This is a genomic window from Glaciecola sp. HTCC2999 (assembly GCF_000155775.1).
GTDB lineage: Bacteria > Pseudomonadota > Gammaproteobacteria > Enterobacterales > Alteromonadaceae > Opacimonas.
In genome coordinates, this window is record NZ_DS989810.1 from 640,172 (window position 1) to 697,842 (window position 57,671).

The following is a 57,671-nucleotide window of genomic DNA, read 5'->3' on the forward strand; positions in this document are numbered from 1 at the left end:
CCATACACAGATGTTAATGCATGTTCTAAATTTTCAGGTTTAGTTCCACCAGCTTGAGCCATATCAGGTCTACCACCACCTTTACCGCCTACTTGAGAAGCAACAAAGTTCACCAGCTCGCCTGCTTTTATTTTATTAATTAAATCACCGGTTACCCCTGCGATCAAATTAACTTTACCATCACCAGGTACACCTAAAACGATAATACCCGAAGAAATCTTTTGTTTTAACTCATCCAGCATGCCTTTTAATGCTTTAACTTCAACATCTGGTAAGTTAGCTACTAACACATTATGTTCTTTTATAACTTGCACTTGATTCATCAAATCAGAGCCTTGTTGGCTCGCTAATTGTTGTTTTGCTTGATTTAATGACTTTTCTGTTGCTTTTAGTAGGTCTTGATTGTTATTGATACGTTCAATCAGATTAATTGGTTCAACCTTTAATATATTCGCTGCATTTTGCAATAAGTATGCTTGTTCTTGCACATAATTAATTGCAGCTTCTCCTGTGATGGCTTCAATACGACGTACACCAGAGGCAATACCACTTTCAGAAGTTATCTTGCATAACCCTATGTCACCCGTCCGAGATACATGAGTACCACCACATAATTCAGTAGAGAAATTCCCCATTGATACCACTCGAACTTTCTCATCATATTTTTCACCAAATAAAGCCATGGCTCCTGATGCTTTTGCTTCATCAAGTTCCATCAATTTAGTTGTTAGCTCATGATTTTGACGAATTTGAGCGTTTACTAATCGTTCAATTGAAATTAATTGTTCTGTAGTTACAGCCTCATAATGGGCAAAGTCAAAACGTAACTTTTCATCATCTACTAATGACCCTTTTTGCGCAACATGTTCACCTAGTAATTCACGTAACGCTGCATGCAATAAATGAGTTGCACTATGATTGAGTTTTATGGCTTCTCGACGTGAATCGTCGACTTGAGTTACTACATTAGCACCAACAGATAACTTGGCTTTGGCAATACCTTGATGACCAAACGCATTCGCAAGTTTTTGCGTATCCGTGACGGTGAACACTGCCGCATCATTTAATTTAAGGACACCGCTATCACCAGTTTGTCCACCTGACTCAGCATAGAAAGCTGTATTATCTAAAATCACAATGCCTTTTTGACCAGCGTCGATACTTGTTACCGATGTATTTTCAACGATGATCTCTAAAACTGTCCCAACATCAGTTGTCTTATCATACCCAGTAAAATCGGTAGCGTGTGTAATCTTCAAAGCTTCATTATAATCTGTACCAAAATTACTCGCCTGTTGCGCTCTAGCACGTTGGGCTTGCATCGCGGTTTCAAATCCTGTTTCATCAATCCTAACATTATGTTCACGAGCAACATCAGCCGTTAAATCAGCAGGAAAACCATAGGTATCATATAACTTAAACACCACTTCTCCAGGGACAACATCCCCTTCCAGCTCGGTCAATTGTTGAGTCAGAATGTTCATACCACGTTCTAGTGTGCGTGAAAATTGCTCTTCCTCAACACGTAATACTTTTTCAATAACAGGTAACTGCTCTACTAACTCAGGATATGCATCGCCCATCTGTTGGGTAAGTGCAGATACTAATTTATAAAAAAAGATGTCTTGTGCACCGAGTTTATACCCATGGCGAACTGCCCGGCGAATAATACGACGAAGTACGTAACCGCGTCCTTCATTGGAAGGCATTACACCATCACAAATTAAAAAACTACATGAACGAATATGGTCAGCAATGACTCGCAACGATTTGTCATCTAAATCTACTGTACCAACGATTTCAGCCGCGGCTTTTATGAGTGCTTGGAAAATGTCAATTTCGTAATTACTGTGGACGTTTTGTAGGATAGCTGAAATACGCTCAAGTCCCATACCAGTGTCAATAGACGGTTTAGGTAACGGTTCCATAGTGCCATCTGCAGATTTGTTGTACTGCATGAAAACTAAATTCCAGATTTCAATAAAGCGATCGCCATCTTCTTCAGGGCTGCCTGGTACTCCACCCCATATGTGTTCACCATGATCATAGAAAATTTCAGAACACGGGCCACAAGGTCCAGTATCACCCATTGACCAAAAGTTATCAGATGTTGCGATACGAATTATTTTTTCAGGAGGGAGACCTATTTCATTTTCCCAAATAGCGAATGCTTCATCATCTTCAGCATAGACAGTGACTAATAATTTTTCAGCCGGTAAACCAAGTTCTTTTGTTAAAAAAGTCCATGCGAACTTAATGGCATCTTGTTTGAAGTAATCACCAAAACTGAAGTTACCTAACATTTCAAAGAAAGTATGATGACGAGCAGTGTAGCCTACATTATCAAGATCATTATGTTTACCACCAGCACGTACGCAACGTTGCGAAGACACCGCGCGAGAATAGTTGCGCTGCTCAGCGCCTAAAAACACATCCTTAAACTGGTTCATTCCTGCATTGGTAAATAACAACGTCGGATCATCGTGTGGAACTAATGAAGATGAAGAAACAGATTGATGACCATGTTGGCCAAAATAATCTAAAAATGCCTGTCTAATTTGGGCGGTTGAACGCGTCATGAATAATCCTTTAAGGAAGCTATGCCGAAGAAATAAAATGGATTGCTACAAATAAGAGCGGTAATTTATCACAAAAAACCGCTATATTTAATAGCAATTTAGGAGAATTTCATAGGATGTGACTGTTTTATAAATATAAATGAACTTATTAAGACTAATGACTAAGTGCAAAGTTAATTTCATCTTGAGAAAACCCACGATATTGTAGAAATCGCATCTGTTTTTGTTTTAATGTCCAGTCAGTTTCACGCGCAGTAGAATACTTTTTGCATTTAACCTCATACGCTAGCTCATACCAATCTGGCTGTAACTCAGATAATGCCTCGGATAACATAGTTTCATCAATATCATGAGGATATAGTGCCTGTTTAATACGGGCTAATCCCTGACCTTTCGCCATACAATTACGCACAAAATGAAAAGTGAAGCGGTAGTCAGATTGAATATCTTTAGCGATAAACTTAGCTAGCACATCATCCACATGGTCACTGTTTAAACCTTGTTGCCCTAATTTTTGCTGAATTTCAGCTACGCTATGTTCACGTTTAGCCAGTAGGCGGGTAATTTTGTGTCGGATGACACGTAACGGATCATCCACCACTGGATCATCGCTATCAAGAGGAATATTATCTAAATCCATTGACCTTACCTAAACTTATGAACTATTGAGTTTAACTAAAGGTAAGAATAACTAAATCTTAATAAAAAAGGAACAACCGTGACTTTTAGTGTGGTGGCATTTACTGATATTTCACACATTGACTCGCAAGTATGGGATAAAGCATTTCATCAAACCGGAGGGCCTTGTTTAAAACATTATTTTCTATTGTGTTTAGAACAAAGTAACAGCGTCGGCAAGAACACTGGATGGTTGCCTTATCATTTAGGTATCAAATGCGAAAATGAGCTAATCGCATTGCTACCCGGTTATATCAAAACTCATAGTTACGGTGAATATATCTTTGACCATGCATGGGCGAATGCTTATGCACAACATGGAATCAATTATTATCCTAAATGGATTAATGCGATTCCATTCACTCCTGTCACCGCTCAGCGCATTGGCTGGATAGAGGATGTCGCACAATGGCAGGTATTACCTCAAATAATAGAATGTATAAAAGCCTTTCTCTATGACCAACATTTTTCATCGGTGCACTTCTTATTTGCAAACCATCAAGAACATCAGCAGTTAGCACAAACACCACTATTACATCGGCTTTCCTTACAATTTGAATGGCGCAATCAAACATACACTGATTTCGATGATTTTTTAGGACATTGTACGTCTCGAAAACGTCGCTCAATCAGAAAAGAGCGTAAAAAAATCAAGCAACAACAAATTACCATTGAGCGTTTACATGGCAGTAAAATTACTCCTGAACATATGCGTTTTTTTTATGATTGCTATCGCGCCACCTACTTAAAACGAAGTGGCCACGAAGGCTATTTAACCCATTCTTTTTTCGAACAACTCTTTGCACATTTTGCAAAACATATGTTGCTCGTGTTAGCTAAAGAAAATGACCAATATATTGCTGGCTCGCTGTTTTTATTTGATGCTCAACAACTTTACGGTCGCTATTGGGGAGCATTAAGCGAAGTCGATGGTTTACATTTTGAATGCTGTTATTATCAAGGTATAGAGTTTGCAATTGAGCATAATATCCAACGCTTTAATCCAGGCACTCAAGGGGAACACAAAATATTAAGGGGATTTGCACCAACTTACTGTCACTCATTTCATGCCCTTGCCCATTCTGATTTTGAAACTGCTGTGGATGATTTTTTACAGCGAGAAAAAATTGGCATGAAACAATACAAAACGAAGTGTGACGAGTTGCTTCCTTTTAAACAAAACAGTGACTCGTAGAGGCTATTTATAATTATGTAAACAGATATGTCGGTTTGGTAGGCAAGCCTTCGTAGTATTGATATGATAATTTTGTAAGAATTTTACTCAATGGAAAAACAATAACATGATGAAAAGAACAACAATAGCAACATTAGTTGCAGCTAGCTTTATACTAGGCGGATGCACTGGCAATACGCCTACGACAGACACTGCAGCTTCAGTTGAAGCAACAAGCACCGTTGCTAAAGCAGAATTAGGCACATTTGGTGTTGATTTAAGTGCACGTGATTTAAGTATCAAACCTGGCGATGATTTCTTTATGTATGCCAGTGGTAATTGGTATCAAAACTATGAATTGCCCGCAGACAAAACACGTTTTGGTGCATTTTCAAAATTAGCTGAACGCTCAAATGATGAGGTTAAAGCCATCATTGAAGATTTATCAGCTAAAGATAACCTAGCTGGTACTGAGAAATTAGTTGCTGATTTTTATAATGCCTACATGGATACTGATACATTAAATAAATTAGGTATTACACCACTACAAACGACCCTTGATGAAATTGCGAATATTGATTCAGTCGCGGATCTAACCCGTACTTTTGGAGAGGCCTGGTTAACCGGTACCACGTCTCCAATATGGGGTGGGATGTGGACTAATCCTAAAGATCCTAATGAATATCAATTACATGTTGGGGTGGGTGGTTTAGGGCTACCTGATCGCGATTATTATTTACTCGATTCAGAACGTTTTGTAAATATTCGAAACGAATACCAAGCACATATTGCGAAGATGCTAGCCTTTGCCGGTGTATCTGAAGCAGATGCAACTAAACAAGCAGCTGCTATTTTAGCGTTAGAAACAAAAATTGCTGAAATCCAATGGCCACGTGAAAAGCGTCGTGACCGTGATCTAGCGTTAAACCAGTTTGAGCGAGACGCATTTGAAGTAGAATACGCTAATTTTGATTGGGATAGTTTTTTTGCCTCTTCTGGCTTTGCCATTCCACATTTAAATGTGCGTCAACCTGAACCCGTTAAAGATGCTATTGAGTTAGTCAACAACCAAGCCTTAGCTGATTGGAAAGCATATCTCACCTATCATACAATCTCTAACAACGCATCGATGTTATCTGAAGATATCTACAACACTAACTTTGCTTTTTTTGGTACTATTCTAAATGGTCAACAAGAGCCTCGTCCACGTTGGAAGCGTGCTATCAGTGCGATGTCAGGTACCGAAAGTCTAGGTTTTGCAATTGGTGAAATTTATACCGAGCGATATTTCCCTGAGAGTTCTAAAGCTCAAATGGCCGAACTGGTTGAAAACCTGCGAACCGCTCTAGGCCAACGCATTGACAATCTTGATTGGATGGGGGAAGAAACAAAAGTTAACGCAAAAGCGAAATTAGCTGCTTTCCGCCCTAAAATAGGTTACCCAGATCAAGCCATTAATTTTGCAGGACTAGACATCAGCAGTACAGACTTAATGGGCAATGTGAAAACACTACGTCAATTTTTCCAAGCTAAAGATGTCGCTAATGAAATGAAACCCACTGATCGTGAACGTTGGGGTATGACACCGCAACAAGTCAATGCTTATTACAATTCTTCATTTAATGAAATTGTCTTCCCAGCCGCCATTTTACAACCACCATTCTTTGACCCCAACGCAGATCCTGCAGTCAATTATGGTGGCATTGGTGCAGTTATTGGGCATGAAATGGGCCATGGTTTTGATGATCAAGGTTCAAAATCAGATGCAATGGGTGTTCAACGTAACTGGTGGACCGATGAAGATCGTGCAGCATTTGAAGCCAAAGCTGCTAATCTTGCCGAGCAATACTCAGCATATGAGCCTATTGAAGGTAACTTTGTCAATGGTAAAAACTCATTAGGTGAGAACATCGGTGATGTCGGTGGACTAGCGATGGCATATCACGCTTATCAACTGAGTTTAAATGGTGAAGAAGCGCCTATCATTGATGGCACCACAGGCGACCAACGTTTCTTCTTAGCTTGGGCACAAGTGTGGAAAGAAAAACGCACCGAAGAAAGTATGCTTAACCAGCTTCGAGGCGGAACTCACGCACCTGGTCGTTATCGTGCATTAGCACCACGTAACCATGATGCCTGGTACGAAGCGTTTGACGTCAAACCAGGAGATGCATTGTATCTTGCACCAGAAGAACGTGTTCGTATTTGGTAATATACAAAATAAACACTAGTTAAGCCCCTTTTATAGGGGCTTTTTTGTGGTTAAACTCATTTTTCACAAGTAAGGCGATAAAGCCAGTTTTTTTCGCCTTGCCATATCATAGATTCTACTCTAACAAAATTGAGCTTTTCTAATAGTCCAATAGACGGAATATTATGCAACGATACAATGGCCAAAATTTCATTGGTAATTAAAGTATCAAACCCTTGAGCAATCGCTATTTGACAAGCCTGATAAGCATAACCTAAACCTACGAATTGAGATGATATTGCATAGCCTAAGTCAGGCGCTGATAACTCAGCTCGTTGTAATAAACCACACACACCGACCGGTAACTGTTTTTCAGCATCAATAATCACATCCAAACCATGCCCAAATTGTTGATGAGATGCCTTCGGACCATGAATAATATAAGCTTTAGCATCATCGATGTTTTTAATTTGTTTATCTGCAATATATTGAATAAATGCAGGTTGATTGTATAAGTCTAAAACAAATTCAGCATCCATCAGCTCCATTGGACGAATTAAGATATTGGACATTCAACCACCCACCATTAAGCAGCAAATTCCGCTAACGATTTAGGTCTTGCTACACCAGAGTGTAACTCCCAAAAATACTGATGAGAATCGTATTGGGCAGCATCTAAATCAATACTCGCTAATCTATTAGGATCAGTGAACTGCATTGTCGCCGCTTCAAACGTGGCTAATGGTGCTCGAGCCTGCGATGCTTGTTTAAAATAAGCAACAAAATCATGCTTCATATCGACATACAGAGGATAATCCATGGCATCATCAGGCATTGCAGCTTGATTTACTGAGATAACAGTGTCTAAGGCCGAATCATTAGATACATCATATCGAGTTATTAAATAATCACGAACTTCTTGATAAAATAATGTCCAGCCAGATGGCATGGATTTATCACCGTTAAAATATCGAGTGGCCCAAGTCAGTAATGGGTATGCATCAGGCGCTCGATTTATGTCATCAAGTAAATTCGCCATAAATTCTCCTGCAGCAATATCATATTCCCACTGCATATAACGCATGATATAACGCAACAAACTATAACCATCAGCCATGACATATATTTGATAAATCGCGTTCATGCGTTTCATATCTTGCGGCGTGTAACTATACGTTGACGTTAAAAAGCTATGTTCATCCGTTTTAATTTCATACTTTGCCATATACCCAGGCTCAGCCATTGGACTATTGGGTAGTAACTGAGTTGGATAAGCTTTCACAGACACATCCATATCAATGTAACGCTGTAAATCAGCAGTGAAAGAAGCAACGGTCATTCCTGGCAGCCCGATCATCAAATCTGTTGATAGAGGTAAATTTAAGTCAGTGAAGGCTTGAGCGAGTTCATCATAGCGTTGGGTACGAATGTTTTTACGATTAATAACATCTAGGGTTTGTTCATCTGTCGTCTGAATAGATATGATCCCTTGCCCAATAATCCCACCGGCAGTAAAGATTTTGATAATTTCCACTAATCGCCATGTGGAATTTTTCGTGTAGTTCACCACAATTTCTTGTGGGTAGCCATATTTAGCTTTGGTATCGACAATAAATTGCGAAATCTCAATATCACGATCATATAAGCCATAATTAGCATCCGCAATCCACATCACACGAATATTATTTTTACCTATCCAGGTGATTTCATCTTTAACCCGTTGTAAATCAAATTTTCTAATTTTTTGATTGGTTGCACTGCCCCAGTCACAAAATGTACACCCATAAGGGCAACCGCGATTAGTTTCAATAATCGCCGCTTCGACTCGGCCTTGGTATTCATCAAATAGACCAGATAAATAGGGAGATGGCACACTATCAGGTGTTTTCATGCGCTCTCTAGCGCCCGTGCGAATCAGTCGATTCGTCATGCTCTCACGATAGGTGATCCCCTTCACCTCTGCAAGGCGACGATAATCGGCTTGAATGCTCCGTTTATGCATACTAGATGGGGCTTTTATCGCACGTAGTGATTCAACCAACTCAGTTATTGTTATCTCACCTTCCCCATGAACAGCGATATCGACAGACGTATGTTCGGTTAAAAAATCTTCACAGGCGTTTTGATAATCAGGCGTACTTGGTCCGCCATGAATAGTAAAATTACCAACGTGGTGTTGCTTCACGGCTTGACTGATTTGCATATTAACGTCAATCGACCACATGTAATTTGAGAACAACCACACGCCTGCACCAAACTTTCGATAAGGGCCGTTAAATAACTCATTCGGTTCGAGGTAGTTTAAAGGAATAAACTGAAAATCATTGAGCAATTCACCCTCTTTATAGGCCAACAATGCACTATATAATACCCCTAGTGCTAGTGGAAAATGGTTTTCCATGTGTGGGACAAAATACACTGGAACTTTATCTTCAGCGACGGATTCTTCCCATTTAGCGGGTAAGGCCAACGCGGTCTCAGTTTTGGTCGAAAAAGGAGTTAATACCGGAGCACTTTTTGATACATTTAACTTTTCTTCTGCCAGCAAACCTGCGGCTCGCCATTGACCAATACGCAGCAAGTATTCATCATATCCGGCCCCCAGAGGCGCTTTACTCGTTAATACATGAGATATCGTTTGCCCTTCACCAAAACTCATCAAGATCATGGCATCAAGCGAACTTAGGCCCACAAATTCACTGACCACAGACGACCAAGCACAATAGCCTTTTTCGCAAAGTGATATAGCGAAGTGAGTACCGAGTCGCAATCTAGCCATCGGCTCAGGCAATGTTTGAGTATCTGCTTTTAATACATCCACTGACAATTCAGTGACTTGAATTGCATTTATGTTCGGCGGATTATCCATTGGAGAGTTAAGTAAAGCACTGACAGATTGGTATTGAGATAAACGTTGGCTAATTTGTGATATCGACAAATTACGAAAAGGCTTCATTGATTCGCTTGCATGAATACGCTCGGCTAAAACATCGACCGTCATGCTTGATTCACTCATTTGGGTGATACGATTCACTAAATCCAGTAAAACAAAATCAGGGTCACCAAGGGGAATAGATTGAGCTGAGCCTGAGACATTGGCTAACAGTGACATGCCATTTCGAAAGAAAATGACTTTGTGATGATTGATATACAAAAGAGTGCCCACCTAGCGTTTTTATTGTTGAGTAATGGTGTTAAATTATCTCAAAGCATAAACGCATCAGTGGGGCTTGTAAAGTTAGCCGTTAATGTTCGGTGCTAACCACATTTGTACCGTCTCATTATCCCACGACTTGCGCTTGGCATAGTCATCAACCTGATCTGATTGAATTTGTGCAACAGCGAAATAACGTGCATCTGGGTGAGCAAAATACCAGCCTGATACTGCTGCTCCTGGCCACATCGCATAGCTTTCAGTCAGCTTCATACCAATCTGTTTTTCAACATCAAGTAAATCCCAAATCAATTGCTTTTCGGTATGCTCTGGACAAGCTGCATAGCCAGGTGCAGGACGAATACCTTGATACAATTCACGAATAAGGGACTCATTGTCGAGACGTTCATCCTCAGCATATCCCCAATGCGTGATCCGCACTTGTTGATGAAGGTACTCTGCAAATGCTTCGGCAAGTCGATCTGCTAATGCCTTGACCATAATACTGTTGTAATCATCACCATCAGCTAGAAAGGTTGCCGACAATTCATCTTCACCGATACCCGCAGTCACCGCGAAGGCACCAATGTAATCTTGACGACCCGAATCTTGAGGCGCAATATAATCACTCAAACAGTAATTAGCCCCTTTCGGTTTATGGGTTTGTTGACGCAAGTGATGACTTATGACTGCATTTCCTTGTGTATCTGTGATCTGAATATCATCACCGACACTGTTGGCAGGAAACAAGCCGTAGATCCCTTTTGCCTCTAACAATGCTTTATCACATAGATTATCGAGCATCGCTTGAGCATCATTAAACAAATCCGTCGCTTCTTTACCGACCACTTCATCTTCTAGAATTCGAGGATACTTCCCAGCCAGCGACCACGTTAAAAAGAACGGCGTCCAATCAATATATTCACGCAATGTACTTAAAGACACAGACACAGCTTCAACGCCTAGCTTTTTAGGCGTAACAATCGACTGGTTCGCCCAGTCACACGTAAATTTATTATCCCGAGCTTGAGATAAGGTAATCGCTTTAGAACGCGGAGTTTTACGTGCATGCTGATCCCTTACCACAGCATATTCTTTTTTCAATTTATCGTGAAAAATGGGACGTTTAATATCTGAAATCAATTGCTGACAAACACCCACAGCACGGCTTGCATTAGACACATACACTACAGGGTGGTCATAATGTTGTTCAATTTTGACTGCAGTGTGCGCTTTTGACGTTGTCGCTCCACCAATTAATAGTGGTAAATCCAAACCATTACGCTGCATTTCTTTAGCAACATATACCATTTCATCCAATGATGGGGTAATTAGGCCTGACAAACCTATCATATCTACGTTTTCATCTTTTGCGACTTGTAAGATCTTGGCACATGGCACCATCACACCTAAATCAATCACTTCAAAATTATTACACTGTAATACCACCCCCACGATATTTTTGCCAATATCATGCACATCTCCTTTGACTGTCGCCATCAGAATTTTGCCATTGGATGAGGCTTTACCGTCTTTTTCAGCTTCTATAAAGGGCTGTAAATGTCCTACTGCTTTTTTCATGACTCGCGCAGACTTCACAACTTGGGGAAGAAACATCTTTCCTTCCCCAAATAAATCACCCACGACATTCATGCCATCCATTAGTGGTCCCTCAATCACATGCAAGGGTTTATCCGCTTCTAGACGAGCAGCTTCAGTATCTTCGATAATGTAATCGGTTATCCCTTTAACTAGGCCATGCTCTAAACGTTTATTGACCGGCCACTCTCGCCAAGCAAGATCCTCAACTTTAGCCGCTTTTCCGTCACCTTGGTACTCGGGAGCTATCGCCAATAAATTATCCGTTGCTTGGTCGTGGCGATTTAAAATCACATCTTCGACGGCATCGCGCAGTTTAGGTGGAATTTCATCATATACTTCTAACTGACCAGCATTCACAATGGCCATATCCATACCCGCTTTAATGGCATGATATAAAAACACGGAATGCATAGCTTCTCGCACCGGATTATTGCCGCGGAATGAAAATGAAATATTAGACAACCCACCCGAGACATGAGCATGGGGTAGGTTTTGACGGATTTTACGCGTCGCTTCTATAAAATCGACGGCATAGTTATTGTGCTCTTCAATTCCGGTTGCGACAGCAAAAATATTCGGATCAAAAATAATATCTTCAGGTGGAAAACCTACTTCATCCACTAAAATACGATAACTACGCTCGCAAATATCATATTTACGCTCGATGGTATCAGCTTGACCTTGCTCATCAAACGCCATCACTACTGTCGCAGCACCATAGCGCTTAATCAGTTTAGCTTGCTCAACAAAAGGTGCTTTACCTTCTTTAAGACTAATGGAGTTGACGACCGATTTGCCTTGAACACATTTTAAACCGGCTTCAATAACTGACCATTTTGATGAATCAATCATGATAGGTACACGTGAAATATCAGGTTCAGATGCAATCAAATTTAAAAAACGTACCATGGCCGCTTCAGAGTCCAACATGGCTTCGTCCATGTTGATATCAATGATCTGTGCACCGTTTTCAACCTGCTGTTTTGCCACGTCGAGTGCCGTTTCATAATCTTCTTCTAAGATCAGGCGTTTAAACATCGCAGAACCGGTGACATTCGTACGTTCACCTATATTAATAAATGAGGAAGCTGCTTGAGTCATTTTGGGTGCCTCCTTAATGAATGAATGGTTCAAGACCCGATAAGCGCATCTTAGTCGCTAATTCAGGTATCGCTCGAGGATTGGATGAGGCAACAACATCAGCAATTGCTTTAATGTGTTCAGGAGTACTCCCACAACAGCCACCCACAATATTGACTAACCCGGATGAAGCCCACTCTTTGATATGAGCAGACATTTCATCAGCATCCATGTCATATTCACCAAACTCATTAGGTAACCCAGCATTAGGGTGAGCAGACACTAAGCAATCGGCCACATTGGATAATTCATCGACGTATTGACGTAATAAGTCTGGGCCTAATGCACAGTTTAACCCCATCGATAAGGGACTCAAATGACGCATGGAATGATAAAATGCTTCAGTGGTTTGTCCTGATAAAGTTCTGCCAGATGCATCAGTAATAGTGCCAGATACCATCACAGGGAAATGCTCGCCACGTTGCTCAAACACATTTTCAACAGCAAAAGCCGCTGCTTTTGCATTTAACGTGTCAAAAATCGTTTCTAGCATAATAATATCGGCCCCACCATCAAGTAAGGCATGGGTAGATTCTTCGTAGGCCTCGACTAATTCATCAAAGGACACATTACGTTTACCCGGATCATTGACATCAGGTGAAATTGAAGCCGTGCGATTAGTCGGGCCCAAGACACCTGCCACAAAACGCGGCTTATCCGGGCTTGAATACTTATCAGCAGCTTGACGTGCTAATTTAGCTGCCGCAAGATTTATCTCTTTTGAGATATCTTGCATGTCATAATCCGCCATCGCAATAGTGGTCGCATTAAACGTATTAGTTTCGATAATATCACTGCCCGCTGCCAAATATTGTTCATGGATAAAACGAATAATATCAGGCTGAGTGATGGCTAATAAATCATTATTACCTTTCACATCACAATGCCAATCGGCATATTGTGAACCTCGATAATCGCTTTCGGTAAATTGATAAGTTTGGATCATGGTACCCATAGCACCATCAAGGATCAGGATCCGTTGTTTTGCTAGTTGCGCAATTTGAGCGCTTAACTGATTTGACACGTGGTTCGTCCTAGTGTTCACATAGATTAGGTCAATGTGGTTAAATCATATGGAGTGGTCTGATATACATAGTAATTCAGCCAGTTAGTGTATAGTAATGTCCCGTGAGAGCGCCATGAAACGCGCGGCGCTTGTGTAGGATCATTATTAAAAAAATAATTTTCAGGTAATGCTGTGTCCTGACCGTTTGCTAGATCCCGCGCATACTCTTCAGCTAAGGTATTCGCATCATACTCAGGGTGACCGGTAATAAACACATGACGTTTATCTTTAGTCGCAGCTATGTAGGTACCCGTTTGTTCAGAAGCGGCTAGCACATCAATTTCAGAAACTTTCTCATAAGCAGCAATTGGTACATTACCATAGCGAGAATGTGGCGCATTAAATATAGGATCAAACCCTCTCATCAATTCATTCTCTGGAGCCAGGACCTGATGTTCATACACGCCAAATAGTTTGTCAGAACGTAATTCGCGCATTTGTCCATAAAAATGGTACATTGCAGCGTGGGCTGCCCAGCATAAATATAATGTAGATTGAACATTCACTTTGGCCCAATCTAAAATCTCTTGCATATCACGCCAATACTTCACGTCTTCATATGCCATAAAGCCTAATGGTGCACCCGTAATAATCATGCCATCATATTTTTTATTCTTGATATCACTGAAAGCTTTATAAAATGCGTCCATATGAGATTGTGGCGTATTCTTTGAAAGCTGATTATCAATCCGAATTAAATCTATATTGATTTGTAACGGTGTGTTGGATAACAACCGTAATATCTGTACTTCTGTTTCGATTTTATTGGGCATCAGATTTAAGATCCCGACTTCCATCGGACGAATATCTTGATTAGCTGCACGATCCATATCCATCGCAAAGATGTTTTCACCGTTCAAAATATCTAGGGCAGGTAAATCTGTAGGGATCCGAATAGGCATAAGCACCTCACAATAAAATCAATGGGTTTATTGTGCCTATTTTTAATAGAATGTCAAATTATATACGTCTAGACGTCTAAACGTCTTAACTTCTATATCGAAATCTCACTAACCGTTAGTGTTTGTCATTTTATTTATACTGATCAGTTTCTGAAGGTCTAAGAGTGTTAGTAATTCATCGCCATTACTGACAGTTCCTTCAGTATTAATGTGTCTCATTTGTCCTGTTTTATTACTGGTAACATCGATTTGATGGTTATGTAGATATACAACTCCAGAAATACTATCTACAAGAAAGCCAACATCATTCTGGGCATGCCCAATTATGAGAATACGAGTTTCATCGGTAAATTCAGAACGACTGAATCCGAAACATAAACGAGTATCGAAAATGTGAATGTGATTACCACGCAGAGCTATAGACCCTACGCTATATTTCGGCGCATGTTGTATGGGATGTATATGAGAAAGTGTTACTACTTCTTTCAAGTATTTGACATTAATAGCATAGGCGCTATTACTTAAACGGAAAGTGAGCCATTGCGACACACCTCCATTAAACGGAGAGTCATTTAAATTTAGTGTTTGTTGTTCGTTCATTATCACTGATAAAGTGTTACTTAACTAGCTTAGTCTCTACTATGACTCATTTGAACGTTATACACTAATACTTTATGCTAATTCCTGTTGCCAAGAAGACAATTTTATCTTTAATTTGCTCTTTGCTTGGCTATGGATCTGACTCACTCTAGATTCACTCACATTTAAAGCTTGGCCTATTTCACGGAGACTTAAGTCTTCATCATAGTATAATGATAGAACTATCGCTTCTCGCTCTGGGAGAGAAACAATAGCTTTAGCTAATGCCTTCTGGAAACAACCATGCACTAATTCATCGTAAGGGGTGTTGGTAGACTTGAAATCCGGTGTCGCTATCACATCCTCGGATATTCCGAGATCTTCAATTCCAACTAATTTCCCTATATTCACTTCATTTAACATTTTGTGGTATTGAGGCAATTCGATGCCTAATCTTTTCGCTATATCGGAGTCTTTGGCATCACTATTCATTTCGTTTTCTACTGAAGATATCGCCTGAGTAATTGCACGTGAATTTTTATGCACAGATCGCGGCGTCCAGTCACCTTTGCGTATATCATCCAACATTGAACCTCGAATACGAATACCCGCAAACGTTTCAAAAGAAGCCCCTTTAGTGCTATTGAAATTTTTAGCTGCTTCAAGCAAACCTAGCATTCCTGCTTGAATTAAGTCATCAACTAATATGTTGGGTGGTAAACGCGCCAATAAATGATGGGCGATACGCTTGACTAAAATAGTATGTTTCTCAACTAATTCTTCGCTGCTTAAAGATTGATTACAATCATTTAACACTTTATCCACGATGATACTCCTAGTTGACCTATACTGAGCCAACGTATTATCTTTTTGGGGATAGAAATAAAAAACTGCTTACACAAATTAGTGTCAATTACAGTATATTTAGTTTCTATAATCTTTTAAAATGAAGTATTGAAGTGAACAAATACAACATGTGTTGGATGGTAGCAGAAGAGTGGAGAATTCCCTCAACGTCAAATAGGACAAGTTATGTAAGAGATGTGTGATTTATTCATAATCATTACTCATACATATCCTTATTAACTGTATCTGTGAATCAGCTTTAATCATATTTAAACTAAAATCATATGATGTACGTATTTACTTGTATAACACCCGTTCAGTCAAAATTGCGGTGGAAACATGACACAATCAAATAGCTTTCAACCTGATGACTTAGCCGCTTTCTTTGCTGAAATGTCTGACGTTGCTCCTCTACCAGAGCCAGATAAGGTTGCAATCAAACAACACGATCCTTTTGCACAAGCCAAGCAATTAAAGCGCGACGCATTAGAAAAAGAATCTAGCCCACTAAAATATGGATTATCGCTAGAAATCTCACAGCCCATTGATCCTTATGACGTCATTAGTTACAAGCAAGATGGTATTCAAGAGGGAGTATTTAAAAACTTGAGACTAGGCAAATATCCGATTGAGACACGCTTAAACTTAACACAAATGTCGATTGAACAGGCGCGTGATGCGCTTATTGAGAGTATTGAAACGAGTTTTAATCATGGCGTGAGAGTCATGTTAATTCAGCATGGTATAGGGCTTAAAAGCAAACCTATACCCGCTAAATTAAAAAGTTATATCAATTTATGGTTACCTACATTACCACAAGTTATTGCATTTCATTCCGCACATAAGAGCCATGGTGGTTTGGCGTCCACTTATGTCATGATGAAAAAGAATCCGCAACAGAAACTGATTAATCGTGAAAAACACGCAAAGCGATTTTCAAGTTAATGTCGTAAATATGCTTAGTAGATAGGTGTTAAAAGAACACCGACGCATTAGCAGAAGCGTTTATTGCTGCTGTCACTGTCATTACAATGACAGCTAAAAAGACACTGGTAAATCCAATTTTTTTATTACGTTTAAACATGATCATACTTATTTGATTGTTATTTTTATTATTCAAGTGCCCCAAATACCTCGAGTAATCTCTTACATTCTTAAGTATTCGGAGCACGTAATCTAGCAGTGTAAAACACCGCTAAATTATTTTAAAGTATTAATTGACGAAACGACGTGCATTCCTAAATAAACGCATCCATGGGCTATCTTCTTGCCATTCACTTGGCTTCCAAGAGTTAGCTACAGCTCTAAACACACGTTCTGGATGAGGCATCATAATTGTTACTCGTCCATCTTGGGATGTCAGCCCAGTGATCCCATTGACTGAACCATTTGGATTCGCAGGATATTGCTGCGTTACATGACCATGATTATCTACATAACGTAAACTCACTTGGCCTTGTTGTTCTGCTTGTGCTAAATCATTCTGAGAAGCAAATTCAGCATGCCCTTCACCATGCGAAACCGCAATAGGCATACGTGAACCCGCCATACCGGCGAATAATACAGAAGGTGACTCTTGAACTTCAACCATAGCCACACGTGCTTCAAAACGCGCAGAGTGATTTTGCACAAAGTGAGGCCAATGTTCTGTACCAGGTATGATGCTATGTAAATTAGATAGCATCTGACAACCATTACACACACCTAGCGCAAAGGTCGAGTGTCGTTCAAAGAAGGCGGCAAATTGCGCTTTAGCTTGTTCATTATACAAAATAGATTTTGCCCAACCTTCACCAGCACCCAGCACATCGCCATAAGAGAATCCACCACACGCCGCTAATCCTGCAAATTCATCCAAGGTGACGTTACCCGATAATACATCAGACATATGCACATCAATTGCCTTGAAACCGGCACGGTCGAACGCTGCGGCCATCTCATAATGAGAATTCACTCCTTGCTCTCGTAAGATGGCAACTTTCGGCAAAACACCTTTAGCAATATAAGGGGCACTGATATCTTCGTTAAGATCAAAACTTAACTGAGCATGTAAACCAGGATCATCCGCAACTTGTTTTTGTGCATGTTCTTGCGCTGCAGTCGCTGGATTATCACGTAAAGATTGCATGTGATAGGTTGTCTCAGCCCACTTTGTTCTCAATGCTAAACGTGACGCATTCAGTACCGTTTCATTATTAATGTTAACAACGATATTATCACCTGATTGGGCTTGACCAATTTGATGAACACACGTCGATAAACCATGTTCGCTTAGCACGCCCATCACGGTTTCAAGATCAGATTGCTTCACTTGGATGACACCACCGAGCTCTTCACTGAATAAGATAGGCAATGCACTATCAGCATTTCCTAATGCAGACAAATCAACATCTATACCACAATGCCCTGCGAATGCCATTTCAGCCAAAGTCGTAAACAAACCACCGTCAGATACATCATGATAAGCTAAACAAAGCTGTTGACTGACAAGTGTTTGTATTGCGTTAAAATACCCCTTTAATAACTGAGGATCATCCACGTCAGGTACACTATCACCAAGTTGACCATAAACTTGTGCCAAACATGAACCGCCAAGACGCTGCTGCCCTTGACCTAAATCAATATAGATTAATTGTGTTTCACCTTGTTCTAGCTGTAATTGAGGGGTCAATGTTTTGCGAATATCATTAACCGCGCCAAATGCTGTAATCACTAATGATAAAGGAGATGTTACTGATTTAGTCTGGCCATCTTCTTCCCATTGAGTCTTCATCGACATTGAATCTTTACCAACAGGTATCGCTAAATCCAAAGCTGGACATAGCTCTTCTCCAATCGCTTTTACAGCTTCATATAAACCGGCATCTTCACCTGGGTGACCTGCTGGTGACATCCAGTTAGCAGAAAGCTTTATTCTTTTGAGCGAACCGATATCAGAAGCTGCTATATTCGTCAGTGATTCGGCTACCGCTAAACGTGCAGAAGCACCAAAGTTCAAAAGTGCAACCGGTGTTCTTTCACCCATTGCCATGGCTTCCCCATGATAAGTATCAAATGATGCTGCGGTTACAGCAACATCAGCCACAGGGATCTGCCAAGGGCCTACCATTTGATCACGAGCTACTAAACCTGTAACAGAACGATCACCAATAGTAATCAAAAAGGTTTTTTCAGCTACTGTGGGTAAACGTAAAATACGGTCAACTGCATCTTCTACTGTCACTCCTTCTAACACAAGAGGATCCGGAGTAAATGATACGCTGTTTACATCACGATGCATTTTAGGTGGTTTGCCCAATAACACATCAAGCGGCATATCGATTGGATTATTATTGTGTACTTCATCCGTTAATAATAAATGTGGCGCTTCAGTCGCCTCACCAACAACCGCAAATGGTGCACGTTCACGTTTACATAACGCAGCAAACGTCGCTAAATTTTCAGGAGCAACAGATAATACATAGCGCTCTTGAGATTCATTACACCAGATCTCATGAGGCGACATACCTGGTTCATCATTTGGTACATTACGTAATTCGAAATTACCACCACGACCGCCGTCATTTACCAATTCAGGGAATGCATTCGATAAGCCTCCGGCACCCACATCATGAATAAACTGGATAGGGTTATCATCACCCATCTGCCAACAACGATCGATAACTTCTTGGCAACGACGTTCCATTTCTGGGTTATCACGCTGTACTGATGCAAAATCAAGATCTTCATTTGATTGACCAGACGCCATTGAAGAGGCAGCTCCCCCACCTAATCCGATATTCATTGCGGGGCCTCCTAATACGATTAGCTTGGCACCAACCGTAATTTCCCCTTTTTGAGTATGCGATTTTCTGATATTCCCTAAACCACCGGCAAGCATTATGGGTTTATGATAACCACGTACTTCAGTACCATTAAAACTCGTTACTTCTTGCTCATAAGTACGGAAGTAACCAAGCAAATTAGGACGACCAAATTCATTATTAAATGCTGCCCCCCCTAATGGGCCATCAAGCATTATGTCTAAAGCAGAAACGATTCGAGAAGGTTTACCATATGGGACTTCCCAAGGTTGGGTAAATTCAGGAATATGTAAATTAGAGACACTAAAACCAACTAAGCCTGCTTTTGGTTTAGAACCACGTCCTGTCGCACCTTCATCACGAATTTCACCACCAGAACCTGTTGCAGCACCTGCAAAAGGAGCTATTGCAGTCGGGTGATTATGGGTTTCTACTTTCATTAAAATATCAATGGCCTCGGCATGATATTCATACTCGTGCCCCGTTGGTGATGGGAAAAAGCGGCCCGCGGTATTCCCTTCCATGACGGCTGCATTATCAGCATACGCAGAATGAACAAACTCAGGCGTATGCGCAAAAGTATTCTTAATCATTTTAAATAATGATTTTGGCTGTTCAACACCATCAATCGTCCAATCAGCATTAAAAATTTTATGACGGCAATGCTCAGAGTTTGCTTGAGCAAACATATATAACTCAATATCGTTTGGATTACGTTGAAGGCGAGTGAAGCTGGTAAATAAATAATCAATTTCATCGTCTGCTAAGGCTAATCCGTAACTGATATTGGCATCAATTAAAGCTTGTTTACCTGCACCTAAAATATCAACTGATGCAAAGTGTCCTGGGGTATCTGTAATAAATAAGTTTTGCGCATCATCCATATCGTCTAGCACTATTTGTGTCATACGATCATGAATAAGCGTTTTCACTTGGTCACGCTGACTTTGAGTCAAATATTCATCGGTAACAAAATAATAGGCTTCACCACGTTCAATTTTAGTCACGTTGGTTAACCCACAATTATGGGCAATATCAGTGGCTTTAGAAGACCAAGGAGAAATAGTTCCAAAACGGGGTGTCACTAATAATAACTCGCCATCATGAGTAACCTCTTCGCGCGCCGGACCATATGTTAATAACTTATTCAACACATCCTGTTGAGCTTGAGAAAGCGGTTCATCTACTTTGACAAAATGCACATACTGAGCATTAATGGATGTCACTGGAAGCGCTAACTCTTGACATGCATCGAGTAATTTTTGATTCGCAAAATGTGATAATGAGGTACTGCCTGGGAGGATTAACATAACTTTGATTCCAGTCGTTTGATGAACGTTTTTCGAGTTGCAATTATAGATTAAATAGGACAATTTGATAAGAAACATTTACCATAGGGAGTATATCGGTTAACTTTTAACCTAAGCATATTATCAGAATCTAACTTTGGAGTTTTAGATGCATAAATTAGCTCTATTTATCCTCTCAGCATTATTGCTTCAAGGCTGCTATGAATTCACCAAGCCGAGTAATGAATTAAAGCGTATTTTACAAGAAGGTAAAATAGTCATTGCTACTGAGTATGGAGCGAATTCATATTTTTTACAAAATGATATACCCAGTGGTTTTGAATATGAATTAGCCTCCGGGTTTGCTCAATTTATCGGCGTTGAATTAGAAATAAAACCATTTTATAACAACAGCTTAATGCTCAAGCAATTACAAAATGAAAATATCGACATCATTGCTTCACAGTTTTCTTTCGCGCCTGAAACGTTAAATCAATACAAACTCGGACCTGCTTATCAGTATTATTCTCAACAGGTTGTTATTCATAGAAGCCAGCGAAAATTATCCGATATTAACGATATCTCCGGAAAAGTTTATGTACAACGATATAGCCAACAAGCTGCCATCATGCAAAAACATCATAAAAGTGTGGATGTTAACCGTCTGAATTGGCAACAAGTTGAACAGTACGATGATGAAGAACTCTTGTTATTAGTCGCAGAAAGAAAAATTGATGCGACCATCGCAAACTCGGCTTTAGTGAACGTGATGAGACGACGTTACCCGGAAATAAAAATGGGCTTGGATTTGGAAACGTCTTCTGCACAACATTGGCTGATGCATATAAATCAAGACGACTCTCTGTTAGGCGCATTACTAGAATACTTTGGCGAATTACAAAGCAGTGGAGAATTTAGTCGCTTACAAGAAAAATACTTTGGTCACATTCGCGAATTTGATTATGTAGATACTCGTGCATTTATAGCGGCCATTGAAACGGATTTACCTCAATATCAACCTTGGTTTGAACAGTACTCTGGTAACTTTGATTGGCAATTATTAGCTGCAACGAGTTATCAAGAAAGTCATTGGGAGAAACATGCTCGTTCTCCTACTGGGGTGCGTGGCTTGATGATGCTAACTCTCCCCACTGCTAAGGAAGTTGGGATAACTTCTCGTTTAGATCCTGAGCAGAGTATCCGTGGCGGGGCAACGTATCTGAGAAATTTATATGACAGAATACCTGCTCGCATCAGCGATCCTGATAAGATATATTTCGCTTTAGCAGCATACAACTTAGGGCTAGGTCATGTAGAAGATGCACGTGTATTAACTCAACGTAAAGGATTTGATCCCGATTTATGGGTTGATGTAAAACAACACCTGCCTTTACTTAAACAAAAGAAATATTATCAAAATGCACGCTATGGCTTTGCCAGAGGTGATGTCGCAGTTAAATATGTAGAAAACATTCGTCGCTACTACGACAGTTTAATGTATATAACAAATGCTACCGCTTCAGCCGAAGAAAGTGAAATTGACATAAATTAGCCATAACATTGTCATAAACATTCGGTATCCTTTGATAATAATGATACATTCAATCAATTGAATCGTTCTACAGGGTCTATATATGAAAAAATCGAATTTTTATCGCACACATCGCCGTTTATCCGCCAGTAATTCTCGACGTCGAATTACGTTAAAGAGAAATCATCAAAGCATGTTACAACGAAGAAAAATGTTTAATTTATTTAACTTTGAAGCACTGAAGACTGAAATCTAATCAGACTTTAACTTCGCTAAAGCTGCTTTTTTCGCTAATTTAACCGCTTTTATTTCGGCCCTTCTATCTTTAAAAAACTGAGAAATTTTAGCTGAGCATAATTCAGATAACACCCCTCGTTGCAACTCTACTTGATGATTTAATTTATCATGTTGTAGTAAGTTTAAGATACTCCCGGCACAGCCAGTCTTAAGATCGGATGCTCCAAAAACCACTCGTTTCATTCTCGCATGCACTATTGCTCCAGCACACATTGCACAAGGCTCTAAAGTCACATACATTGTAGCATCTAAAATTCGATAATTATTAATGTGTTGCGCAGCTGATTGGATCGCCATAATTTCAGCATGTCCACATGGATCATGATTAATAATCGAACGGTTATAACCTTCTCCTATAATTTGATTATCTAAGACAATGACCGCACCCACTGGAACCTCACCCGTTTGTTGGGCTTTATCAGCTAAGGATAGTGCGTGTGTCATCCATAATTCGTCTTGTTCCATCTGTGCATCTTCAGACATGGGTATGCTGTACTCAATATGTAATAGATTTTAAAGATTCATTATAATGCATCTGCATTGGATTATTGTTTGATTTAACGATCAATGACCATCAAGAATAAATCGCTCTGCACGTTCAACTCGTCCAGGTTTACCACTGATCACTAAAATATCATCATCTAACAAAATTTCCTGCATTGTGGGTTCAAGTATGACATTGTTAGCGCGTTTAATTTTTTTTATGTGGACGCCATATTTCAACAAATCACATTGACCAACCGTTTTACCTACGGCCCAAGCAGAACGATTAATATTGATTGCATGCATGAAACGCAATTTATCTGCGCTCTCATAACTAACTTCAGTTGTTTCACCTGGATAAAAACCATGTAAATGATCATAGTGCCCTTTACGTTCATTACGAATACGTTTTAGGATTTTAGCCATCGGTACGCCACTGTAATGATATACCTGTGAAACTAACATCAATACCCCCTCTTGAAGCTCAGGTACCACTTGAGTCGCACCGCTATTATATAATGTATCCATGGCATAATCTTTACGTGTACGCACAATAATAGGGATATCACGATTAAACCCTCGGATACAATCAATGCATTGAGTTGCTTTAGGTATATGGTCAAATGTGACAATGACCGACACCGCTTTATCTATGTTGACACTGCGTAATATAGCTTTATCCGACACATCACCATAAATCACGGGTTCATCTGCCGTTTGTGATTCTTGCACCCTAATCGGATCAATATCAACCGCAATATAGTTGATATTTTCCATATCTAACATACGTGCAGTAGACTGGCCTACACGCCCATAGCCCAAAATAATGACATGACCCGTTCGTTCCTGCTCAAGTATTTGAGCATTGTTAATTAAACTCGCTGTAGAATCAGGTGCGAAGAAATTGGCAAAACGAACACTATTAGCAACAAGGTAAGGCGTGCACATCATGCTTAAAATGCCAATACTGACTAGAATTGAAGCCGTTTGAGAATCTAATACATTATGAGTGACAGCGAGTGACGCTAATATAAAACTAAACTCCCCCATCTGACAGACCTTAAATGCAGCCGCCCAAGCATCGTTATGATTCGTGTTAAAAATTAAAGCGGAAAAACGGACAATTACTATTTTCAATATCAGCATAGCAACTAAACCGCCGACAATAATAGACGCATAGTTCCATACAATGAGTAAATCCAAACGCATCCCTACGGTAACAAAAAATAATCCCATCAAAATATCTTGAAAAGGCCTAATATCTGACTCTAATTGATATTTGTATTGGCTCTCACCTAGCATCATACCAGCGATGAATGCGCCAAGCGCAAGTGATAATCCCATTGCATAAGTCAATCCAGAGGCCATTAACACCACAGTGATAGTCGTTAATACAAATAACTCATCCGTACGCGTATTCGCAATTTCTCGAAACACCTTAGGTAAGACCCACTTACCAATCAATAACAGCGTAGTAATAACAGCCATTCCTTTTAAGAACGCGAACAACATCAACATGCTAAAAGATGAATCTGAAGGACTATTGATCAAAGGAATAAATATGAGAAATGGTACAACCGCTAAATCTTGGAATAGCAAAATTGACACAGCAAGTTGTGATCGTGGTGTATTTAATGTCCCCATTTCTGCCGTTTGTTTAATGACAATTGCGGTTGAAGATAAGCCTATTATCCCACCAATCACCATCGATCCGGATAAAGAGAAACCAAATAAATAGGCGATACCTGCCGTCGATAATGTCGTCAGTAGCATCTGACTCATACCCAGCCCAAAGACTAAATGCCGCATTGCTTGCAACTTAGGTAAAGAAAATTCTAATCCTAGCGTAAAAAGCAAAAAAACAATGCCTATTTCAGCGAGTACATGCATTTGCTCAGGATGATCAAATAAACTTAAAGCACTAGGACCAACAATGATGCCTGCAAACAAATACGCGAGAATGGGCGGTAAATTAACCCGTTTAAAACACCATGTAGAAATAACAGCAACTACAAGTAAACTTAATACAGAGATAAATTCAGTAGGCATCACTCTTCCTTAGTTAATGCATAGGTGCGTCCATTACACCAAAGGCTAATATCGATATCATCACGTGTTTTTATTAACGTAAAAGACCGTTCCCAAGGTGCAATGCCCCACTGTTTATACCACTGCTTTATCGGTTTTGAGTGCGCCGCACCAACCGGTTTTATTGGATAACTTTGAGAGACGACTTTTACGGAAAAATCGCCTTCATCAATGCTGGAACCTGGCACGTCTTGAATATTATTTTGTAACTGAGCCATAGAAGCTTTTGCAGCAGTAATCTGATCGTCTTCAATCACATATAATTGACCTTGAAAACGTTCAAAATGAACCTGTGCGTTGGTGTTATTTTTAACACTCAAACGCCCTCTCGCATCCTCCTTAGCATGTATGATTTGGAACAATTGCTGGAGTTGAGCTTGAGATAAAGCAACATTCGCGATTTCAAGTGCAAAATGACGCACTATTTGTTTTTGCCATGAACTTGAGTACGTGGTAAATTTATTGACTATCAATTTATCGGTATTGAGACATGCTAATAAACGCTCTTGAGTAACTTCATTTAATAACGTATGTTCTTCATTTAGTACCGACATACTTTGCACGACTTTTTTCGTCCATTGTTTCCAACGTGAGGACAATAAAGGAATAACATCGTTGCGCAGAAAATTTCTATCAAACTTAGTGTCTGTATTACTAGGATCATCGACCCAATCGTTAGGAGATAAATGGACTGAAGCATATTCATTGATCTGAGCTTGAGTGACACCAAGTAAAGGACGATAAATATGCATTGAGGGATGGGCACCAAATTGTTGGAAACCCGATTGCCATGGCACCATACCGGATAAGCCGGTTAGCCCGGCACCGCGTTTCAACTGTAAAAACAAAGTCTCAACCTGGTCGTCAGCATGTTGTGCAACTAATAACACCCCATTATGCGACATTGCATTAAATAAGGCAGTATAGCGGGCGTGTCGTGCTTGGGATTCAATATTTTTGTTAGGAGAATCTAACTGAACATCTAAAACGTGACATGGAATGTTATAGCGGTTTGCTAAACTTTGGCAATGCTTGGCCCAAAGCGCCGCATCAGCTTGAAGATGATGATTAACATGGAGTAATGTAAGTGGGTATGGTGCATCAACAGGCCACTGCTGCATGACTGCATTAAGTAGCACTACAGAATCCATGCCACCACTGAGTGCTAAATAAACTGGGCGCTTCTGAATGAAGGCCCAGCTTGAAGAAGTAAGATTAATTAGCGACTTAACAATAGCCAAACGACATCAGTCTTTCATAACGCTGAGCTTTGAGTTCGTCCAAACTAAGCGCTTTTAATTGAGCAAGTTGTTGCTTGATGGTCGCTTTATAATTCGCAGCCATCCCCATATGATTACGATGGGCACCGCCTAAAGGCTCTTGAATAATTTCATTAATTAATCCAAGTGTTTTAATTTGCTCAGCACCTACTCCCATAGCTTCTGCAGCTAATGGGGCTTTTTCGGCACTTTTCCATAAAATTGACGCACAACCTTCTGGCGAAATAACCGAATAAGTAGAATATTGCAGCATATTGACACGATCACCGACACCAATCGCTAACGCACCGCCTGAACCACCTTCACCAATAACCGTACAAATAACTGGCACATTTAATTCTGCCATTTCTTTTAGGTTACGCGCGATAGCTTCTGATTGACCACGCTCCTCAGCCCCTACTCCAGGGTAGGCTCCCGGAGTATCAATTAGAGTAATCACAGGTAAGTTAAATCGCTCTGCCATTTTCATTAAACGCAATGCTTTACGATAACCTTCTGGTTTTGGCATACCAAAATTACGTTTAATCTTTTCATGAGTGTCTCGGCCTTTTTGATGACCAATGATCATTACCGGCTCATCATCGAGCATGGCTAAACCGCCGACAATGGCTTTATCATCGGCATAGGCTCGATCACCTGCTAGCTCATTGAATTCACCAAACGCATGTTTAATGTAATCATGGGTGTAAGGACGTAAAGGGTGGCGTGCCAATTGAGAAACTTGCCAAGCCCCTAAGTCTTTAAATATCTTACGCGTAAGATCTTCACTTTTGTCCTGTAGACGGTTTATCTCATCCTCGATACCCACATCCAGTTTACCGGTTTGATTAACTAGACGAAGTTCCTCTATTTTGGCTTCTAATTCAGCAATTGGTTGCTCAAAATCCAAAAAGTGTACGCTCATGTACTTTCCTAATAAAATGTGAATGATGGGAGTTATGAAAACATAAGTTGAATGTTTTGCTCACCCATACATTGTCTTAATTCGTGTAATAGTTGATCACTGGGTGTCACATACCACTGTGCATCTGACACCAATGCCACTTCTAAATCTTCATGTTTAACATTAAATTCAAGTGGGCAAGTCCCCCCTCGATAATGTTCTAAAATACGTGATGCTTCATCAATTTTACGATTTAATTGTTCATTATATTCAAGTGAAATCGATAGTGCGCGAACAAATTGCTCGCGAGCATCAGTAATATCCATTAAAGCTCTGACGGTCATTGTATTCCCCGCAGCGAATTCATCAAAGCTGACCTGTCCTTTTACATACAATATTTTATCTGATTGTAGTAAAGGTTCATAGGTTTCATACATATCAGGGAATAAACGAACATCAATTCGACCCGACTTATCATCTAAGGTGACAATTGCCCAGCGGCGACCTTTTTTGTTAGTCATCACCCTTACACCTAAGACTAAACCAGCAATCGCTACTTGGTTTTCTTTACCCGTAGGCTTCAAATCATTAATACGACTATCGGTATAATGTGTTAGCTCACTTAAATAACGATTAATTGGGTGTCCGGTTAAATATAAGCCTAATGTTTCTTTTTCGCCGTCTAGCCACACTTTTTCTGACCAAACCGGCACGTTTGCAAAAGCCTGCTCAGCGTCGTCAGCATCAGTCAACAGTCCAAACATATCGCCTTGACCAAAACTTTCCGCTTTTGCGTGTTGTGAAGCTGCTTCTAAAGCATCTTGTAATGATGCCATGATAGCGGCTCGATGGGGGCCTAAATTGTCCATTGCACCAGCAAGCACTAGTTTTTCTAGCACGCGTTTATTGACTTTTTTGATGTCAATTTTCGCACAAAAATCAAACAAATCCGAAAATACACCATGCTCGTTACGAGCCTGAATAATGGCTTCGATAGGACCTTCACCTACCCCCTTAATCGCACCAATACCATATACTATTTCTTGATTTTCATTGACGGTAAACTTGTATTTACCGCTATTGAGATCTGGTGGACAAATCGTGATCCCCATACGCTGACACTCGTCAGCTAAGGTCACGATCTTATCCGTGTTATCCATATCCGCAGACATGACCGCAGCCATAAAATAAGCTGGATAATGGGTTTTTAACCATAACGTTTGATAAGATACAAGCGCATAGGCAGCAGAGTGGGATTTGTTAAACCCGTAACCAGCAAATTTTTCTACTAAGTCAAAAATTTTCATGGCTAAATCAGGGTCGATATTGTTATTTTTAGATCCTTCAGCAAACACAGAACGCTGCTTTTCCATCTCTTCAGGCTTTTTCTTACCCATTGCACGGCGTAATAAATCAGCACCACCAAGCGAATAACCAGCCATTTCTTGAGCTATTTGCATGACCTGTTCTTGGTATAAGATAATGCCGTAAGTCGGTTCTAATATTACCTGCAAACATTCATGTTGATAATTAGCGTCGGGATATGAAATCGCCTCTCGCCCATGCTTACGGTCGATAAAATTATCGACCATACCAGACTGTAATGGACCTGGTCTAAATAATGCCACCAAAGCAATGATGTCTTCAAAACAATCCGGACGTAGACGGTTGATCAAATCTTTCATTCCACGCGATTCTAATTGAAATACCGCGGTAGACTCAGCACGTTGTAGTAATTTAAAACTTGCTGGATCTTCTAACGGGATTTGTGTGATATCCACTTCTTCGCCCGTCATTTCTTTAATCATATCAATCGCCCATTGAATGATCGTCAAGGTCCGTAAACCTAAGAAATCGAACTTAACGAGTCCGGCTGTTTCAACATCGTTTTTATCAAATTGCGTGACGGGGTTTCTACCTTCATCATCACAATATAATGGCGAAAAATCGGTAATCTGAGTCGGAGCAATTACCACTCCACCCGCGTGCTTACCTGCATTTCGCGTGACCCCTTCTAGAATCCTAGCCATGGTCAATAATTCTTTAACATCATCATCCGCATTTTCTAGTTCACCTAAACGTGGCTCAACATCAAATGCTTTGGCTAGTGTCATACCAGGATCAGAAGGAATGAGTTTTGAGATGCGATCAACAAATCCGTACGGGTGACCTAGTACACGCCCAACATCTCGGACGACTGCTTTTGCCGCCATCGTACCAAAAGTAATGATTTGAGATACCGCTTCGCGTCCATACATTTGCGCAACATGGTCAATTACCTCGTCACGACGGTCCATACAAAAATCAATATCAAAATCCGGCATTGATACCCGTTCAGGATTAAGGAAGCGTTCGAATAGTAAATCAAATTCTAATGGGTCCAAGTCGGTGATGTCTAATGCATACGCCACTAATGAGCCGGCACCGGAACCACGACCGGGTCCAACAGGGATCCCATTATCTTTTGACCATTGAATAAATTCCATGACGATCAAGAAGTAACCAGGAAAGCCCATTTGGTTAATTACTTTTAACTCGATATCCAGACGTTCGTCATATTCACCCCGCTTTTCGACACGGTCAGTTTCATCAGGAAACAACTTTAATAAACGTCGCTCCAGACCTTCTTTAGACACTTTGACAAGGAAATCTTCAGTGGATAAATCACCCGTTGGAAAATTAGGTAAGAAATACGTACCTAACTGAACGGTGACATTACAACGTTTGGCTATCTCAACAGTATTCGTTATCGCTTCAGGGATATCGTCAAATAACTCAACCATTTCTTCTGCCGAGCGCATATATTGCTGCGGAGAATAATGTTTAGGTCGGCGAGAATCTTCTAAGGTGTACCCATCGTGAATACTGACGCGAATTTCATGTGCTGCAAAATTTTCTGATGCTATAAAACATACTTCGTTAGTCGCAACAACGGGCAAAGCATATTGCTCGGCAAATGCAACTGCAGCTCGTATATATTCGTTTTCATTGACACGACCAGTGCGAATTAACTCTACATAATAACGGTCAGGAAAGTGAGTTTGATAAAACTCAACTATCTGATGAGCAGCTTTTTGATTATTTTTCAGTAATGCCTCACCGAGATCGCCTCGAGTTGCCCCTGATAAGATAATAATACCGGCTTTATGCTCAGCTAACCAAGCTTTGTCAATGACTGGACGGTTATTAACATGACCACGTTGATATGCCTTAGAAATCAGCACAGTGATATTATTATAACCAATGTTATTGGTAGCGAGTAATGTCAGACGAAAGATATTCGGTGATTGAGTAAGATCTTGGACCCAAAAGTCCGTACCAATAATGGGTTTTATCCCACGATTATGCGCCTCAGAATAGAACTTAACCAAACCACACATATTCATTTGATCCGTCAGTGCTAAAGCTGGCATGCTTAGGTTTACGCATTCATCTAACAGTGGTTTGACTTTATTCAAGCCATCCATCATAGAAAAATCACTATGCACACGTAAATGGATAAATTCTGAAGACATTTAAGCAGTGGTTCCCAAATTAAAAAGTAGGCTAAATGTTAATGCCATTAGTGTATCAAAAAATGACATAAAACAATGAGATAATCGATGGTCCTTTTTAAAAAAATAATAATTTACTTTACTAAATTAACTCTAAGTGCAACCGGTTTAAAACTCTTTCGATAACAAGATAAGATAGGCAGGTGTTCCAAACACGCTAAGTGTGCTTTAGTGGGATATCCTTTATGTTGTGCAAATCCGTATTCAGGATGAAGTTTATCTAACACAACCATTTCTTGATCGCGAACAACCTTTGCTAATATAGAAGCGGCACTAATGCATGCAATACTGCCGTCACCTTTGACGATGGCCTCACTGGCATAATCCCAATCGGGTAAGCGATTACCATCAACCTGAACAAAATCAGGCCTTATGCCTAAACCTGCGACAGCTCGTGTCATGGCGAGAATGGTTGCGCGTAATATATTCAGTTCATCAATTTCAGCCGGTGTCGCTCGACCAATAGCCCACGCTAAGGCCTGTTCCTTAATTATCGGATATAAAGCTTCTCGTTTTTTTTCGGAAAGTTTTTTTGAATCATTGAGAGCGGCAATGGGACGCGCAGGATCCAATATCACCGCAGCCGTCACAACATCTCCAACTAATGGCCCGCGCCCTACTTCGTCTACACCAGCGATTAACATGTTTTCTAATTCTCCGTTAATAACCGATCACGGTTAAGTATTACTTTACTATCTTGCTCTGAGCTTGGGATAAGTATTGCGCTACCACATTCGCTGCTTGATTATCTGCATCATGCGCTAAATTATAATGAAGTTGGGTGAATCGGGATAAAATATAGGTTAAACGGTTACTATCTATTGTAAATAAACACGAACCCTTACTTTTGACAGGTATTAATTCAACATCCCCATTGGCATCGTTCGCCTCATCCATCGTTAAGTTATCAGATAAGGTGAGTAAATTAACCATATAATGACTAATTACAATTGGGTCGACATCATCTTGGAGTAACTCTGGAACCAATGGCTCATTTGCTAAGATATTGGGTAGTGAAAAGTACTTAGGTTTATATAATCGCTGCATCATACGATAAGTTAACCCTGACATTTTATACACTGATAGCATAGGTCGTTTACATAACATAGCTTCTAATGTAGCAGTACCTGATGATAATAATACAGCATCACTAGCAATCATGGCCGTTCTTGCTACTTCACGGGTTACTAACACATTATCAATAACCGTGTTTGGGTACTGAGCCAATATCTTGAGAATTTGTGATTCTCGCGCTGCATTAACTGCCGGTATAATCGCTTTAATATTAGGCTGATTCACTTGCATTTGTTCCAGTGAATCGAGAAATATAGGCAATAACTGTTGTACTTCACTGCCTCGTGATCCAGGTAATAAGGCTACTACGGATTCGTTATCACCTAAGTTAAATCGCTTTCTAGCAGATGATTTATCAGGAGATAAATCAATTGCGTCAGCCATAGGATGACCCACAAACTCATAATTCACATGATATTTAGCAAATACTGGCGCTTCAAAAGGGAACAACCCCATCACACAATCAGCTGCGCGTTTAATTTTATGGACTCGAGATTCACGCCATGCCCAAATGGTTGGCGAAACATAATGAACGGTTTTGATACCTTTGTTTTTTAAAAAAGCTTCAATAGGTAAATTAAAATCAGGTGCATCGACACCCACATAGATATCGGGTTGAAAGTCGAGTAATTGCTGTTTTAGCGATTTTCGAATCGCGAGTAACCGTGGTAAATGTTTGATGACTTCAAACAAGCCCATGACCGATAATTCATTCATATCAAACCAGGAATGCAATCCTTGAGCTTGACATAGCTCGCCTCCAATCCCTTTGATTTGGGCATTAGGATAACGGCGCAACAGTTGTTTAACTAAGCCACTGCCTAACATATCCCCAGAAGGTTCAGCGCAAACCAGAGCAATCTTATAAGGTGTATTGTCCACTGAAAAAGCGGACATAATTAACGAATGATACCGCGGTTAGGTTGGCTTAAAAAATCAACCATAATATCTAATTCGGGAGTGTGTTGTGCGAGACCTTGTATGGCGACAAGCGCTTCTGAAATTGTGTTATTTTGACGATACAATGCTTTATAGGCACGTTTGATGTTCATAATAGCGTCACTACTGAAACCGCGGCGTTTTAAGCCTTCAGAGTTGATCGTCTGTGGTATGTGCTTTAAGCCGTTCACCATTACATAGGGCGGAACATCACGCAATATAACTGCACCGCCACCAGTAAACGCATGAGAACCTATATGACAGAACTGATGTACTGCCGTCATACCACCTAAAATAACAAAGTCACCAATATGAACGTGCCCAGCAACTGTCGCGTTATTGGCGAAAATATTGTTATCACCCACCATACAATCGTGAGCAAGGTGAGTGTTCACCATGAGTAAATTATTCGACCCAATTTTAGTGATGCACTGATCTTGGGTCGTACCTCGATGAATGGAGCATGACTCACGAAACACATTATTATCGCCAATGATAAGTGTCGTTTTTTCGCCGGCGTACTTTTTGTCTTGGCAATCTTCACCAATCGAACAGAACTGAAAAAAATGATTCCCTTTGCCAATCGTCGTATCACGTTTGATAACAATGTGTGACTCGAGGATACAGTCATCGCCAATGCTTACGTTTTCGCCAACATAACAAAACGGGCCAATGGACACATTATGTCCAATGCTCGCGGAAGGATCAATTATTGCAGTTGAATGGATCAAATTACATATCTCTCATTGCACACATGAAATCTGAGCTACACACTTCGTCTCCATCGACACGTGCAACACCCTTGAATTTCCATATACCACGACGTTCCTTAACTAATTCAACTTCCATTTCTAACTTATCGCCTGGAACAACCGGCTTTTTAAAGCGCGCATTATCAACACCTGCGAACAAGTAAAGCTTATCCGTCTTCTCCATGCTTTTAAAGCCTAAAACTCCTGCTACTTGAGCTAATGCTTCAAGGATTAAGACACCCGGGAAAATTGGTTGCCCTGGGAAGTGTCCCGTAAAACAGGGTTCATTAAACGTAATATTTTTATACGCTTTAATGGATTGACCTAACTCATAATCAGTAACACGGTCAACTAATAAAAAAGGATAACGATGTGGAAGTAATTCCATAATTTCACGAATTTCAATCGTGTTTAACTCATTTGACAAGGTCAAATACTCCATAATTTGATAATGGGCGTCACCATACCTGTAAACCCCCTAAAAACAAATCAGACCAACCAAATACTCATATTTCGTTGGTCTGCACTTCCCATATATTTATTGAGCGGTGGTAGTTGTATTAACCTGCTGTAAGACTTTCTGTGAGATATCAAATTCAGGCTTCACAAATGTGACCGCATTCGCATTTAATACCATATCGAAAGATTCGGCTTGAGCTACTGCATCAATTGCTTGCTTAACTAAACCCAACAATTTCGTTTGTTCTTCGTTTTGACGACGTTGAACTGCTTGTTGAAGTGGCTGTGCTTTTTCTTGCAATTCAGCACGGATAGCCATAATTTTTTCTTGAGAGGCTTGTTTTTGTGCTTCAGACATAGTCGCACCATCACGTTGCAGTTTTTCTACTTCAAACTCACCGTCTTTTTGTAATTTTTGAATTTCACCATACTGCTCTTTAAACTCTTCGTTAATGCTTTGAGCAATTTGAGCTGTCTGTGGTAATACTTGCAATATTCCTTGCACATCAACAATTGCTACTTTCTGAGCTGCCATTACAGCCGTGCTAAATAATGTTGAAGCTATTAAGGCTGTTGTTGCTAATGTTTTTGTAATTGTTTTCATTGTGTACTCCTGTAATGGCATCTGACGATGCAATAAAATTAAAATGTTTGACCAATGTTAAAAGTAAAGAATTTCGCATCGTCACCTGCGCGTTGCTTCACTGCTTTAGAAAAGCTAAATACCATAGGTCCCATAGGTGAAATCCATTGGACTGATAAACCAGCAGAGCTTCTAAATAGTTTCCAATCACTGTAATCAAGTAACTCATCACTCGTCGCAGATAAACTTAAATCTTTAAACTCATCATAATCAAATTCTGTGTCCCACACATTTCCTACGTCAAAGAAAAGACTGGTACGTACAGATTTATCAAACTCGGTTTCTATAAATGGGGTAGGAACAATTAATTCCAACCCTGCTAATGCGAGCGCATTACCACCTAAGCTACGACGTGATGAAAATAAGGTATCGTTTATCGGTAAACCTGGTATGACAGTACCATCTGGTGTCGTAATCGTGCCCTGAGAAATACGCTGGATACCACGTGGACCGACCGTGTTATTCTCAAAGCCGCGTAACGTATCTGAACCACCAGCAGTAAAGTTTTCCGTAAATGGTAACATCTGCTCTACGCCGTCTACATCACCATAACCATTACCATATCCTAAACGAGCACGGGCAAGTACGGTCCAGCGTTGATTCCGAGTTAATGGAAAATAGAACTTAGTATCAATCGTAGACTTAAAATACTGCACATCAGAATTAGGTGTGGTGACACTAACAGAAGCTCGTTGTGAAGAACCATCCGAAGGGAAAACACCTCGATTAAGTGTGTTTCTAAACCAACCAACCGATGCTTGTACACTATCATACTTGATGGCTGCATCAGGGTTTGCAGGGTCTATAAATTGATTATAAAAACGGTCCGTTTGTTCGTAACTTGAGCGGTTAAATAATTCCACATTTGTGTAAGTCAGACCAAAGTTTATGCGATTAACTGCATCAATGGGATAACCGAGATTTGCACCTACCGCAAACTGTTTTGAATTGTAGTTAATAACGTTAAAACTACCACCATCAAATTCAGAATAACTCAGCGTACCGCCTAAACTAATGCCATCAATAGTAAAGTAAGGGTCAGTATAACTAACTGAAACAGATTGTTGATAAGATACTGTATTAAGGCTAATCCCAACACGCTTACCTGTACCTAGGAAGTTATCTTGCTGGATACCAGCTTGTAAACTTAACTTAGTGCGATCGCCATAACCAATCCCCGCATTAAATGACCCAGCAGGTTGTTCTTTCACAGAGAAATTCACATCTACTTGGTCTTCTTTACCAGGTAATCGAATCGTATCAAACTCAACCTCTTCCATATAAGTTAAACGTGATAATTGAATTTTAGACGTTTCCAGCGATTGGTTAGATAACCAAGCACCTTCCATTTGTGTGACATTCTGTCTTAACACATCATCGGCAGTGACATTGTTACCTGCAAAATTAATTCGACGCACGTAAATACGTTTTCCCGGTTCTACAGATAATGTGAGTTTTACAGTATTATCTTCATCATTAATTTCTGGAATTGTCGTCACTGTAGGATAAGCATAACCAAACCGACCTAAATACTTGCTAACGAACTCTTCGGCATAAGTTACTTGGGCTTGGTTGTATAAAATATCTGTTCTTAATGGCACCAACTGTTTGATGATTTCATCTTGTCCTATCAGGTCGCCAATGACTTCCACTTCAGAAACGTTATATTGTTCACCCTCTGATACATTTAACGTAATGTAGATAGCATCTTTATCTGGTGTCATGGATACTTGGGTTGAGTCAATCGCGAATCGCAAGTAACCTCGGTCCATGTAGTAACTCGTAATCGTTTCCATATCGCCGGATAACGTTTGTTGCTGATAACGCGTTTCAGACATGAAATCCCACCAAGGGCGGTTAAATTTCAACTCCATCTGATCAAATAATTCTTGGTCACTAAATATCTCATTACCGACAATATTGATTTGAGTAATACTCGCAGCATCACCTTCTTCAAATAGCACTTTCAAATCAACGCGATTACGCGGCAATGGTGTCACAATAGCTGTAACATCTGCATTATACTTACCAATAGAATAATAAAAGTCTTTCAGCCCGTTTTCGATAGAATTGAGAACGGTTTTATCTAATGGCTCTCCAACAATAATGTTTGAACCATTAAGACTATCCTGCAATTGATCATCTTTAATATCATCGTTACCTTCAAAGATAATATTTGAAATGGTGGGTCGCTCTGTCACTTTAATCACTAACGTGTTGCCATCTCGGGCGACACTGATACTTTCAAAGTGAGTAGAGGAATACAGCGATCGAATGACTTGCTTGACTCGGAAGTCACTTAATTTATCTCCCACTTGAACAGGGACATAGGTCAAAGCCGCGCCAAGAGCAACACGCTGTAAGCCTTGGATACGGATATCATCAATGACAAAATCACTGTTCGCATGTGAAATAAACGCACAAAGCGATAAAACGCTAATGCAAAAAAACTGTCTTAACTTCATTAACTATTATTCTTCCTAGACTAATTATGATTATTGTAAGGAATTGCACGACATTGAGCAAAATTAAGTGATGCGCATGATGTCATTATATATCGCAATGCTCATTAAACTAAATAAAATGACCGCACCAAAACGAAAGCCAATTTCTTGAACCTCTTCTGATACTGGCTTTCCTGTGACCATTTCTACTAAGTAGTACATTAAATGACCACCATCTAACATGGGTAATGGGAACAAATTAATGATACCCAAGTTAACACTGATCAGTGCCAAAAAGCTTAAAAAGTAAACAAGCCCATAACTTGCACTAGCACCAGCGCCTTGTGCTATTGAAACCGGACCGCTTAAACTCTTAACCGACACATCGCCAGTGAAGAGTTTTCCAATCATATCTACGCTCAGTGTCATTAAACGCCATGTCTTATCCATCCCGAGGAACATAGCATCTAAAATATTAAAACGCTGTTCATAAACCATACCTTCAGGCCATGGTTTAAATGTTGGACTGACTCCTAAAATACCTATCCGTCCGTTTTCTGTTTGTTGAGCACCTAAAGTAGCATACAAACGCTCAACCTTACCCTCTCGTCCGATAGTTATTTCAATATCTTGGCTTGGGCGCGCTTTTATATACGCAACTGTTTGTTCCCAATTTGCTAAAAGAGTTCCATCAATTTGTAATATTTTATCACCTACCAGAACACCCGCTCTAGCCGCCGGACTATCAGCCGACACAAAACCAATGTCCATGGTCGGTTCTGGACGGTAGGGTTCAAATCCAAGGCTGTCCATTGCTGACTGCTTATCGGGAGCAAACTCCCAATTGTTTAAGAACAACGTTAGTGTTCTTGGTGGTAAGTTATTATCTGCATCATCGTGCTGATAAAAACGCCCGGATATTCCGTCATTTTGCTCTAAGCCTGTGTCAACCACTAGTATGTCGATGCTTTCATGACCAATAGCAGCGACAAGCTCTAAACTAATGGCTTCCCAATCTTTCACACTTCGGTCGCCTACATGGGTAATCTGCATCCCAGTTTCTAAACCGGCTCGCTCAGCAATAGTGCCGTCAGAAACAGAGCCAACCACTGGTTGCAAACTGGTTACCCCAACTAAATACATCAAAGTTAATACTAAGATAGCAAAGATAAAATTAACGACTGGACCGGCTGCAACAATCGCAAAGCGTTGTCGTACTGTTTTTTGATTAAAGCTTTGTTGTTGTAACTCAGGTGGTACTTGATCAACACGTTCGTCTAACATTTTAACATAACCACCAAGCGGAATGGCTGCAATAGCAAACTCCGTACCGTGACGATCATGACGACGCCATATCACTTTACCAAAACCGATAGAAAAACGAAGTACCTTCACCCCACACTTCCTAGCGATATAAAAATGACCCCACTCATGCACAGCCACTAAAATACCTAAGGCAATGATGAATGACAGTATATTCCAGAGAATCGCGATCATGATAATTCCAAAATAGCAGATTGGGCGACTTCTCGTGCATTTTGGTCACATTGAATCACTTGTTCAATCGTCGTTAGCGAGGATATCTCATGGGCATCTAATACTTGCGCGTTACACCTAGCAATATCAGTGAATGAAATATGCCCAGCTAGAAAAGCAGCCACATTTATTTCATTCGCGGCGTTTAATGTCGTACATGCCGACTGTCCCATACGAGCAGCGCGCAATGCTAAATATAAATTAGGATAACGTTCAGGACAGGGTGTAGAAAACGTAAAATCACGTAATTGATTAAAGTCTAAAGGGTTAACACCACTTTTAATCCTGACAGGATAAGCGAGCGCATGGGCAATTGGGGTGCGCATATCAGGCGCTCCCATCTGTGCAATCACTGAGCCATCGACATACTGCACCATAGAATGAATTGTCGATTGAGGATGCAAGACGATGTCAATATCATCATTATCTAAGCCAAACAACCAACGCGCCTCAATAAACTCTAACCCTTTATTCATCATCGTCGCAGAATCTATTGAAATTTTTTGGCCCATATCCCAATTAGGATGAGCACATGCTTGTGCTGGAGTAATGGCATCAAATAGCGCTAAGTCCGTCTCTAAAAATGGACCGCCTGATCCTGTTAATAGCACTTTACTTATACCACTTGCAGCTAAATCACCATATTTAAAAGAATGAGGAAGACACTGAAAAATGGCATTATGCTCACTATCGATAGGTAAAATTGTTGCACCACATTCATTGGCTTTGGCAATAAACAGTTCACCAGACATCACGAGTGCTTCTTTATTTGCTAATAACACACGCTTTCCTGCTGCAACAGCGGCAAATGTAGGTATGAGTCCAGCAGCACCGACGATTGCAGCCATCACGGTGTCTACTTTATTGTCATTAGATACTTTCACTAATGCATCAACACCAAAATGACATTGTACGTCCAATTCCATTGAAGCGGCTAATGCTAACGCTTCATTTTGTACAGAAACATCCGCCAAAACAACATGCTGAGCATTAACATCTCTGGCTTGCAACAACAGTGTTTCATAATCTGAATTAGCAGTTAACGCGTAAACTCGGTATTTATCATTATGACGCTTCACTACATCAAGCGTATTTTTTCCGATTGAGCCTGTTGCACCTAAAATAGTCAGGGTTTGCATTATGCCATCCATACCACATAACAAAATGTAAAGACTGGAAAGGCCGCAGTTAAACTATCTATACGGTCTAATATGCCGCCATGACCTGGTAAAATACGACCACTATCTTTAATTCCGGCACAGCGTTTAAACATACTTTCATTTAAATCACCTAATGCTGATACACCCACCGTGATCACACCAATTAAGATATGCAATGTAATTGACTTAGTTTCAACTTGATAATGTAACGCCGCAAACGCAATAATTGCCATCGATGCGGCGACGCCACCGGCAAGCCCCTCAAACGTTTTACCCGGTGATACATTTGGACGTAACTTAGTACGACCAAATTTAACACCTACGAAGAATGCGCCTATATCAGCGGCCCATACAATACCTAACACATAAAAAATTAATGATGCACCGTAAAATGGATCCACATCAAATAGACTAGAACGTAAGGTAACGATGGCGACATAGGTTGGAACGAGAGTAAACACACCGAATAAATTACGAATCAGGTGTGAATGTTGCCAAAAAGCACTCGCTTTTGGGTATAACAATATCATCACCAACGAATAGGCCCACCATGCGCTAGCAAGCGCTAAAACCCAATAAAATACAAGATGCAACTCACCCTGCACCCAAATTTCACTGGCTGGCACCCATATACTCAATCCAATACATAAAGCAGTGATGATTATGGTAAATATCAGTTTCATTCTTCGTTGAATGAGACCCGACATATTTCCCCACTCATAGGCACCCAGTCCCATTACCACTGCTACCACGAACTGAAATGTGTCAACAGATAGAAACAGAATCGCGAGTAAAGCTGCAGGCGCTAAGATTAGCGCAGTGATGATACGTTGTTTTAACATAGCGAATTAAATGACCTGTTCTGAGATTTTACCGAAACGACGTTGTCGTTCATTAAAGCTGATGACCGCATCAAGGAAACTATTTTCATTAAAATCTGGCCATAACGTATCAGTAAAATAAAATTCGGAGTATGCACACTGCCATAGTAGAAAATTAGAAATTCGTTTTTCACCACCGGTGCGGATTAGTAAATCTAATGCTGGTAAATCAGCAAAAGCAGTGTTGGCATTAAATGATGTCTCATTTATGTCTTCAGGATTCAATTTACCTGAAGCAACTTGCTGAGCGAGAGATTGTGCTGCATTCACTATATCCCAACGCCCTCCATAGTTTGCAGCTATATTGAGATGTAACTCAGTATTATGTTGAGTCAATGCTTCAGCATCTTTGATTTTTTGAACTAGTTTTGGATCAAAAGGAGATAAGTCTCCCACCACTTTCAGGCGTACACCATTTGCGTGGAGTTTCTTAACTTCACTGGTTAACACCAGTTTAAATAGTTTCATTAACACTGACACTTCATCCTGAGGGCGTTTCCAGTTCTCAGAGCTAAATGCAAATAATGTTAATGCTGTGATTTTATGAGTACGAGCAAAACGCACTGAAGCGCGAACAGACTCAACGCCTGCTTTATGCCCAAATGTGCGTAATTTTCCCTTTTGCTTAGCCCAGCGACCGTTGCCATCCATAATGATGGCAACATGCTCTGGCATCTTAGGCGTCTGATCTGAGCCGCTATCATCCTTGTTTAAGGTATCCATAATCCTTAAATTTCCATCAACTCTTTTTCTTTGACACTTAACAGCTCATCTACTTGCTTAATAAAGTCATTAGTTAAAGATTGAATATTTTCTTCACCCGCGCGAGCTTGATCCTCTGAGATGTCTTTGTCTTTAAGTAAATCTTTAATGTCAGAATTAGCATCTCGACGAATGTTACGTACTGCTACACGACCATTTTCAGCTTCACCACGTGCCACTTTTATCAGATCTTTACGACGTTCTTCTGTGAGTGGCGGTAACGGGATGCGAATAGCGCCACCAGCACTCATTGGGTTTAAACCTAGATCAGAAGACATAATCGCTTTCTCGACGGCTTGGATAGCAGATTTATCAAATACAGATAAAGCTAATGTACGACTATCTTCAGCAATAATATTAGCTAATTGCTTAAGTGGAGTATCAGCACCATAATAGTTAACAACAATACTATCTAACAAGCTGGGATGAGCTCTACCGGTACGGATTTTTGCCAATTGAGATTTTAATGCACTAACGCTTTTTTCCATTCGATCTTGTGCGTCTAATTCAATTTCATCAATCATTTATTTATTCCTAATTTTCTAAATTGTCTGCGTGGGTAATTAATGTGCCTTCAGCTTCACCTAATACCACACGTCTTAATGTTCCTGGTGTATTCATGTTAAATACACGGATCGGTAATGAATGGTCGCGTGCTAAGGTGAACGCAGATAAATCCATCACCTTTAATTCTTTTTCTAATACTTCTTGGTATGTGATTTGTTTTATCAATTGAGCATCAGGATCTTTGGCCGGATCAGAAGTGAATACGCCATCCACTTTAGTCGCTTTTAATACTGCATCCGCTTCAATTTCGATGCCACGTAAACATGCCGCAGAGTCAGTCGTGAAAAAGGGATTACCTGTACCAGCAGAGAATATAACAACACGGCCGGATTTAAGCGAACTAATCGCTTCCGCCCAGTTGTATGCATCACATACGCCATTGAGTGGAATAGCAGACATCAGACGTGCATTCACAAATGCTCGATGTAAAGCATCTCGCATTGCTAATCCATTCATCACCGTGGCAAGCATTCCCATATGATCACCGACAACTCGGTTCATACCTGATTTCGCTAGGCCTTCACCACGAAATAAATTACCACCGCCGATGACCAAGCCAACTTGGACACCCATCTCAACTAACTCTTTGATTTCTTGAGCCATTCGATTAAGCACTAGAGGATCTATACCAAACTCACCTTCACCTTGTAAGGCTTCACCACTGAGTTTGAGTAAGATACGACGATAAGCAGGTTTTGGAGCGATACTCATGAGTGTTTTCCTGTAGTACGAATAATTTATTGTAGTAACTCTGAAAGCTGTGCAGACAGATATGAAAAAGCACCTCCAGAGGAAGTGCTCTTAGTGTATCCGATGTTTCACGGATGAAAAAGATCCAAGTGCAATTATTTCTTTGCAGCTTCCATTTGAGCAGCAACTTCTGCAGCAAAATCTTCAGTCTTCTTCTCAATTCCTTCACCCACTTCAAAGCGGATAAAGTTAACTACATCAGCGCCGTTACTCTTCAATAAATCACCCACAGATTGTGAAGGATCTTTAATGAATGGCTGACCTGTTAAGCTGATTTCGCCAGTGAATTTCTTCATACGACCAGCTACCATTTTTTCAGCGATATCTGCAGGCTTGCCTGATTGTACGGCGATATCGATTTGAATTTCTTTTTCTTTCTCAACGACTTCTGCAGGTACATCAGTTGGCTTAACAAACTGTGGAGAAGCAGCTGCAACGTGCATTGCAACGTCTTTCGCTAATGCCTCATCACCACCAGTTAGGATAGCAACAACACCAATACGACCACCGTGTACATATGCACCAAGGTTGTCACCTTCTACATTAATTACGCGACGTGGAGAGATATTTTCACCGATTTTAGCAACCAATGTATCACGGACAGATTGTACTGTACCGCCGTCCAATTCAGCTGCATTCAATGCTTCTATATCATTGATTTTATTTGCCGCAGCAACACCGATAATTTTATTACCGAATGCTAAGAAACCTTCATCACGTGCAACAAAGTCAGTTTCACAGTTAACTTCCATCATAGTCGCAACGCCATTTTCAATGTGAGTTAAAATCACACCTTCAGCAGCAATACGGCCTGCTTTTTTAGCGGCTTTTGCTTGACCAGATTTACGCATATTTTCAATCGCTAGTTCGATGTCACCATCAGTTTCAACTAACGCTTTCTTACAATCTAACATACCGGCGCCAGTGCGCTCACGTAGTTCTTTAACCAGGGCTGCAGTCACTGCCATGATATTTTCCTCGAATAATTAATCTTAAAATAATAAATTGCGTTAGGTTGAAACCAACCTAACGCAAGGCACTTATTCTGCCGCTTCTACAAACTCTTCTTCAGCTTGCGCTTCGATGTTTGTGTTACGTCCAGAGATAACAGCATCAGCCGCTGCATTTAAGTACAACTGGATCGCACGGATCGCATCGTCATTACCAGGGATGATGTAATCAACACCATCTGGGTTTGAGTTAGTATCAACTACACCCACAACTGGAATACCTAAGTTACGTGCTTCTGTAACTGCAATGTGCTCGTGATCTGCATCGATAACGAAGATAACGTCCGGTAAACCGCCCATATCTTTGATACCACCTAAGCTTGATTCAAGCTTAGTCATTTCACGTTGTAACATTAATACTTCTTTTTTGGTAAGTTTATCAAACGTACCATCTTGGCTTTGTGCTTCAAGCTCTTTAAGACGCTTGATTGATTGACGTACTGTTTTCCAGTTAGTCAACATACCACCTAACCAACGTTTATTAACGTAGAATTGGTCGCACTTGATTGCTGCTTCTTTAACAGCTTCACCTGCAGCACGCTTGGTGCCAACAAATAATACTTTACCTTTTTTAGACGCAACGCTAGAAACATAGTTTAATGCGTTGTTGAATAAAGGAACGGTTTTTTCAAGATTGATGATATGAACTTTGTTACGAGCGCCGAAAATGAAAGGCTTCATTTTTGGGTTCCAGTAACGAGTTTGGTGACCGAAGTGTACGCCAGCTTGTAGCATGTCACGCATAGAAACGTTTGCCATGATATTTTTCCTCAAATTTGGGGTTAGGCCTCCATACATCCCTTTGCTCGATCCGCATTAATAGTGTGAACTATTAAATTAGACACCCCGAGGTCAGTGTCGATGTATGTGTGATTTAATAAGATTATGAAGGCCATTACTAAACAATGGATATCAACATAACCGATGAATTATACAATTTTAAAAAAGATGTTTTAACAATCCTTTTAAATTGCGGCGCGTTTTATATCATTTTAAAGGCTTTATATCAAGGAAAAACTGGTTATTAAGCTTGTTTTATGTAAAATATCTCCTTATCTTAAGTATCAAGTCATTCGGGCTTTTTCAAATAATAAATTAAGGATGTGCAGTGGGCGCTATTATAAAAACTCAAGACGAAATCCTAAAAATGCGCGTAGCCGGTAAATTAGCAGCTGAAGTGCTTAATATGATTGGTGAATATGTCGTCAAAGGTACGACAACTGATGAACTTAATACACTGTGCCATAACTATATCGTTGATGTTCAAGGTGGTATCCCTGCTCCATTGAATTATGGTCATCCACCATTTCCAAAATCAATTTGTACATCCGTCAACCACGTGATTTGCCATGGGATCCCTAGTGACAAAAAACTAAAAGATGGTGATATTGTCAATATCGATGTAACGGTTATTAAAGATGGTTATCATGGTGATTCATCCAAAATGTTTGTGGTAGGCAAGCCATCAATTCTAGCCGAGCGCTTAATTAAAGTGACACAAGAGTGTTTGTATAAAGGCATTGAGATTGTTAAACCCGGTACAACATTGGGCGATATTGGTCATGTTATCCAACAACACGCTGAAGCACACAACTATTCTATTGTTCGAGAATTCTGTGGCCATGGGATTGGGGCTACCTTTCATGAGGAGCCACAAGTAGTACATTATGGTCGCCCTGGAACAGGTGAAGTATTAGAAGCGGGTATGTGCTTCACTATTGAACCAATGATAAATGCAGGTAAACGTAACAGCAAAATCTTACCAGACCATTGGACAGTAGTGACTAAAGATAGAAGTTTATCGGCTCAATGGGAACATACACTATTAGTGACCGAAAACGGTGTTGAGATCCTCACACACCGTGATGATGAGACGATTGCTAAAATCATCGAGCACTGATTTTAGCAACTTAGTTCTGCATTATCTGTGCAAATAAATGTAATGCTATGACATACGTAGCATTGCACTTTTTTATCAAGCGTTTATGCTAGTCGTATAATTTACACTTTTACTGGTTCCCATGTCTTTTTCTTCACTTATTCAACAAGTCCGTGACATTCCATCACTTAACGATGTGGTATCATTTAAAACTGCAGTTAATGATTGTTATACCTTTTTAGAAAAGGAATTTACAACATCTCCAGTTGATGACTTAGTCACGGGCCGTGCCACATTTGTAGATGCCTTAGTTTGTCACGCTTGGCAATTAGCAGGCCTGCATGAATTTAAAAAACTCAGTCTTGTCGCGGTGGGTGGTTATGGCAGGGGTCAATTACAACCTCATTCAGATGTCGATCTATTAATTCTCAGCTCACGTGGTTTACCAAGGGGCGCATCAGATAAAATTTCACAATTCTTAACCTTGCTATGGGATGCAAAATTAGATGTTGGCTCAGCAGTTCGCAGCATTAAAGAATGTGTTGAACAAGCAAAATTAGATATCACAATTGCCACAAATATCGTCGAAGCTAGAAATTTAATTGGTTGTAAAGCCACATTTGATAAAATGCTAAGTAAAGTAAATCATGATAAAACGTGGACAAGTAAAGCATTTTTTAGTGCCAAATATGAAGAACAACAACAACGTCATAATAAGTTTAATGGTACTTCATATAACCTAGAACCAAATGTGAAAGAAAATCCAGGCTGTTTGCGAGACATACAATCTATTGGGTGGGTTGCTAAAAAACACTTCCAAGAATACGACGGCTATGAACTCGTCGGTCATGGCTACTTCACTGAGATGGAGCACCAAGAATTATTAGACTGTCGTCATCAGTTATGGCGAATCCGTTTTGCATTACATTTAGTCGCGGGTCGCAGTGAAAATCGACTCTTATTTGATTACCAAGCCGATGTTGCGCATTTACTGGGTTTCAATGATGACGATAAAAAAGCAGTTGAAAGAATGATGAAACTATTCTTTCGCGTGGTTCGTCGTGTTACTGAACTCAATACCATGTTATTACAACGCTTTAAATTCGATGTATTAAATTTAACCTTAGCATCTGGGCGAATATTAAATGACGAGTTCAGTGTCAGTGACAACACAATATCACCACGCACTGAAACAGTGTTTGCGACGCCTTTAGCCGTTTTTCAATTTTTACATTTATTAGCAGATAATCATGACATCGATTCTCTCGATTATGAATGTATCCGTCAACTTAGAAATGCACGTCGTCAGTTCTCAGATAAATACTGGGTCGAATACCCTGAATGCCGAACCGCTTTCATGCAGTTAATGCGCCACCCTGAGTTTTTTGGCTTTGGTTGGAACGTAATGCACTTACACGGAATTTTGCAAGCATATCTACCCCAATGGGACAATATTGTCGGTATGATGCAATTTGACTTATTCCATGCATATACCGTCGATGAACATACTCACCGTTTAATTAAAAATTTATTCCAATATTTTAACAAAGACAATAAAGATTTCCCACGTTGTAGCAACATTGTTCGCAACTTAGATAAACCTGAGTTGATCTTTATTGCCGGTATTTTTCACGACATCGCCAAAGGTCGTGGGGGTGATCACTCAAAACTCGGCGCGGCGGATGTATTTAGCTTTGGCGAATCACACGGTTTGACGGCGGACGATATTAAGGTCATTAGCTGGTTAGTAGAGTCGCATTTATTAATGTCAGTGGTCGCCCAGCGTCGAGATATTTATGATCCTGAAGTAGTCGCAGATTTCGCCAGTGCTGTAAAAAGCCACAATCATCTTAATATGCTTTATGCATTAACGCTTGCTGATATTCGAGCAACCAACGACAGCTTGTGGAATGATTGGAAATCATCGTTACTTAAAGAACTCTATTTGTTAACTCAAAAAGCGTTAGATAATGGTTTACAATGCCAAGTGACGTTTAATGAACGAGCATTGCAACATCAAAAAGAAGCTATTGATATCCTGCAACCACAGTGGCAGAGAAATGAAATTGATAGTGTATGGAATCGTTTAGAACAGCCCTACTTCACCCGCTTCAAACCCATACAAATAGCATGGCATACCCAGCAGATACTCGTGCATGAAGACGCAGATGGATGGCTCATCAAAATGGCAAATCACACGACTAAGGCGGGTACTGAATTACTCATTTATGGAAAAGATCGCCCGGCAGTTTTTGCGCAAATAGCGTCTGTTTTAGACAATGCTAACTTATCTATTTTAGATGCTAATATTGCGATTACACCCGACGGTTATGTATTTGATAGTATTATCGTCGTCGATGAAGATAATGAAAAAATTGCATCTACTGAGCGTTGCTATAAAATAGAACAAGCAATTTTGGCGCAATTAAATAAAGCAACGCGTGAACACCATAATTCTCGCAAATTATCTCGTCGATTAAAGCAACTAAATGTACCAACCAAAGTAAGGTTTTTCTCCGCGAGTGATGACGCCACCTTAATTGAACTTGAAGCCCTTGATACACCAGGGTTGTTAGCATCAATTGGTCATGTATTTGTGGATTTCAATTTGACCTTACGCTTGGCAAAAATCTCGACCATCGGCGAGCGAGCTGAAGATGTTTTTATCGTAAGTGACGAACATAATCATGCGCTCAGCCCTGAATTACAACTTGCTTTGAAAAAGCAAATTTCTTTAACTCTCGATCAACTGGAAACTGAAACAGCATTATGAGTGATTTACAAACCATTATAGAAAGTGCCTTTGATGCACGTGACACTATTTCTCCTAGCACCGCTTCGGCTGAATTAAAAGCAGCGGTTAATCAAGCGATTGACTTACTCAACAGCGGTGAAGCCCGTGTTGCTGAAAAAATTGATGGTGAGTGGGTCGTTCATCAGTGGCTGAAAAAAGCAGTCTTATTATTCTTCCGTTGTTATAACAATGACGTTATTGAAGGCGCTGAAAGTAAATTCTACGATAAGGTTCCGTTGAAATTTACTGACTACACAACAGAGCGTTTTGCTAAAGAAGGTATGCGTGTAGTCCCTCCTGCAGCGGTTCGCACCGGTACATTCATTGGTAAGAACGTCGTATTAATGCCATCTTATGTCAACATTGGCGCTTTCGTCGATGAGGGCACAATGGTAGATACATGGGCAACCGTAGGTTCATGCGCGCAAATTGGTAAAAATGTACATTTATCTGGCGGTGTAGGTATTGGTGGAGTGTTAGAACCGTTACAAGCTAACCCTACCATCATTGAAGATAACTGTTTTATCGGTGCACGTTCTGAAATCGTTGAAGGCGTCGTTGTCGAAGAAGGTGCTGTCATTTCGATGGGCGTTTATATTGGTCAAAGCACACGTATCTATGATCGTGAAACTGGCGAGATTCATTACGGCCGTGTACCAGCAGGCTCTGTTGTAGTATCAGGTTCATTACCAAGCAAATGTGGCACTTACAGTTTATATGCGGCTGTTATCGTCAAGAAAGTCGATGCTAAAACACGTGCAAAAGTAGGTATTAACGCTCTACTTCGTGAAGCGGAATAATATCTAACACTGCATCGTTTATTTTAAGATGCACATAAAAAATCCGAGTATTGCTCATTAAGCAAACTCGGATTTTTTGTCTCTATTTTTAAATGAGTATATTAAATTAAAACTCAGACTGATGCGTTTCCAGCCATGCTAGTACATCTGCTTCTGGCTCAAATGTTTCCATAGCATCAATACCTACCATATCACTAATAGGTGTGCCTTGGAGTTCAGTCAATAATTCAAACATCAGCGTACCTGCACCGCAATATGAATCACCATACGAGCTATCCCCCAATGCGATCACAGCAAATTTCTTGTTATTTATCAAAGGACAGGTATCTTTTGCATCTACATAAAACAGTTCTAAATTTGGCGGTATGTCACCTACACCTGTCGTCGAAGTCACCACTAAAAAGCTATCATGTTCATCGAATAAGCTCACATCAGGATCAACATGTAATTCAACATCATGCCCTTGATTAGTTAAGAACGCTTGTGCTTCTTCCGCGGCATTTTGTGCATTACCATACACTGAGCCTACAATAATTCCGATGTTTGACATACTTTACTACTCGCTTTGATAAGGTGCTAGTGTCGCTAAGACATGCTCTAGTTCAGGCCACAAGGGGGCAGATAGCGCTAAAGGATGTTGCGTCACTGGGTGACAAAATTTCATACTACTATTATGTAGGGCTAAATGATGAAAATTAAAGGTATCACGCATAAATTTATTTTGCTTACCGTCACCATGGGTAGTATCCCCCATAATAGGATGACGCACATGCGCAAGATGTCTTCTAAGTTGATGTTTACGGCCTGTCTGAGGATTAAGTTCAACCCAAGATAAACGTGCTTGAGGATAGCGTCCAACAGCTTTGGGATAAGTAAAGCGTTGTAAACACGCGATGTGAGTCTGTGCTTCTTGAGGCGCTTTATCTTGTTGCGCATCTTTATCGGCGATCTTATCGAGCTTTTCTTTTAAAGCATAATCGACAAATTGACTCTTCGTCCAACCACGAGTTAACGCGTGGTATGTTTTATGAATTGTCTTTTCCGTAAATTGCTCCGTCATTAATCGAGCGACATCACTGGATAAAGCAAACACTAAAACACCCGATGTTGGTTTATCTAGACGATGTACGGTGTAAACATGTTGATCAATCATATTTCGCACCATCTGCATCGCGAATCGAGTTTCATGACGATCAATCATACTGCGGTGCACTAATAAACCACTAGGTTTATTGATGGCAATGATATGCTCATCTTGGTAGATTATAGGTAATTGAGATGAAACTTCGGTCATATCGCACTATGTCTTAAAAGGGCTTTGCGGTATTATACGGACAAATACTTAACAACTCACTTGTTTATGCAATCTACATCTATCAATTCCATTATCGAATTTCTTGACGCGTCAAAATCACAATATAAGTTCATCGACATGGGTCGTGGATTTCGAGAGCTGACACCTGAACATATGAATCAAATTGAGTATCAACGGGTTCCTGCGCCTTACCCAAGACAACAGCATATATGGCTAGGGTGTATTTTTTGGTCACCTGAACGTTCTGCTCAGCATTATATTTGGTTTATTAAATTACCTTTAGACGAACGTGGGTTACTGAATCAAGCAGCACGAAATCTATTTTTAGAAAAGGTAATAGAAGCATTAGGTAGACAATTAGAAAACACAGAAAAAATGCAGGGGCAACTAGGAGACAATCCTTATACATTTGTTCCAAACCAACAACAACTCGCTGATTTCAATGCCAAAGCTAAAACATTATTGAAAAATCCACCATCACATGGATTTCAAGCGGTTTCCGACTATATTCATGCACCTAACACTCAAGATTGGCAGTTATTAAGTGTACAGGGCTTAGCTGATTATGTAGCACGTTTATCAGACCCGATGATATTTGCTACATTGCAAAAACAATGGACTCTGTTAGCTCCACTTTTTCAAGTTAACCTACTCAATAGTCTTGAACATTATGCGATAAATAAACCCTTGGCTGTATTAGTTAAACAACACTTTGATACAGCAGTAAGTCAAGATAATGAAACGCACATTATTGCTAGTCTTCGTGCGTTAACACAAGCTCCAGAAGAGATAGTAAAGAAAGTCATTGACCCTTTATTACAACGTGCATACCTACCTTCAGACTGGTTAATTCTGATCGCAGCTAGACATATGGCGCTGTTTAATGACATCAATCGTGCTATCTTATTTTTAGAAAAATGTGCATTACATGATGACGCTATTTTTCAAGGGTTATTTGCCGATATGGTACAGTTACCTCAATGTAGAATTGCATTTTTGCAAGCATTATCAGCATCCAATCTCACTGAACTATGCCAACAAAAAATCACATCATTACAACAAGGTCATTAACGAGTTATGGAATTAATTGATATAGTGGTATGGGTAAGCATTATTGCACTAGCCGGTTTATTTTGGCGAGTTCGTGATTATGCTGAAATAGCCCGTATGTTCGCTCAGCAGTACTGTACAAAGCATCAACTCGTATTTGTTAGTATTGCTCGTAAACAAATGCATTGGCGGGAAACAAGTCAATCCAGACGATTTCAATTTGATTATATTATGGAGTTTTCTACTGCAAATGATGTTTTATATGAAGGCATTGTGAGTATTTATAAAGGAAAATTAAAAGCTATCGACGTACCCGTCTATAGAGAGCCTGAAGTCTTTTAAGTTGAACAATAATCGATGCTATAAAAACAAAAAAGGTAGTACATCATGTACTACCTTTTTAAGTATTTTGAGCTTCCTTCTCAACAATCCTTTGCCAATTCATCATCCCTAGCAACGTCCATATTTGTATCAATCCGTCTGATCCAATTAATCCTTAATTGGCCGCAAGTCCCTGCGCTGATCCTTTTCCATTTTATATGTAGTTGTAAATTCTATTACAACCAGCTTCCTATCCTAGAAGCAATATTTTGAATTTCCTTATCAATATTTTTTGCACTATAACCGACTTTCCGTTGCCAGTTATCAGTCCGAAGACTAAATCCTTACATTGCATACTTATCATCCTGACAAGTCACGTTTCCTTTCGACAGGACAAAGAATAATCTTTTTTAACGTTAGAAAAACGATTAAATCATCAAATTTGAGTAGAATTCTAATAACACTTCTGCTTTTTCAAAAATAATATTCAATAAATACAGTACGTTATATTAAGATGTCAGTGATAGAGAGGGAATAAACAGGCAATTAACTACAGATATGTAAGAGATCTCCTACACCATCTGTAGTTAAATATGCATAATTACTTTTTAGACTTGTATAGTATTTGACCATGTATATGTTGCGTGGCAACTTTTTCAATAAATTTAAATCCACCATCGTCAAAAAATGATAAACATTTATCTAATGTAGCAAATACAGCAACGCCATTGGATTGTTCATCAGCATCAATTACTTCGTTAATCGCAGCTAAAAGAATATGGCCAATACCTTGATCTTGTAATGCCGGTTGAACGCCAATAAACGAGATCATGTGACAATTATTATCAGGCAGTTTGTTGCGTACAATTTTTTCTTTTTCTAGGAACTGTTGCGTGCCCAGAAATCCTGCTGTTAATAGCATTTTCATACGCCAGTGCCAATAACGACTGTGACCGAACTCTGGTTCTGGGTTAATGAGGCAAGTCGTTGCAACGAGTGAATCATCTTTGAATACACCAATTATAGGTTGTTTAGCTTCCCAAAACGTATTGAGCTCTTCGCGGATTGCACCTCGTAATCTAACGTCATACCCCTCTTCACCTTTAGCGAAGATTTTACAAAATAGAGGATCATCAAAGTACGCGTTGAATAGAATGGAAGCTGCAACTTTAAGATCAGACGCTGATAAGTACCTCACCTCAAAACCGAGTTCCTCTTTAATATTATCTTCGATCGTTGCTTGCATTATATGCCTCGCTTATTGTTAACAAACCATTTACAAATAGTGTAAACGATTAACTATTAATAGTAAGCAAAAAAATCATGCTTTTTATAACAAATTACGCATTGTCACTATAAAGATATTAAATAATTGTCACCCCACCCCACTAATTCATTATTTAAAAATACCAGCGGTGTGCATTCATCTTTTGTCGTAACACCGTCACCATTTTGACGGTGAGTACGATAGTACAGTACTTGGTAAGTATTATTTTGTCGGGTTAATAATTCATTAAAGTCAGCCACTCCCATCTTATTAGTAATATCTAAATAGTGTTCACCTAATTGCAGCCCTTGAACATGAGCTCGGTTATTTTTTTCTCTGACTTCCCAGCTGCTATGATGAGTATCACGCTTATATTCATCATCGCCAATTGCGATAACACAACCACTTAAAGAGACCATTAATAAAGAAGCGATTGAAATAACTTGGACTTTTTGGATAATTTGCATGTTGAAGGCGCCTTTTTTGGATTTTATTGTCATTAGTCACGGTCTATCCGTTATAATGTAGTTCTTTGAGTTTTATAATAATCAAATCTCATGCCAATTTTAAATCATTGATATTATTATGATTTTAAAAATAACATATCCGGGCTCTGGTCAATAATACGAAGAAATAACAAATTTAACTAAGAATTAGGCATTATGGACAACACGACAAAACAACGTTTGCTTACTATATGCAGTGAATTAGAAGCTAAAAGTCTTCCCATTTCTGTCGGTTTACTCAAAGCAAAAATCAAACAACCGGTGCCATTACCCAAGATCATTGGTGTTATTAATGCATTTAAAGCAGGAGAACGAGCGCAGGCTATTGACGACATTCAAGCTAAAGCAGATTCTCAGCCTATCGAAGAAACACCTGAGATTTTATCCATCGATGACTTAGCCCAACAAATAGCAGCACAACAAAACGCTATAGAGACCTTACAAGCGCAGGTATTAAGATTGACACAGACTCTGGAAAAAATGGGCCAATGATGGAGCAAGGATGGTTGTTGGTTCTTTTCCTACTGGCTCAAGAACCACTTCACCGGTATTCATTAATACAGAAATCAAATAATCATCATTTTCAGGTAGACCAATAAATAATGTCGGTGATTGTTTTAATCGCCTTTTCATTAATGCATGTCCAATCAAATTTTCCTGCAGTCGCTCAAAATCTTCTTCATTCCAAGCTTGCAGTAAGGTAATGCGTCCTTGTTGGATTGTTAATTCAAGGTGTTCAGCAAAAAAAGCAGAATAAAACTCAATCAGTAACTCGGGCAATGTGAGTCCTAAAGCTTGACTAAATTCTTCCATGTCATTGGCTGGACGAGCTATCGGTTGCCATGAAATTTCTTGGCCATCAAGCAACGAGTCAGTTGCTTCATTAATGCATAGAGAAGGCCATTGCTGATCAAACTGTGTGGTTAACTTGACAGTTTTCGCATACCTTGCCATTAAATTTTGCCATTCAGATTGCATAAAAACAGACACCTTTTTGAAGATTTGGGTAAAATAGCTATATTATTCATAACTGTGATTCATGTATGTCTCAAGATTACCATAATAACCCCCAATTAGCCGAACTCGCATTAGGAAAATCAGTGACCTATTCTGATCAATACGATGTGAGTTTTTTACAGCCAGTACCAAGGGCACTAAACCGCAATATGATTGGCTTGAGTAATGACTTACCTTTTTCTGGGAATGATATTTGGAATGGATATGAACTCTCATGGTTAAATGTCAATGGTATGCCTCAAGTGGGTATTTTACGTTGTGCTGTTGCCTTCGACAGTATCAATATAATTGAATCCAAATCATTTAAACTGTACCTCAATAGTTTTAATAACACTCGTTTTGAATCACTAGCTAACGTTAAGTCTGTGTTAGAAAACGATTTAAGTCATTGCGCTCAAGGTAATGTTAGCATCGACATCATTCCAAATAATGAGTTTAATCAACAACAATTACACATACCTTCAGCCACTCTTCTAGACACCATGGATTTAACCTTTGATGAATACGTGGTCTCACCGAATTTACTTAAATCTAACCGTGACATGGTAACGCATGAGTTTTTATATTCGAATCTACTCAAATCAAACTGCTTAATTACTAATCAACCGGACTGGGCCACCATTTTCATTAAATATTCAGGTCCGCAAATTGAACATGAATCGTTATTGCGTTATTTGATCTCATTCCGTCAACATAATGAATTTCATGAACAATGCGTAGAACGTATATTTTGCGATCTCATTGAACATTGTCATTGTGAACAGCTAACAGTATTAGCTCGATACACTCGTCGCGGAGGATTAGATATCAATCCATTTAGAAGTAATTTTGAAGCACCCTATCCAGACTGGCGTTTAATCCGACAATAAATACTGAATAATGGATATTCATCTGCTGAATTAGTTCTACCAATAATTGCCTAGTGCATCACTCTATCTTCAGGTAAAATTAGACTGTTAATTTACTGTTTTGGCATGTGTCAATGCGGTAAACATTTATTTTATACAAAGGATTTTTCATGACTCAACAACGTATTACTGTCATTCGTGGTGATGGTATCGGTCCAGACATTATCGATTCAGCCATTCAAATACTAGATAAAGTAGGTTGTAACTTTGCTTACGATTATGCTGATGCGGGTCTAATGGCGCTTGAAAACCATGGTGAGCTATTACCAGAAGAAACATTAGCACTGATTAAAAAGAATGGTGTCGCTTTAAAAGGCCCTTTAACGACTCCTGTCGGGGAAGGCTTTACGTCCATCAATGTGAGTTTGCGTAAACAATTTCAACTATACGCCAATGTAAGGCCCGTCTTATCATTTAACGGTACAAAAGCTCGATATGAAGATATCGATATCATTACAGTACGTGAAAACACGCAAGGTATGTATTCAGGCCTTGGACAAATAGTCTCTGACGATGGTGAAGAAGCTGAAGCGAAAAGTAAGATTACCCGCGAAGGCGCTGAAAAGATTGTCGTTTTTGCTTATGAGTTAGCACGTCGCGAAGGTCGTAAAAAAGTGACGGCTGTACATAAAGCAAATATTCTTAAATCTACCTCCGGTTTATTTTTGAAAGTGGCTCGAGAAGTAGGTGAGCGTTATCCAGATATCGAGTCGGCTGAAATGATCGTTGACAACGCTTGTATGCAGTTAGTGATGAACCCTCATCAGTTTGATGTAATGGTCACTACTAACTTATTCGGTGATATCTTATCAGATTTATGCGCTGGTTTAGTGGGTGGTTTAGGCATGGCTCCTGGTGCGAACATCGGTGGAGATTGTGCAATATTTGAAGCCGTACACGGCTCTGCACCTGATATTGCTGGAATGAATTTAGCGAATCCTACCTCAGTGATACTTGCCTCTATTCAAATGCTTGAATACCTTGAGATGAGCGATAAAGCCGAAAAAATCCGAGCAGCGCTTAAAGATGTGATTGAGTCTGGTGACCGTACGACCAAAGATCTTGGTGGAGAACACGGTACTACTGACTTTACTCAGGCTATGTTAGAGCGCTTATAAGCCTGACAAATATTTGCCTATTAAGCCAATGTTGATATTTTAAACATTGGCTTTTTTATTGCCGATTAATACCTTCCCTGATCATAGGGCCTGTTTTACATGACAAGTTTAAAACCTATACCACGACGTTAAATAACGAAATTATACTCTTAGCATGTACAGCAATAAGGCTGCACATAATATATTCACTAGGAGTTACATCATGAATTTAAAACCTATTTTATCTTATTTCGTTTCTGCTACGTCATTAATTACTTGTTTGGTATTAGCGACGTCAATTTCAACTACGGCTTTTGCCGATGAAACCATGCAAAATGGTCAATCACTTGAAATACCAGTATCCTCAAAGTCAGCAATCACCCAGTATGACTTGAACTTGGCAAGCACTAAAGAGCTCGCTTCAATCAAGGGTATCGGTATCAAAAAAGCACAAGCTATAGTGGCATATCGTGAACTGCATGGCGAGTTTGAAAGTGTAGAACAAGTGACTAAGGTGAAAGGTCTTGGTAATAAGCTATTACAAAAATTAACACCTTACATCATCGTCAATCCAAAGCAGAACAAATAGCCACAAAAAAACCCTCAAAAGTAATCTTACTA

47 protein-coding genes are annotated in these 57,671 nt (G+C 39.9%); 13 read left to right on the top strand and 34 right to left on the bottom strand.

The features are described 5' to 3' along the window. The coding region (gene alaS / locus G2999_RS11685; protein WP_010178503.1) for an alanine--tRNA ligase at positions 1–2,579 on the bottom strand (2,579 nt) is incomplete at its 3' end. 154 nt (positions 2,580–2,733) lie between these two features. Then, positions 2,734–3,219 (bottom strand): regulatory protein RecX, encoded by a 486-nt coding sequence (locus tag G2999_RS02800; protein WP_010178505.1) that lies wholly within the window; start codon positions 3,217–3,219, stop codon positions 2,734–2,736. Between the two features lie 78 nt (positions 3,220–3,297). Here G2999_RS02800 and G2999_RS02805 point away from each other — a divergent pair, with 78 nt between their 5' ends. Both G2999_RS02805 and G2999_RS02810 read left to right on the top strand, forming a co-directional pair. Beyond that, positions 3,298–4,452 (top strand): GNAT family N-acetyltransferase, encoded by a 1,155-nt coding sequence (locus tag G2999_RS02805; RefSeq protein WP_010178507.1) that lies wholly within the window; start codon positions 3,298–3,300, stop codon positions 4,450–4,452. A gap of 109 nt (positions 4,453–4,561) precedes the next feature. After that, positions 4,562–6,643, top strand: coding sequence for a M13 family metallopeptidase (locus G2999_RS02810; protein WP_010178509.1), 2,082 nt, complete (start codon positions 4,562–4,564; stop codon positions 6,641–6,643). A 56-nt stretch (positions 6,644–6,699) separates the two neighbouring features. On the opposite strand, the gene G2999_RS02815 is transcribed toward G2999_RS02810, so the two are convergent. The 7 genes from G2999_RS02815 to G2999_RS02845 all read right to left on the bottom strand — a co-directional run bounded on the left by G2999_RS02815 (position 6,700) and on the right by G2999_RS02845 (position 15,890). After that, positions 6,700–7,194 carry a GNAT family N-acetyltransferase gene (locus G2999_RS02815; protein WP_010178512.1) on the bottom strand — a complete coding sequence of 165 codons (495 nt, stop codon included), beginning with the start codon at positions 7,192–7,194 and terminating at the stop codon, positions 6,700–6,702. Between the two features lie 14 nt (positions 7,195–7,208). Beyond that, positions 7,209–9,734 carry a radical SAM protein gene (locus G2999_RS02820; protein WP_156780190.1) on the bottom strand — a complete coding sequence of 842 codons (2,526 nt, stop codon included), beginning with the start codon at positions 9,732–9,734 and terminating at the stop codon, positions 7,209–7,211. 126 nt (positions 9,735–9,860) lie between these two features. Then, complete coding sequence (gene metH, locus G2999_RS02825; RefSeq protein WP_010178515.1) at positions 9,861–12,479, bottom strand: methionine synthase; 2,619 nt, start codon at positions 12,477–12,479, stop codon at positions 9,861–9,863. Between the two features lie 13 nt (positions 12,480–12,492). Beyond that, complete coding sequence (locus G2999_RS02830) at positions 12,493–13,542, bottom strand: homocysteine S-methyltransferase family protein (RefSeq protein WP_010178518.1); 1,050 nt, start codon at positions 13,540–13,542, stop codon at positions 12,493–12,495. Between the two features lie 26 nt (positions 13,543–13,568). Further along, positions 13,569–14,486: a homoserine O-succinyltransferase gene (metA, locus tag G2999_RS02835; RefSeq protein ID WP_010178520.1), complete on the bottom strand. Its 918-nt coding sequence runs from the start codon at positions 14,484–14,486 to the stop codon at positions 13,569–13,571. A 108-nt stretch (positions 14,487–14,594) separates the two neighbouring features. Next, positions 14,595–15,086: a chemotaxis protein CheW gene (locus G2999_RS02840; RefSeq protein WP_010178522.1), complete on the bottom strand. Its 492-nt coding sequence runs from the start codon at positions 15,084–15,086 to the stop codon at positions 14,595–14,597. 72 nt (positions 15,087–15,158) lie between these two features. Continuing rightward, positions 15,159–15,890, bottom strand: coding sequence for an RNA polymerase sigma factor FliA (locus G2999_RS02845; RefSeq protein WP_010178525.1), 732 nt, complete (start codon positions 15,888–15,890; stop codon positions 15,159–15,161). A 360-nt stretch (positions 15,891–16,250) separates the two neighbouring features. Between G2999_RS02845 and smrA the strand changes: the two genes are divergently transcribed. Then, positions 16,251–16,856, top strand: a complete 606-nt coding sequence (gene smrA / locus G2999_RS02850) for a DNA endonuclease SmrA (protein ID WP_010178526.1) — start codon at positions 16,251–16,253, stop codon at positions 16,854–16,856. Positions 16,857–17,124: 268 nt separating this feature from the next. Here the strand turns inward: smrA and purL are convergent, their stop codons facing one another. Next, on the bottom strand, positions 17,125–21,024 hold the full coding sequence (gene purL, locus G2999_RS02860; RefSeq protein WP_010178531.1) for a phosphoribosylformylglycinamidine synthase: 3,900 nt from the start codon (positions 21,022–21,024) through the stop codon (positions 17,125–17,127). 148 nt (positions 21,025–21,172) lie between these two features. Between purL and mltF the strand changes: the two genes are divergently transcribed. Further along, positions 21,173–22,555: a membrane-bound lytic murein transglycosylase MltF gene (gene mltF, locus G2999_RS02865; protein WP_010178533.1), complete on the top strand. Its 1,383-nt coding sequence runs from the start codon at positions 21,173–21,175 to the stop codon at positions 22,553–22,555. 231 nt (positions 22,556–22,786) lie between these two features. Here the strand turns inward: mltF and tadA are convergent, their stop codons facing one another. The 19 genes from tadA to rpsB form a co-directional block, all read right to left on the bottom strand. Beyond that, positions 22,787–23,314, bottom strand: a complete 528-nt coding sequence (gene tadA / locus G2999_RS02870; RefSeq protein ID WP_010178534.1) for a tRNA adenosine(34) deaminase TadA — start codon at positions 23,312–23,314, stop codon at positions 22,787–22,789. Between the two features lie 81 nt (positions 23,315–23,395). Continuing rightward, positions 23,396–25,363 (bottom strand): monovalent cation:proton antiporter family protein, encoded by a 1,968-nt coding sequence (locus tag G2999_RS02875; protein WP_010178537.1) that lies wholly within the window; start codon positions 25,361–25,363, stop codon positions 23,396–23,398. Then, positions 25,363–26,643 (bottom strand): tRNA lysidine(34) synthetase TilS, encoded by a 1,281-nt coding sequence (tilS, locus tag G2999_RS02880; protein ID WP_010178539.1) that lies wholly within the window; start codon positions 26,641–26,643, stop codon positions 25,363–25,365. The genes G2999_RS02875 and tilS overlap by 1 nt, the downstream gene beginning before the upstream one ends. Further along, positions 26,630–27,586 carry an acetyl-CoA carboxylase carboxyl transferase subunit alpha gene (gene accA / locus G2999_RS02885; RefSeq protein WP_010178540.1) on the bottom strand — a complete coding sequence of 319 codons (957 nt, stop codon included), beginning with the start codon at positions 27,584–27,586 and terminating at the stop codon, positions 26,630–26,632. Before accA ends, tilS begins: the two co-directional genes overlap by 14 nt. Before the next feature lie 32 nt (positions 27,587–27,618). Continuing rightward, positions 27,619–31,080: a DNA polymerase III subunit alpha gene (gene dnaE / locus G2999_RS02890; RefSeq protein WP_029257350.1), complete on the bottom strand. Its 3,462-nt coding sequence runs from the start codon at positions 31,078–31,080 to the stop codon at positions 27,619–27,621. A 113-nt stretch (positions 31,081–31,193) separates the two neighbouring features. Continuing rightward, positions 31,194–31,763 carry a ribonuclease HII gene (rnhB, locus tag G2999_RS02895; RefSeq protein ID WP_010178544.1) on the bottom strand — a complete coding sequence of 190 codons (570 nt, stop codon included), beginning with the start codon at positions 31,761–31,763 and terminating at the stop codon, positions 31,194–31,196. A gap of 40 nt (positions 31,764–31,803) precedes the next feature. Continuing rightward, on the bottom strand, positions 31,804–33,090 hold the full coding sequence (lpxB, locus tag G2999_RS02900) for a lipid-A-disaccharide synthase (RefSeq protein WP_010178546.1): 1,287 nt from the start codon (positions 33,088–33,090) through the stop codon (positions 31,804–31,806). Between the two features lie 2 nt (positions 33,091–33,092). Further along, positions 33,093–33,863 (bottom strand): acyl-ACP--UDP-N-acetylglucosamine O-acyltransferase, encoded by a 771-nt coding sequence (gene lpxA, locus G2999_RS02905; protein ID WP_010178548.1) that lies wholly within the window; start codon positions 33,861–33,863, stop codon positions 33,093–33,095. Between the two features lies 1 nt (position 33,864). Beyond that, positions 33,865–34,311 (bottom strand): 3-hydroxyacyl-ACP dehydratase FabZ, encoded by a 447-nt coding sequence (fabZ, locus tag G2999_RS02910; RefSeq protein ID WP_010178550.1) that lies wholly within the window; start codon positions 34,309–34,311, stop codon positions 33,865–33,867. Positions 34,312–34,422: 111 nt separating this feature from the next. Beyond that, entirely contained in the window at positions 34,423–34,947 is a 525-nt protein-coding gene (locus G2999_RS02915; protein ID WP_010178552.1) for an OmpH family outer membrane protein, read from the bottom strand. A 38-nt stretch (positions 34,948–34,985) separates the two neighbouring features. Further along, a complete protein-coding gene (gene bamA / locus G2999_RS02920; RefSeq protein WP_010178554.1) occupies positions 34,986–37,451 on the bottom strand; it encodes an outer membrane protein assembly factor BamA in 2,466 nt (821 codons plus the stop codon). 63 nt (positions 37,452–37,514) lie between these two features. Further along, a complete protein-coding gene (gene rseP / locus G2999_RS02925; protein ID WP_010178556.1) occupies positions 37,515–38,927 on the bottom strand; it encodes a sigma E protease regulator RseP in 1,413 nt (470 codons plus the stop codon). Beyond that, entirely contained in the window at positions 38,924–40,105 is a 1,182-nt protein-coding gene (ispC, locus tag G2999_RS02930) for a 1-deoxy-D-xylulose-5-phosphate reductoisomerase (protein WP_010178558.1), read from the bottom strand. The genes rseP and ispC overlap by 4 nt, the downstream gene beginning before the upstream one ends. Further along, complete coding sequence (locus G2999_RS02935) at positions 40,105–40,968, bottom strand: phosphatidate cytidylyltransferase (protein WP_010178559.1); 864 nt, start codon at positions 40,966–40,968, stop codon at positions 40,105–40,107. The genes ispC and G2999_RS02935 overlap by 1 nt, the downstream gene beginning before the upstream one ends. Positions 40,969–40,974: 6 nt before the next feature. Then, entirely contained in the window at positions 40,975–41,730 is a 756-nt protein-coding gene (gene uppS, locus G2999_RS02940; RefSeq protein ID WP_010178560.1) for a polyprenyl diphosphate synthase, read from the bottom strand. Positions 41,731–41,735: 5 nt separating this feature from the next. Beyond that, a complete protein-coding gene (gene frr, locus G2999_RS02945) occupies positions 41,736–42,293 on the bottom strand; it encodes a ribosome recycling factor (RefSeq protein WP_010178561.1) in 558 nt (185 codons plus the stop codon). Between the two features lie 10 nt (positions 42,294–42,303). Further along, positions 42,304–43,047: a UMP kinase gene (gene pyrH, locus G2999_RS02950; RefSeq protein ID WP_010178562.1), complete on the bottom strand. Its 744-nt coding sequence runs from the start codon at positions 43,045–43,047 to the stop codon at positions 42,304–42,306. A gap of 134 nt (positions 43,048–43,181) precedes the next feature. Beyond that, positions 43,182–44,054 (bottom strand): translation elongation factor Ts, encoded by an 873-nt coding sequence (tsf, locus tag G2999_RS02955; RefSeq protein ID WP_010178563.1) that lies wholly within the window; start codon positions 44,052–44,054, stop codon positions 43,182–43,184. A 72-nt stretch (positions 44,055–44,126) separates the two neighbouring features. Beyond that, positions 44,127–44,855 carry a 30S ribosomal protein S2 gene (gene rpsB / locus G2999_RS02960; RefSeq protein ID WP_010178564.1) on the bottom strand — a complete coding sequence of 243 codons (729 nt, stop codon included), beginning with the start codon at positions 44,853–44,855 and terminating at the stop codon, positions 44,127–44,129. 349 nt (positions 44,856–45,204) lie between these two features. On the opposite strand from rpsB, the gene map reads away from it, so the two are divergent. From map to dapD, 3 genes are all read left to right on the top strand, one after another. Continuing rightward, on the top strand, positions 45,205–45,996 hold the full coding sequence (gene map, locus G2999_RS02970; protein WP_010178566.1) for a type I methionyl aminopeptidase: 792 nt from the start codon (positions 45,205–45,207) through the stop codon (positions 45,994–45,996). Between the two features lie 121 nt (positions 45,997–46,117). Next, a complete protein-coding gene (gene glnD / locus G2999_RS02975; RefSeq protein WP_010178567.1) occupies positions 46,118–48,748 on the top strand; it encodes a [protein-PII] uridylyltransferase in 2,631 nt (876 codons plus the stop codon). Continuing rightward, positions 48,745–49,569: a 2,3,4,5-tetrahydropyridine-2,6-dicarboxylate N-succinyltransferase gene (dapD, locus tag G2999_RS02980; RefSeq protein WP_010178568.1), complete on the top strand. Its 825-nt coding sequence runs from the start codon at positions 48,745–48,747 to the stop codon at positions 49,567–49,569. Before glnD ends, dapD begins: the two co-directional genes overlap by 4 nt. 106 nt (positions 49,570–49,675) lie before the next feature. On the opposite strand, the gene G2999_RS02985 is transcribed toward dapD, so the two are convergent. Together G2999_RS02985 and truC are read right to left on the bottom strand one after the other, a co-directional pair. After that, positions 49,676–50,119: a flavodoxin domain-containing protein gene (locus tag G2999_RS02985; protein ID WP_010178569.1), complete on the bottom strand. Its 444-nt coding sequence runs from the start codon at positions 50,117–50,119 to the stop codon at positions 49,676–49,678. Positions 50,120–50,125: 6 nt separating this feature from the next. Then, on the bottom strand, positions 50,126–50,863 hold the full coding sequence (gene truC / locus G2999_RS02990) for a tRNA pseudouridine(65) synthase TruC (protein WP_010178570.1): 738 nt from the start codon (positions 50,861–50,863) through the stop codon (positions 50,126–50,128). Positions 50,864–50,929: 66 nt separating this feature from the next. Here truC and G2999_RS11690 point away from each other — a divergent pair, with 66 nt between their 5' ends. Next, positions 50,930–51,955 carry a DUF3549 family protein gene (locus tag G2999_RS11690; RefSeq protein ID WP_050751006.1) on the top strand — a complete coding sequence of 342 codons (1,026 nt, stop codon included), beginning with the start codon at positions 50,930–50,932 and terminating at the stop codon, positions 51,953–51,955. Positions 51,956–51,961: 6 nt separating this feature from the next. Continuing rightward, positions 51,962–52,276 carry a DUF3301 domain-containing protein gene (locus G2999_RS11695; RefSeq protein ID WP_010178574.1) on the top strand — a complete coding sequence of 105 codons (315 nt, stop codon included), beginning with the start codon at positions 51,962–51,964 and terminating at the stop codon, positions 52,274–52,276. 580 nt (positions 52,277–52,856) lie between these two features. Here the strand turns inward: G2999_RS11695 and G2999_RS03005 are convergent. Continuing rightward, the gene (locus G2999_RS03005) at positions 52,857–53,501 is read right to left on the bottom strand and encodes a hypothetical protein (protein WP_010178578.1); all 645 of its coding nucleotides are present in this window, start codon (positions 53,499–53,501) and stop codon (positions 52,857–52,859) included. Positions 53,502–53,608: 107 nt separating this feature from the next. Continuing rightward, positions 53,609–53,989 (bottom strand): DUF3192 domain-containing protein, encoded by a 381-nt coding sequence (locus G2999_RS03010; protein WP_010178580.1) that lies wholly within the window; start codon positions 53,987–53,989, stop codon positions 53,609–53,611. Positions 53,990–54,184: 195 nt separating this feature from the next. On the opposite strand from G2999_RS03010, the gene G2999_RS03015 reads away from it, so the two are divergent. Beyond that, entirely contained in the window at positions 54,185–54,520 is a 336-nt protein-coding gene (locus G2999_RS03015; protein ID WP_010178583.1) for a hypothetical protein, read from the top strand. Here G2999_RS03015 and syd read toward each other — a convergent pair. Further along, complete coding sequence (gene syd / locus G2999_RS03020) at positions 54,482–55,006, bottom strand: SecY-interacting protein (RefSeq protein ID WP_010178585.1); 525 nt, start codon at positions 55,004–55,006, stop codon at positions 54,482–54,484. The two genes, G2999_RS03015 and syd, sit on opposite strands and share 39 nt — an antisense overlap. Positions 55,007–55,071: 65 nt before the next feature. On the opposite strand from syd, the gene queF reads away from it, so the two are divergent. The 3 genes from queF to G2999_RS12560 all read left to right on the top strand — a co-directional run bounded on the left by queF (position 55,072) and on the right by G2999_RS12560 (position 57,639). After that, a complete protein-coding gene (queF, locus tag G2999_RS03025; protein ID WP_010178587.1) occupies positions 55,072–55,914 on the top strand; it encodes an NADPH-dependent 7-cyano-7-deazaguanine reductase QueF in 843 nt (280 codons plus the stop codon). Between the two features lie 149 nt (positions 55,915–56,063). After that, positions 56,064–57,071 carry an isocitrate dehydrogenase gene (locus tag G2999_RS03030; RefSeq protein WP_010178589.1) on the top strand — a complete coding sequence of 336 codons (1,008 nt, stop codon included), beginning with the start codon at positions 56,064–56,066 and terminating at the stop codon, positions 57,069–57,071. 202 nt (positions 57,072–57,273) lie between these two features. Further along, positions 57,274–57,639 carry a helix-hairpin-helix domain-containing protein gene (locus tag G2999_RS12560; protein WP_010178591.1) on the top strand — a complete coding sequence of 122 codons (366 nt, stop codon included), beginning with the start codon at positions 57,274–57,276 and terminating at the stop codon, positions 57,637–57,639. Positions 57,640–57,671 lie beyond the last annotated feature (32 nt).

Coding starts and splice junctions, on each gene's coding strand:
- smrA (WP_010178526.1), top strand. CDS start 16,251: ATGACACAATCAAATAGCTTTCAACCTGATGACTTAGCCGCTTTCTTT.
- G2999_RS02800 (WP_010178505.1), bottom strand. CDS start 3,219: ATGGATTTAGATAATATTCCTCTTGATAGCGATGATCCAGTGGTGGAT.
- glnD (WP_010178567.1), top strand. CDS start 46,118: ATGTCTTTTTCTTCACTTATTCAACAAGTCCGTGACATTCCATCACTT.
- queF (WP_010178587.1), top strand. CDS start 55,072: ATGTCTCAAGATTACCATAATAACCCCCAATTAGCCGAACTCGCATTA.
- mltF (WP_010178533.1), top strand. CDS start 21,173: ATGCATAAATTAGCTCTATTTATCCTCTCAGCATTATTGCTTCAAGGC.
- G2999_RS02985 (WP_010178569.1), bottom strand. CDS start 50,119: ATGTCAAACATCGGAATTATTGTAGGCTCAGTGTATGGTAATGCACAA.
- G2999_RS02820 (WP_156780190.1), bottom strand. CDS start 9,734: ATGTCACTGTTAGCCAATGTCTCAGGCTCAGCTCAATCTATTCCCCTT.
- G2999_RS02840 (WP_010178522.1), bottom strand. CDS start 15,086: ATGAACGAACAACAAACACTAAATTTAAATGACTCTCCGTTTAATGGA.
- G2999_RS02875 (WP_010178537.1), bottom strand. CDS start 25,363: ATGCCTACTGAATTTATCTCTGTATTAAGTTTACTTGTAGTTGCTGTT.
- G2999_RS02810 (WP_010178509.1), top strand. CDS start 4,562: ATGAAAAGAACAACAATAGCAACATTAGTTGCAGCTAGCTTTATACTA.
- G2999_RS12560 (WP_010178591.1), top strand. CDS start 57,274: ATGAATTTAAAACCTATTTTATCTTATTTCGTTTCTGCTACGTCATTA.
- rseP (WP_010178556.1), bottom strand. CDS start 38,927: ATGATCGCGATTCTCTGGAATATACTGTCATTCATCATTGCCTTAGGT.
- truC (WP_010178570.1), bottom strand. CDS start 50,863: ATGACCGAAGTTTCATCTCAATTACCTATAATCTACCAAGATGAGCAT.
- bamA (WP_010178554.1), bottom strand. CDS start 37,451: ATGAAGTTAAGACAGTTTTTTTGCATTAGCGTTTTATCGCTTTGTGCG.
- G2999_RS02915 (WP_010178552.1), bottom strand. CDS start 34,947: ATGAAAACAATTACAAAAACATTAGCAACAACAGCCTTAATAGCTTCA.
- metA (WP_010178520.1), bottom strand. CDS start 14,486: ATGCCTATTCGGATCCCTACAGATTTACCTGCCCTAGATATTTTGAAC.
- tsf (WP_010178563.1), bottom strand. CDS start 44,054: ATGGCAGTGACTGCAGCCCTGGTTAAAGAACTACGTGAGCGCACTGGC.
- ispC (WP_010178558.1), bottom strand. CDS start 40,105: ATGCAAACCCTGACTATTTTAGGTGCAACAGGCTCAATCGGAAAAAAT.
- accA (WP_010178540.1), bottom strand. CDS start 27,586: ATGAGCGTACACTTTTTGGATTTTGAGCAACCAATTGCTGAATTAGAA.
- tadA (WP_010178534.1), bottom strand. CDS start 23,314: ATGTCTGAAGATGCACAGATGGAACAAGACGAATTATGGATGACACAC.
- G2999_RS03015 (WP_010178583.1), top strand. CDS start 54,185: ATGGACAACACGACAAAACAACGTTTGCTTACTATATGCAGTGAATTA.
- lpxB (WP_010178546.1), bottom strand. CDS start 33,090: ATGTCCGCTTTTTCAGTGGACAATACACCTTATAAGATTGCTCTGGTT.
- G2999_RS03010 (WP_010178580.1), bottom strand. CDS start 53,989: ATGCAAATTATCCAAAAAGTCCAAGTTATTTCAATCGCTTCTTTATTA.
- G2999_RS03030 (WP_010178589.1), top strand. CDS start 56,064: ATGACTCAACAACGTATTACTGTCATTCGTGGTGATGGTATCGGTCCA.
- G2999_RS11695 (WP_010178574.1), top strand. CDS start 51,962: ATGGAATTAATTGATATAGTGGTATGGGTAAGCATTATTGCACTAGCC.
- rnhB (WP_010178544.1), bottom strand. CDS start 31,763: ATGTTAATCGCTGGTGTAGACGAAGTAGGGCGCGGGCCATTAGTTGGA.
- G2999_RS02935 (WP_010178559.1), bottom strand. CDS start 40,968: ATGTTAAAACAACGTATCATCACTGCGCTAATCTTAGCGCCTGCAGCT.
- metH (WP_010178515.1), bottom strand. CDS start 12,479: ATGACTCAAGCAGCTTCCTCATTTATTAATATAGGTGAACGTACGAAT.
- syd (WP_010178585.1), bottom strand. CDS start 55,006: ATGCAATCTGAATGGCAAAATTTAATGGCAAGGTATGCGAAAACTGTC.
- G2999_RS03005 (WP_010178578.1), bottom strand. CDS start 53,501: ATGCAAGCAACGATCGAAGATAATATTAAAGAGGAACTCGGTTTTGAG.
- G2999_RS02815 (WP_010178512.1), bottom strand. CDS start 7,194: ATGTCCAATATCTTAATTCGTCCAATGGAGCTGATGGATGCTGAATTT.
- dapD (WP_010178568.1), top strand. CDS start 48,745: ATGAGTGATTTACAAACCATTATAGAAAGTGCCTTTGATGCACGTGAC.
- pyrH (WP_010178562.1), bottom strand. CDS start 43,047: ATGAGTATCGCTCCAAAACCTGCTTATCGTCGTATCTTACTCAAACTC.
- uppS (WP_010178560.1), bottom strand. CDS start 41,730: ATGGATACCTTAAACAAGGATGATAGCGGCTCAGATCAGACGCCTAAG.
- dnaE (WP_029257350.1), bottom strand. CDS start 31,080: ATGTCTTCAGAATTTATCCATTTACGTGTGCATAGTGATTTTTCTATG.
- G2999_RS11690 (WP_050751006.1), top strand. CDS start 50,930: ATGCAATCTACATCTATCAATTCCATTATCGAATTTCTTGACGCGTCA.
- frr (WP_010178561.1), bottom strand. CDS start 42,293: ATGATTGATGAAATTGAATTAGACGCACAAGATCGAATGGAAAAAAGC.
- rpsB (WP_010178564.1), bottom strand. CDS start 44,855: ATGGCAAACGTTTCTATGCGTGACATGCTACAAGCTGGCGTACACTTC.
- purL (WP_010178531.1), bottom strand. CDS start 21,024: ATGTTAATCCTCCCAGGCAGTACCTCATTATCACATTTTGCGAATCAA.